Annotated in this window: 46 protein-coding genes and 2 pseudogenes; 25 read left to right on the forward strand and 23 right to left on the reverse strand. The window is 68.2% G+C overall.

The window, feature by feature from the left end:
* Positions 1-31: 31 nt before the first annotated feature.
* The 4 genes and pseudogenes from ED208_RS14490 to ED208_RS17825 form a co-directional block, all read right to left on the reverse strand.
* Positions 32-1,192, reverse strand: a complete 1,161-nt coding sequence (locus tag ED208_RS14490; protein ID WP_123212643.1) for a hypothetical protein — start codon at positions 1,190-1,192, stop codon at positions 32-34.
* A gap of 9 nt (positions 1,193-1,201) precedes the next feature.
* The gene (locus tag ED208_RS14495) at positions 1,202-1,663 is read right to left on the reverse strand and encodes a hypothetical protein (RefSeq protein WP_123212644.1); all 462 of its coding nucleotides are present in this window, start codon (positions 1,661-1,663) and stop codon (positions 1,202-1,204) included.
* Between the two features lie 357 nt (positions 1,664-2,020).
* The gene (locus ED208_RS14500) at positions 2,021-3,880 is read right to left on the reverse strand and encodes a tetratricopeptide repeat-containing protein kinase family protein (protein ID WP_158608573.1); all 1,860 of its coding nucleotides are present in this window, start codon (positions 3,878-3,880) and stop codon (positions 2,021-2,023) included.
* A gap of 67 nt (positions 3,881-3,947) precedes the next feature.
* Positions 3,948-4,736, reverse strand: a pseudogene (locus ED208_RS17825) (winged helix-turn-helix domain-containing protein); the annotation flags it as partial.
* 349 nt (positions 4,737-5,085) lie between these two features.
* On the opposite strand from ED208_RS17825, the gene ED208_RS14510 reads away from it, so the two are divergent.
* Positions 5,086-7,662 carry a sensor domain-containing protein gene (locus ED208_RS14510; RefSeq protein ID WP_123212646.1) on the forward strand — a complete coding sequence of 859 codons (2,577 nt, stop codon included), beginning with the start codon at positions 5,086-5,088 and terminating at the stop codon, positions 7,660-7,662.
* A 70-nt stretch (positions 7,663-7,732) separates the two neighbouring features.
* Here ED208_RS14510 and ED208_RS14515 read toward each other — a convergent pair whose 3' ends face one another.
* Both ED208_RS14515 and ED208_RS14520 read right to left on the reverse strand, forming a co-directional pair.
* The gene (locus ED208_RS14515; RefSeq protein WP_123212647.1) at positions 7,733-9,070 is read right to left on the reverse strand and encodes a S41 family peptidase; all 1,338 of its coding nucleotides are present in this window, start codon (positions 9,068-9,070) and stop codon (positions 7,733-7,735) included.
* Positions 9,071-9,197: 127 nt separating this feature from the next.
* Positions 9,198-10,385: a murein hydrolase activator EnvC family protein gene (locus ED208_RS14520; RefSeq protein ID WP_123212648.1), complete on the reverse strand. Its 1,188-nt coding sequence runs from the start codon at positions 10,383-10,385 to the stop codon at positions 9,198-9,200.
* Positions 10,386-10,456: 71 nt separating this feature from the next.
* Here ED208_RS14520 and ED208_RS14525 point away from each other — a divergent pair, with 71 nt between their 5' ends.
* The 5 genes from ED208_RS14525 to ED208_RS14545 all read left to right on the forward strand — a co-directional run bounded on the left by ED208_RS14525 (position 10,457) and on the right by ED208_RS14545 (position 13,832).
* The gene (locus tag ED208_RS14525) at positions 10,457-10,882 is read left to right on the forward strand and encodes a rhodanese-like domain-containing protein (RefSeq protein WP_123212788.1); all 426 of its coding nucleotides are present in this window, start codon (positions 10,457-10,459) and stop codon (positions 10,880-10,882) included.
* A 2-nt stretch (positions 10,883-10,884) separates the two neighbouring features.
* Positions 10,885-11,139 carry a glutaredoxin 3 gene (gene grxC / locus ED208_RS14530; protein WP_123212649.1) on the forward strand — a complete coding sequence of 85 codons (255 nt, stop codon included), beginning with the start codon at positions 10,885-10,887 and terminating at the stop codon, positions 11,137-11,139.
* Between the two features lie 85 nt (positions 11,140-11,224).
* Positions 11,225-11,719, forward strand: coding sequence for a protein-export chaperone SecB (gene secB, locus ED208_RS14535; RefSeq protein ID WP_123212650.1), 495 nt, complete (start codon positions 11,225-11,227; stop codon positions 11,717-11,719).
* Positions 11,720-11,732: 13 nt separating this feature from the next.
* Positions 11,733-12,734 (forward strand): NAD(P)H-dependent glycerol-3-phosphate dehydrogenase, encoded by a 1,002-nt coding sequence (locus ED208_RS14540; protein WP_123212651.1) that lies wholly within the window; start codon positions 11,733-11,735, stop codon positions 12,732-12,734.
* 99 nt (positions 12,735-12,833) lie between these two features.
* Entirely contained in the window at positions 12,834-13,832 is a 999-nt protein-coding gene (locus ED208_RS14545) for a hypothetical protein (RefSeq protein ID WP_123212652.1), read from the forward strand.
* Positions 13,833-13,841: 9 nt separating this feature from the next.
* Here ED208_RS14545 and ED208_RS14550 read toward each other — a convergent pair whose 3' ends face one another.
* On the reverse strand, positions 13,842-14,306 hold the full coding sequence (locus ED208_RS14550) for a tRNA (cytidine(34)-2'-O)-methyltransferase (RefSeq protein WP_123212653.1): 465 nt from the start codon (positions 14,304-14,306) through the stop codon (positions 13,842-13,844).
* 83 nt (positions 14,307-14,389) lie between these two features.
* Here ED208_RS14550 and ED208_RS14555 point away from each other — a divergent pair, with 83 nt between their 5' ends.
* Positions 14,390-14,680, forward strand: a complete 291-nt coding sequence (locus tag ED208_RS14555; protein WP_123212654.1) for a hypothetical protein — start codon at positions 14,390-14,392, stop codon at positions 14,678-14,680.
* A 108-nt stretch (positions 14,681-14,788) separates the two neighbouring features.
* On the opposite strand, the gene ED208_RS14560 is transcribed toward ED208_RS14555, so the two are convergent.
* On the reverse strand, positions 14,789-17,596 hold the full coding sequence (locus tag ED208_RS14560; RefSeq protein WP_158608574.1) for a M16 family metallopeptidase: 2,808 nt from the start codon (positions 17,594-17,596) through the stop codon (positions 14,789-14,791).
* An 81-nt stretch (positions 17,597-17,677) separates the two neighbouring features.
* Between ED208_RS14560 and ampD the strand changes: the two genes are divergently transcribed.
* The 3 genes from ampD to ED208_RS14575 are packed head-to-tail and all read left to right on the forward strand — an operon-like array spanning position 17,678 to position 19,991.
* The gene (ampD, locus tag ED208_RS14565; protein ID WP_233575084.1) at positions 17,678-18,292 is read left to right on the forward strand and encodes a 1,6-anhydro-N-acetylmuramyl-L-alanine amidase AmpD; all 615 of its coding nucleotides are present in this window, start codon (positions 17,678-17,680) and stop codon (positions 18,290-18,292) included.
* Positions 18,289-19,161: a regulatory signaling modulator protein AmpE gene (gene ampE / locus ED208_RS14570; RefSeq protein ID WP_123212656.1), complete on the forward strand. Its 873-nt coding sequence runs from the start codon at positions 18,289-18,291 to the stop codon at positions 19,159-19,161. Before ampD ends, ampE begins: the two co-directional genes overlap by 4 nt.
* Positions 19,158-19,991, forward strand: a complete 834-nt coding sequence (locus ED208_RS14575; RefSeq protein WP_233575085.1) for a cobalamin-binding protein — start codon at positions 19,158-19,160, stop codon at positions 19,989-19,991. The genes ampE and ED208_RS14575 overlap by 4 nt, the downstream gene beginning before the upstream one ends.
* Positions 19,992-20,270: 279 nt before the next feature.
* On the opposite strand, the gene ED208_RS14580 is transcribed toward ED208_RS14575, so the two are convergent.
* The 7 genes from ED208_RS14580 to ED208_RS14610 form a co-directional block, all read right to left on the reverse strand.
* Positions 20,271-20,591, reverse strand: coding sequence for a hypothetical protein (locus ED208_RS14580; protein ID WP_123212657.1), 321 nt, complete (start codon positions 20,589-20,591; stop codon positions 20,271-20,273).
* Between the two features lie 109 nt (positions 20,592-20,700).
* Entirely contained in the window at positions 20,701-21,933 is a 1,233-nt protein-coding gene (locus tag ED208_RS14585) for a hypothetical protein (protein WP_123212658.1), read from the reverse strand.
* Positions 21,930-23,108: an NHL repeat-containing protein gene (locus tag ED208_RS14590; protein ID WP_123212659.1), complete on the reverse strand. Its 1,179-nt coding sequence runs from the start codon at positions 23,106-23,108 to the stop codon at positions 21,930-21,932. Before ED208_RS14590 ends, ED208_RS14585 begins: the two co-directional genes overlap by 4 nt.
* A 112-nt stretch (positions 23,109-23,220) precedes the next feature.
* A complete protein-coding gene (locus tag ED208_RS14595) occupies positions 23,221-24,711 on the reverse strand; it encodes a class I adenylate-forming enzyme family protein (protein WP_199720634.1) in 1,491 nt (496 codons plus the stop codon).
* The gene (locus tag ED208_RS14600; RefSeq protein ID WP_123212661.1) at positions 24,701-25,720 is read right to left on the reverse strand and encodes a 3-oxoacyl-ACP synthase; all 1,020 of its coding nucleotides are present in this window, start codon (positions 25,718-25,720) and stop codon (positions 24,701-24,703) included. Before ED208_RS14600 ends, ED208_RS14595 begins: the two co-directional genes overlap by 11 nt.
* A 10-nt stretch (positions 25,721-25,730) precedes the next feature.
* Positions 25,731-26,366, reverse strand: coding sequence for a TetR/AcrR family transcriptional regulator (locus tag ED208_RS14605; protein WP_123212662.1), 636 nt, complete (start codon positions 26,364-26,366; stop codon positions 25,731-25,733).
* A 76-nt stretch (positions 26,367-26,442) separates the two neighbouring features.
* A complete protein-coding gene (locus ED208_RS14610) occupies positions 26,443-27,960 on the reverse strand; it encodes a DUF3336 domain-containing protein (RefSeq protein WP_123212663.1) in 1,518 nt (505 codons plus the stop codon).
* A 142-nt stretch (positions 27,961-28,102) separates the two neighbouring features.
* On the opposite strand from ED208_RS14610, the gene ED208_RS14615 reads away from it, so the two are divergent.
* Genes ED208_RS14615 through ED208_RS14625 form a run of 3 tightly spaced genes read left to right on the forward strand, consistent with a single transcriptional unit; the run spans position 28,103 to position 33,079 of the window.
* Positions 28,103-29,041, forward strand: a complete 939-nt coding sequence (locus tag ED208_RS14615; RefSeq protein ID WP_158608575.1) for a lysylphosphatidylglycerol synthase domain-containing protein — start codon at positions 28,103-28,105, stop codon at positions 29,039-29,041.
* Positions 29,042-29,075: 34 nt separating this feature from the next.
* Positions 29,076-31,628 (forward strand): bifunctional lysylphosphatidylglycerol flippase/synthetase MprF, encoded by a 2,553-nt coding sequence (gene mprF, locus ED208_RS14620; protein WP_123212664.1) that lies wholly within the window; start codon positions 29,076-29,078, stop codon positions 31,626-31,628.
* Complete coding sequence (locus ED208_RS14625; RefSeq protein WP_123212665.1) at positions 31,625-33,079, forward strand: AcvB/VirJ family lysyl-phosphatidylglycerol hydrolase; 1,455 nt, start codon at positions 31,625-31,627, stop codon at positions 33,077-33,079. Before mprF ends, ED208_RS14625 begins: the two co-directional genes overlap by 4 nt.
* A gap of 33 nt (positions 33,080-33,112) precedes the next feature.
* Here the strand turns inward: ED208_RS14625 and ED208_RS14630 are convergent, their stop codons facing one another.
* Genes ED208_RS14630 through ED208_RS14650 form a run of 5 tightly spaced genes read right to left on the reverse strand, consistent with a single transcriptional unit; the run spans position 33,113 to position 37,698 of the window.
* Positions 33,113-33,895, reverse strand: a complete 783-nt coding sequence (locus ED208_RS14630) for an anti-sigma factor (protein ID WP_123212666.1) — start codon at positions 33,893-33,895, stop codon at positions 33,113-33,115.
* 5 nt (positions 33,896-33,900) lie between these two features.
* Positions 33,901-34,467 carry a sigma-70 family RNA polymerase sigma factor gene (locus tag ED208_RS14635; RefSeq protein ID WP_123212667.1) on the reverse strand — a complete coding sequence of 189 codons (567 nt, stop codon included), beginning with the start codon at positions 34,465-34,467 and terminating at the stop codon, positions 33,901-33,903.
* Complete coding sequence (locus ED208_RS14640) at positions 34,437-35,276, reverse strand: sterol desaturase family protein (RefSeq protein ID WP_123212668.1); 840 nt, start codon at positions 35,274-35,276, stop codon at positions 34,437-34,439. The genes ED208_RS14635 and ED208_RS14640 overlap by 31 nt, the downstream gene beginning before the upstream one ends.
* A gap of 56 nt (positions 35,277-35,332) precedes the next feature.
* The gene (locus tag ED208_RS14645; RefSeq protein WP_123212669.1) at positions 35,333-37,477 is read right to left on the reverse strand and encodes a phosphocholine-specific phospholipase C; all 2,145 of its coding nucleotides are present in this window, start codon (positions 37,475-37,477) and stop codon (positions 35,333-35,335) included.
* On the reverse strand, positions 37,474-37,698 hold the full coding sequence (locus ED208_RS14650) for a hypothetical protein (protein WP_123212670.1): 225 nt from the start codon (positions 37,696-37,698) through the stop codon (positions 37,474-37,476). The genes ED208_RS14645 and ED208_RS14650 overlap by 4 nt, the downstream gene beginning before the upstream one ends.
* Before the next feature lie 160 nt (positions 37,699-37,858).
* Here ED208_RS14650 and hemB point away from each other — a divergent pair, with 160 nt between their 5' ends.
* Together hemB and aroE are read left to right on the forward strand one after the other, a co-directional pair.
* Positions 37,859-38,857, forward strand: coding sequence for a porphobilinogen synthase (hemB, locus tag ED208_RS14655; RefSeq protein ID WP_123212671.1), 999 nt, complete (start codon positions 37,859-37,861; stop codon positions 38,855-38,857).
* Entirely contained in the window at positions 38,854-39,735 is an 882-nt protein-coding gene (aroE, locus tag ED208_RS14660) for a shikimate dehydrogenase (protein ID WP_123212672.1), read from the forward strand. Before hemB ends, aroE begins: the two co-directional genes overlap by 4 nt.
* A gap of 30 nt (positions 39,736-39,765) precedes the next feature.
* Here the strand turns inward: aroE and ED208_RS14665 are convergent, their stop codons facing one another.
* Together ED208_RS14665 and ED208_RS14670 are read right to left on the reverse strand one after the other, a co-directional pair.
* Positions 39,766-40,557, reverse strand: coding sequence for a hypothetical protein (locus ED208_RS14665; RefSeq protein ID WP_123212673.1), 792 nt, complete (start codon positions 40,555-40,557; stop codon positions 39,766-39,768).
* The gene (locus ED208_RS14670) at positions 40,557-41,216 is read right to left on the reverse strand and encodes an NAD(P)H-binding protein (RefSeq protein WP_123212674.1); all 660 of its coding nucleotides are present in this window, start codon (positions 41,214-41,216) and stop codon (positions 40,557-40,559) included. Before ED208_RS14670 ends, ED208_RS14665 begins: the two co-directional genes overlap by 1 nt.
* A gap of 108 nt (positions 41,217-41,324) precedes the next feature.
* On the opposite strand from ED208_RS14670, the gene ED208_RS14675 reads away from it, so the two are divergent.
* From ED208_RS14675 to ED208_RS14685, 3 genes are all read left to right on the forward strand, one after another.
* Complete coding sequence (locus ED208_RS14675) at positions 41,325-41,756, forward strand: hotdog fold thioesterase (protein ID WP_123212675.1); 432 nt, start codon at positions 41,325-41,327, stop codon at positions 41,754-41,756.
* A 180-nt stretch (positions 41,757-41,936) separates the two neighbouring features.
* Positions 41,937-47,120 carry a PKD domain-containing protein gene (locus ED208_RS14680; protein ID WP_123212676.1) on the forward strand — a complete coding sequence of 1,728 codons (5,184 nt, stop codon included), beginning with the start codon at positions 41,937-41,939 and terminating at the stop codon, positions 47,118-47,120.
* An 84-nt stretch (positions 47,121-47,204) separates the two neighbouring features.
* Positions 47,205-47,744: a DUF6438 domain-containing protein gene (locus tag ED208_RS14685; RefSeq protein WP_123212677.1), complete on the forward strand. Its 540-nt coding sequence runs from the start codon at positions 47,205-47,207 to the stop codon at positions 47,742-47,744.
* Here ED208_RS14685 and ED208_RS17830 read toward each other — a convergent pair.
* Positions 47,741-47,950: pseudogene (locus tag ED208_RS17830) on the reverse strand (integrase core domain-containing protein); the annotation flags it as partial. The gene ED208_RS14685 and the pseudogene ED208_RS17830 overlap by 4 nt on opposite strands.
* 806 nt (positions 47,951-48,756) lie before the next feature.
* Between ED208_RS17830 and ED208_RS14695 the strand changes: the two are divergent.
* From ED208_RS14695 to ED208_RS14725, 7 genes are all read left to right on the forward strand, one after another.
* Positions 48,757-49,182 (forward strand): MAPEG family protein, encoded by a 426-nt coding sequence (locus tag ED208_RS14695; RefSeq protein ID WP_123212678.1) that lies wholly within the window; start codon positions 48,757-48,759, stop codon positions 49,180-49,182.
* 197 nt (positions 49,183-49,379) lie between these two features.
* Complete coding sequence (locus ED208_RS14700; protein ID WP_123212679.1) at positions 49,380-50,177, forward strand: SDR family oxidoreductase; 798 nt, start codon at positions 49,380-49,382, stop codon at positions 50,175-50,177.
* A gap of 150 nt (positions 50,178-50,327) precedes the next feature.
* A complete protein-coding gene (locus tag ED208_RS14705; RefSeq protein ID WP_123212680.1) occupies positions 50,328-50,783 on the forward strand; it encodes a MaoC family dehydratase in 456 nt (151 codons plus the stop codon).
* A gap of 247 nt (positions 50,784-51,030) precedes the next feature.
* Entirely contained in the window at positions 51,031-52,236 is a 1,206-nt protein-coding gene (locus ED208_RS14710; protein ID WP_123212681.1) for an acetyl-CoA C-acyltransferase, read from the forward strand.
* A 183-nt stretch (positions 52,237-52,419) separates the two neighbouring features.
* Entirely contained in the window at positions 52,420-53,535 is a 1,116-nt protein-coding gene (locus ED208_RS14715) for a beta propeller repeat protein (RefSeq protein ID WP_123212682.1), read from the forward strand.
* Entirely contained in the window at positions 53,532-56,111 is a 2,580-nt protein-coding gene (locus ED208_RS14720) for an efflux RND transporter permease subunit (RefSeq protein WP_233575086.1), read from the forward strand. The genes ED208_RS14715 and ED208_RS14720 overlap by 4 nt, the downstream gene beginning before the upstream one ends.
* A 68-nt stretch (positions 56,112-56,179) precedes the next feature.
* Entirely contained in the window at positions 56,180-56,563 is a 384-nt protein-coding gene (locus tag ED208_RS14725) for an MmcQ/YjbR family DNA-binding protein (protein ID WP_199720635.1), read from the forward strand.
* The last annotated feature ends 101 nt before the right edge of the window (positions 56,564-56,664 follow it).

Below are 56,664 nucleotides of genomic sequence, written 5' to 3' on the forward strand. Positions count from 1 at the left end.
CAGGAGCGAACCGATGAACTGATCTGACGACCTACAATCCCAACACGCCGAGGGCTACCGCCCTCGGCGTCCACCCCTGGTCAATTTTCAATGAGCAGAGATGGTCAGTTTTCAACGCGCGCCAACAGTCTTTCGGCGCCGGAGGGTCTTTAAAGAAGCTCATCGCAAATCCGAGCAGCACCTGCTTGTCATACGTGAAGCCACGGTCCTCACCCGTTTTGTAGCTGAGCATTGGGGTGAGTGAGGTTCCTGTCTGCATGACCAACTTGTATTCGCGAGCTACTTCCCAGCCACCACCGGAAGTCGGGTGCGATCCCGTCAACTTTGCCGACACCGAGAAGAGATGGCCAGGAGCCGGCCGACATCCCGAGCCAGGGCCACGTACGCGATCAAGGATTGCCTTCTCCAGAACGTGCGGTGCTTGGAGATACACGTTGAGGAAGCCTTCGGTAACCAGATACTCGTTGTCGATTCCCTCTGGCGCCGGGGCATCGGTTCCGCCGTTGTTGTCGACCTTGTTGTAGGCGACCGACACATACGGCGATTCGACAAAGAAGGTTCTGTCCTCAACCCGTGGTGTGTCGGGCTCGGCGGTGTAGAACTTCAGGCCGCCACCGTAGTACACCTGATTGGCGTCGTAGCTCTTTCCGCCTTGGTCGATGTTCCCATAGCGATAGCCCAGCTCGGGATAGAGGATTCCACCGAACGCCCAAGAGCGTTCCGACGTGTTGCAACGGGGATCGATCGGCGATTGGGTGAGGACACCTCCTTGAGAGATGCTGCAGTCAACACCGGTCGGCGGCGGTTTCGGCAGCTGGAAACCAGAGAGCTCCTGCAGCACAGATCCGCTCAGGTTCAGGTCGAGGTAATTGCGGGCATCCGATCCGCTCTTCCACGCGGAGTCGAGCTTCACCGTGCCGCCGAGGGTTCCAAAGCGACAGTGAGCCATCTTGTCTGATGTCGGCACACCGTCGGAACAGGACGCCTGAAATTTGTGGATGGTCTTGTCGTATTTTCCGTCCACGCCAACACGGATCTTGGTGTCCACCACGCCGGCCGACAGCGTCAGCGGCCCCACCTTACGGGAGTAAGAGGGTGCGTCGTCGTCCTCTCTGCTCGTGCCAGGATCTGCACTCAGGCAGACCAGAGGTGTAACGGCGAACAAAGTCGCCAGGACATATTGTTTCGTCATGGCCTCTTCCTAAGGGGTGTACTTGGAATAGATCAGCGAAAAGAGCGCGGCGCGGTGCTTGCACTTCACCATGTCGGCCTTGGCAATCGCGTTCCAGCTCAACCCGCAGGTGCCCTTTGTCGTGGCTGACGAAGCGAGGCACTTCGGTCCCCAATAGTTCGCCACGTCCTCCTTGTTCTGGAGCATGGGTTCCGGAGGCCAGACGATCACGTCGTAGATGTTCGACTTGTCGTTCTTGACGCCGTAGCCAATCGATCGCATGACTCCCAGGGTCGCCACGCCCTTCAGCTGCTCAATGTCCTTCTCAGTACAAGCCTGAGCCGGTTTTGCAGCTTTCTTCTGATCGGCATCGGATTTGGTATGGAGCTCCGATTTGGCCGCTTCCATCAACTTGCCTAGGCCACTCTGCTGAATGGCCTTGCTGGTGACGTACGCATCCAGCTTTGGGTCCTTCTTCTTCTTTACAGGCATGGTTCCACCTCCCAGTTGAGACGGGGAAAATCGGAATGGTGCTGCACCCCGTCATTTTGATAGTTATCCCAGGCTGATTATGCACAGTCTGGCGCCCAGCATGACCGTCCGCTGCTGGCACGTTGCCGCCCAACCCATCAAGAGTGGTGGCTGGCCGAGGTGCGAATAGTCGGTACGTTCGCGGTACATCCACCAAGTGCGATTACTTGCGCGAAACATCCCTAAGCTGCTGATTGGCAAGCAATTCAAGCTGCACTCAGCTGCAACTACAATCGCTTATATATCAATGACGTAGAGCTTCGCCGCGCGACTCATAATCCCTTGGTTGTCGGTTCAAGTCCGACAGGGCCCACCAATTCAATCCATCAAGTGGCTGCCTGCTCCCGCACGCTCGAGTGCGGCGTTCAGTTCCGCGAACCAGGGGTGCTCGGGTGCGCAGAGCTTGCTCAGGGTGTCGCGGGCCTTGTTGAGTTCCTGACGGGCCAAGGCGGACTGACCTTCGGCCAGGGCCAGCAGGCCGAGTACGCGGTGCAGTGACACGCTGTTGAGCGGCACGATGTCGACGGTGCGCAGGTCGGCGGGGTCGAGGGCATCCAGTGCCGCGCGCGCTTCCTGGGTCTTGCCTTGTTCGATCAGGGCGCGCATCAGTCCGATGGTGCTGACCACGATGCTGATGCGGTCGCGGGGGATGCCGCGTCGCAGGTCGCGCTGCAGGGCCTCGAAGCCCGCCAGTTGTTCGCGCGCGAGACCTTCCGCCTTGGCCCAGTCGCCTTGTCCGCCAGCGAGCGCGGCGCGCGCGCCAAGCAGGAACAGCAGGGTGCGATTGTCGCCGCCGGACTCGAACTGACCCTGGATGTTGGATAGCAGGCCGTTTGCCTCGCTCTCGGCGAGCGCCCAGCGCTTCTGCATCAGGTGCAGTTCCAGCAACTCCCAGCGCAGCTCGGTGACCGGTTCGGAGTCGTCGCGGGCGTTGCGGAAGATGGTTGCGCCAGCGGCTTCGAGCGCCTGCTCGGCTTGCGGTAGCTGGCCATAGAAGCGCAGGGCGCGGCCGAGGTAGTGCAGCTGCAGCGCGATCGCGCGTTCGGCGCCGCCAGCCAGCGCCGGCGTCCGCAGCAGCGACAGCGCCTCGCGGGAGGCAGCGATGGATTCCGGATAGCGATCAACGCTGATGTAGGCCCGCGACAGCAGGTGCTGGATCCGCGACTCCAGCAACGCTTGCCGGGGCCTCAGCGTTCTGGCGGCAGCCAGACTCTGGTCGAGAAGCCGGAAACAGTCGTCGAAATTGCCACGGTCAAAGTGGATGCCGCCGATGAACAGCGCCACTTCGAGGACGCGCGGATCGCTGGCGCCAACTTGCGCCTGCATGGTGGTGAGGACCTGCATCCACAGTGGCAGGTCCAGGCTGCGCGCGGCATCGGGCAGCTGCGCCAGCTGCGCGGCGACTTCGGGCAACTGCGTGGACCGACGGTCCAGCAGTCCGGGCAGCAGGCGCCAAGCCTGGCGGATCTGTGCGAAGGCCGAGTCGGTCTGGCCCAGCGAGTAATAGGCGGTGGCCAATGCGCGCCGGACCCGCGCCTCGGCGAGAGGGTTGGCGGCGAAGCGCGGGCCGACCCGCTGCTCGGCTGCGTCGATCAGCGCCTTCACCGTCAGCCGACGCACGTCCACCCGCGCTGGGTTGGCGGCGGCGAGCAGATCGTCGGCCAGAAAGGCGCTGACCGCCTCGGCGGTGTCGGCCGCCTCCAGCGCCTGCTGCTGCGCGAGACCGGCACGGCGGTACAGCGTCAGACCCGCCAGCAGGCCGATGCCAAGGGCGACGATGGCCAGCCACTGCCAGCGTCGGCGGCTGCGCAGCTGCTGGTTGTCGGCGCGCAGCTTCTCGGCGGCCTCGCGCTGGCTTTGCTCCAGGGCCTGCTGTGCCGCCCGCCGCGCCCGCTGCTCGCGGCGGCTGTCCAGCGATCGCAGCCGGCGCGCCAGTTCTTCGGCGTCGCCCAGCCGGTGCTGCGGATTGCCGTCGGCGGCCAGGGCGATATCCTCGCGCAGCAAGGGGTCGGCGATGTCGCGCTCCCAACCCGGCGACAGCGGTTTCTTGAAGTCGCCGACCGCCAGCTGATAGAGCAGAACCCCGAGGGCGTAGTTGTCGCTGCGTACCGTGTGCGGCTGTCCTGCCAGTACCTCCGGGGCGAAGTAGAGCGGCGTGCCGCTGTCGCTGTCGACCACGGCTTGAGTCGGTGAGCAGCACGCGAGGGTGTTCGGCATCGCCGCTCAGCAGGACATTGCCGGGCTTGAGGTCCTTGTGCAGCACGCCGGCGCCGTGGGCGGCGCTCACCGCTTCGGCGATCTGTGCCGCCAGCTCAAGGCGCTCGGCGGTGGCGACGGTCGCCAGGCCGCCTCGGGCACTGGCCCAGTCCGCCAGGGAGCCAAGCGGCAGGTAGGCCAGCTCGATGAAGAACGGCGACTCCTGCAGATTCCAGTCCAGCACCGGGACGACAGCGGCCTGCTCACCGAGGGTGCTGCGCAGCAGACGGTTGAGGGTGATCTCGCGTTTCAGGCTGGTGAATGCGGCGGCGTCCAGCGCGAACTTGAAGACGCGCTCCTCGCCGCTGTCCTGCTGGCGTCCTTGCCAGACCTCGCCACGACCGCCGCTACCCAGGTGGCGCAGCAGCCGCCAGCTGGGTCGCAGCGGCGGGTGGCTGCCGACCCGCAGGCCGAGGTTGGCGGCCGGCGGTGGTGCCGCGCCGAGCTGCTCGACCCGGACTTCCGCCACCAGCCGGTAGCCGTAGCCGTGCACGGTCTTGACGGTTTCGGAGGCGTTTCCGCCCAGCACCTCGCGCAGGCGGCTCACCGCTTTCGCCAGTACCGTGTCGCTGAGGATGCGGCCGGGCCAGATGGCGTCGAGCACCTCGTCCTTGGTGACCACCTCGCCGGCGTGGCGCAGCAGATAGCGCAGCACCTCCAGGGGTTTGCGCTCCAGATCGACTGCGTTCCCGCGCACCCGCAGCTGCAGGCTGGACTCGTCCAATACGCAGTCACTGAAGTGCCAGCGCAGCGCGCCGAGGTGATCGCCCCTATCCATGGTTCCAGTGTCGGTAGCGGTCTCCTCGACCGCAAGCGTCGGTGTGTCGATCCCGGCCGGCGTCAGGCCTGTCTGCGGTTTCGAGCAGGTTTTTGTTGGGGTCGGAGGCAGTGCCGGTTGTTCTCTGCGGGATTGCGATAGTACATTTGACGAGTGGTAGTCCTGAGCCAGCAAGCGGTGTACGCCGCCGTCGTCACTTCGGTCCCGGCCCGGTTGCGAACTGGACGGGGTGTCAACTCAATCCGATGGTCCGCGTTGAGCCGCCTGCATTGTCCGTAGGGACCGCAGAGGTTTCCGGGGTCTCCCATCAACCGATCAGGACAGGCGTCCGCCAGGATGCCGGCAGTACATGACAGCTAACGATCAGAGCGAGCGCGGCAATGGCCTGGCCGCACCGGGGCAGGATGCGCCCGGGGCAGGCGTCGGCGGCGTCTTGTTCGGTCCCGGAGCGGCCGGAGCCGATGCCGGAAGCACCGAGTCTCTGGTGGCCGAGCGGCTGTCCTATCTTCTGCAGGAGGCCGGGCTGGGCCTCTGGGAGTGGAACATGGCGGACGGCCGCCTGGCGATCTCCCCACAGTGCCGGCAGATCCTCGAACTGGCGCCGGGTGAAGACCATGACGACAGCGCCGAGCACTGGCGTCAGCGCATCCATCCGGACGATTTCCCGACGCTGAGCGCGGCGTTTTCCGCCGCCGCCAGCCTGGAGCGGCCGGGGTTTGATGCCAAGTTCCGGGTGCGCTCGCGGGCCGGCGACTACCGCTGGATGCGCACCACCGTGCGGGCCCTCACCCGCCTGGCGTCGAATGCCGAGACCAAGGTGATCGGCACCTTGCGCGACGTGCATGCACAGGAAATCGAGAGCCAGCAGACCCGGCTGAGCCTGGAGCGCGAACAGACCGTGTTCCGCACCCTCACCACCGGCCTGGCGATGGTCAGCCCGGAAGGGCAGTGGCTGGCGGCCAACGAGGCGCTGTGCCGGATGCTCGGCTATGGCGAAGCGGAGTTGACCACGCAAAGCTTCCAGGCCATCACCCATCCGGAAGACTTGGCCGCCGATCTGCAGTTGCTGCAGCGCACCCTGGCTGGCGAGTTGCAGGGCTACCAGATCGAGAAGCGCTACGTGCGCCGCGACGGCACCATCCTGCCCGCGCACCTCAGCACCGGCCTGGTGCGCGACGCCGAGGGGCGGCCGGCGCATTTCATTTCCGCGATCACCGACCTCAGTGAGCAGAAGGCGGCCGAGCGCTACCTGCGTCTGCAACGCGACGAGACCAAGGCCACCCTCGATACGGTGCGCGACTGCGTGGTGAAGACCAACTGCCAGGGCTACATCCAGGTCTGCAACGCGGCCTTCCTGCGCCTGGTCGGCGCCGATGCCGAGTCGATGCTGCAAGGCAGCGGTATTGGCCACTGGCTGCGCTTGCGGGTGCCGGAGGCCGAGGTCGCCGCCGAGACGGCGGACGCCGATGGCGAAGTGTTCGGGCAGTTGCTGTCGCTGGCCGATAGCCCCTCCGGCAAGATCTTCGATGTCCATTCACGCGGCGGCGCAGTGTCCCGGATGGCGGTGACTGTCAGCCGTCTGCCGCAGCTGCTGGAGGCGCAGCACGACGCCTACGTGATCGCCTTTGCCGACCTCAGCGAGGAGTTGCGCCTGCGCCACGCCATCGAAAAGGTGGCGGCCACCGATCTGCTGATCGACATGCCCAACCGCATCGCGGTCGAGCAGGAGATCCGCCGTCGCCACGAGCGCATCTGTCGCGGCGACAGCCCGGAGGCGCTGGTGATCACCTTCGACATCGACGAGATGCGGGTGCTCAACGACCGCCTCGGCCACGCCGCCGGCGACCGCGTGCTGCGCGCCCTGGCCGACAGTCTCCAGGCGCTGCTGCCGGTCGGTGGCTACTGCGGCCGCTGGGTCTCCGACCAGTTCGTGCTGATCTGCGAGCCGCAGTCGCGCCAGGAACTGGCGGCGTTCTACGCGCGCCTGCACCAGCGCTTCCAGGCGCATCCCAGCATCCTCGCGCTGCCGCTCCAGCCGATCTCGTTCAGCGCCGGCGTGGCAGTGATCGACGCCCGGCCTTGTGAGGCGCGCAGCTTCGTGCTGGAGGCCGAGTACGCCGCCCGCGAGGCCAAGCGCGAGGGTGGCAACGCCCTGCGGCTGTACCAGGAGGTACGCAACGCGGTCGACGAGCGCCGGCAGGCCAAGAATCTGCGTTCGGAATTGCAGGGCCTGATCTCCGAGGGCCGCATCCTGCTCTACGGGCAGAACATCTACGACGGTCAGCGCCAGATCCTCGGCCAGGAAGTGCTGGCGCGGATCCGCAACCACGAGGGCGTCAGCAGCGCCGGGCCGCTGATCGAGGCCGCCGAGCGCGCCGGTTACTCCTCGCTGGTGGACCGCCATGTCTTCGAGCAGCTCAGCGGCCTGCTCGGCCAGCGCAACCCGGCCCGGACCGAGACCTACAGCCTCAATCTCAGCGCCCGTGCCTTCGACGACGCCATCCTCACCAGCCAGATCCTGCGCTGGCTGGAAGAGCACCCGCTGCACGCGCGGCGCCTGCAGATCGAGATCACCGAAACCACCGCGATCGCCGATCTGGAAGTCGCGGCGATGTTCATCGGCCGCCTGCGCGCGCTCGGGGTGATGACCCTGGTGGACGACTTCGGCTGCGGCTTTGCCTCGTTCAGCCACCTCAAGCATCTGCCGGTGGCCGGCATCAAGATCGACCGCAGCTACGTCCACGACATCCATCAGGACCAGGTCAATCGCGCCATCGTCAAGAACATCAGCCAGACCGCCCGCGACCTCGGGCTGGTGATCGTTGCTGAAGGCGTGGAGCAGGAGCCGGAGTTCGAAGTACTGGCCGGCCTGGGCGTGCAGCGCTTCCAGGGCTGGCTGCTGCACCGCGCCGAGCCGCTGGCCTGAGTCGCCGACCGACCGGCGTGCAACAAAAAGCCCGGCAGTGCCGGGCTTTTTGTTGCCTCCGGGTACCGGGCTAGTAACCGCGGGCGATGGTCAGGCCCTTGAGCAGGTTCAGCGCCTCGTAGAGCTGATAGTCGTTCTCGGCCAGGCTCTGTTCGTCGGCGGCGATCTTGTCGGCGGTAGCCTTGGCGTCGGCCTTCTTGGCGGCATCGGCCTTGGCGGCGTCGGTGTTGTCGAGGCGGCCCTTGAGGTCGGCTTCCTTCTCGCGGATGCCCTCGAAAGGATCGCCATCGGCCTTGCTGATCTTCACCGGCTGGAAGCTGATGTCCGGCTCGATGCCTTCGGCCTGGATCGAGCGGCCGGAGGGCGTGTAGTAGCGGGCGGTGGTGATCTTGATGGCGCTGTCGTTGGCCAGCGGCAGGATGGTCTGCACCGAGCCCTTGCCGAAGGTCTTGCTGCCGACGATCACCGCGCGGCGGGTATCCTGCAAGGCGCCGGCGACGATCTCGGCCGCCGAGGCGGAGCCGCCGTTGACCAGCACCACCAGCGGCCGGCCTGAAAGCTCGTCACCCGGAGTGGCGTTGAACACGCGGTTGGAGTCGGGGTCGCGGCCCTTGATGCTGACCACCTGACCCTTGTCGATGAAGGCGTCGGAAACATCCACCGCCGCGTTGAGCACCCCGCCCGGGTTGTTGCGCAAGTCCAGCACCAGACCGCGCAGGTCGCCGTCCTTCTTGATCTTCTTCAGCTCTTCCAGCACCAGCTTGCCGGTGGTGGCGGTGAACTGGCTGACCCGCAGATAGCCGTAGCCCGGCTCCAGCAATTTGCCGCGCGCGGAGGCGACATTGATGGTGTCGCGCTTCATGTCGAACACCAGCGGCTTGTCGGCGGACTGCCGCAGCACGGTCAGGCTGACCTTGCTGCCGGGGTCGCCGCGCATCTTGTCCACCGCTTCCTTCAGCGACAGGCCGCGCACGGTGTCCTCGTTGATCTTGACGATGAAGTCGCCGGACTGGATGCCGGCCTTCGCGGCCGGGGTGTCGTCGATCGGGCTGACCACGAACACCAGGCCGTCCTTCATCTGCACTTCGATGCCCAGGCCACCGAACTTGCCGGTGGTGGTGGTGTTCATGTCCTTGAATTCGTCCTTGTCCAGGTAGGACGAATGCGGATCAAGGCCGGCGAGCATGCCGCGCACCGCGTTCTCCAGCAGCTTGTCGTCGCTGACCGGCTCGACGTAGTCGCTCTTCACCCGGTTGAGGATTTCCACGAAGGCCTGCAGGTCCTTCAGGGGCAGCGTGTCGCTGCTCGGAGCCTGCTTCTCGGCAAACACGCCGTGGGTCAGGGTGATGCCGACGCCGAGGACCGCACCGGTGGCCAGGGCGAGGGTGAGACGGACTCTGGAAGACATGGAAATCAATGGGTAATGAGGGCGGATACCGAGGGCTTGGACAATACCACAGCGGTTTCGTGCGACCGCCGGCGCTGGTGGACGGCCGGCATGAGCGCCGCGCTGGCTGGCGGCGTCGGCGGGCGGCTCAGGGCGCCAGCCAGAGCCTGGGATCAAGCGGCTCGGTGCCCTTGCGTACCTCGAAGTACAGGCCGGTGCGGTCGTGGCCGCCGGAATCGCCGACGCTGCCGAGATTGGTGCCGGCCGAAACACTGTCTCCGGCCTTCACCGCCGTGCCGTCGAGATGGCCGTAAAGGGTGAAATGGCCGTCCTCGTGTTCGAGGATCACGATCAGGCCGTAGCGGTGCATGTAGCCGACGTAGGCGACCCGGCCACGTGCCGAGGCGGCCACCGGCGTGCCACGGTCGGCGGCGATCCACAGCCCCTTCCAGCTGAGCTTGCCGCCCACCTTCGGATCGCCGTAGTTGGCGAGCAGCGGGCCGCGCACCGGCCAGCCCATGCGGCCGCGCGCCTGGCCGAACGGCCGGGCCGGCTGACCATCACGGTCGATGGTCTTGGGCGTGGTCACCGGCGCGTCGGCGAGCACGTCGCGGACGGTGGTGAGCAGCTTCACCAGCTCCTGCTCGCTGCGCTGCAGGCGCTTGAGCTGGTCTTCCTCGTCGCCGATGCGCTCCTTGAGCCGCGCCAGCAGTTGTTCGCGCTCGCGCTTCAGGCGCAACTCTTCCTGTAGCGCGACTTCGTGCTGGGCCTTGGTTTCGGCCATGCGCGCCGCTTCACTGCGGATGCGCGCCTCCGCCTCGTCCAGGGTCTTGAGATCGGCCTGGATGCCGCGCACCCGGTCGGCGCGGGCGCGACCCAGGTAGTCGTGGTAGGTGAGCAGCCGGCCCACCGGCACCGCGCTGTCCTGCGAGAGCAGCAGCTTGAGCTGGTCGCGCTGGCCGCTGACGAAGGCGGCGCGCAGCTGCTGGGCCAGGGCCTCGCGTTCCTTGCCCAGCCGCTGTCGGGCGAGGTCGCGGTCGGTCTGTGCCCGGGTCAGCTCGGCCTGGCGGGCCGCGAGTTCCTCGGTCAGCTTGTTCAGGGTCGCCTGGCTGGCGGCCAGACTTTTTTCGGCGGCTTCGATCTGGTCGTCGAGGGCGTCGCGCTGGCCGCGATCCTTGTCCAGCGAGCGGCCCAGCGCTTCGATACGGCTGCGCACCCGGTCCAGCTCCTTCTGGCTGGCGGCCTTGGCCCCGGTTTTGCTGTCCGCAGCCAAGGCCGGGACGGCCGTCGACAGGGTGAGTCCGGCGGTAAGCAGCAGGGCAAGCGGAGCGCGCAAGGTGGAAGGCGCCTTTCGAGGCGGTATCAGCAGTGAGATAATCCAATCTAACTCAATTCCCGATGGATTCGATGCAAGAGCTCCTGCAGTTCGCCACCGCCCACCCGCTGCTGATCGCCGCGCTGGGCGCCGCCGTGCTGGCGATCATCGCCAACGAAGTCCATGGCTCGCTGACCGGCGGCAAGAAGCTGCCGCCCGCCGAGGCGGTGCGCCTGATCAATGATCGCGACGCCCGGGTGGTCGACGTGCGTCCGGTGGCCGACTTCAAGAAGGGCCATCTGCTGGGCGCGGTCAACATCCCGCACGACAAGCTCAAGGCCCGGCTCACCGAGCTGGAAAAGGACAAGTCCAAGCCGCTGATCGTCTACTGCGCCCTGGGCGGCACCGCCCGGGAGTCGGCGCTGCTGCTCAAGCAGGCTGGTTTTGCCGAGGTCTATCCGCTGGCCGGTGGCCTCAATGCCTGGGTCGGCGCCAGCCTGCCGGTGACGGCCAAATAGCCATGAAGCCGGTCCGGATGTACACCACCGGCTACTGCCCCTACTGCACGCAGGCCAAGCGCTTGCTGGCCAGCAAGGGGGTGACGCCGGAGGAAGTGCCGGTGGACCGCGATCCCGCCATCCGGCAGGAAATGATGGAGCGCACCGGTCGCCGCACCGTGCCGCAGATCTATGTGGGCGATACCCACGTCGGCGGCTTCGACGATCTGGCCGCGCTGGAACGCGCCGGCCGCCTGGACCCGCTGCTGAAAGACTAGCTTCCGGTCCAGACGCTAGACTGTGGCCCCTAGAAGCGCGCCGCACCAGCGGCGCGCTGTTCGTTTTTCTCACTCCCGAAGCCCCATGACCGATACCGCCGCCCCCCAGACCGCGCCCGCCACCGGACCGCAGGTACTGTTGCAGAAGATCTACCTCAAGGACGCCTCCATCGAGATTCCGCAGGCGCCGGCGATCTTCACCCGCACCGAGCAGCCGGCGATCGACATCGCGCTCAACACCAACGCCCAGAACGTCGGCGAGGACAACTTCCAGGTGACCCTGTCGGTGACCGTCACCGCCAAGCTGCCGACCGGGGAGACCGCGTTCCTGATCGAGGCGCACCAGGCCGGCATCTTCACCATCCGTGGCTTCGACAACCCGGCCGATGTCGAAGGCGTGCTGGGCGTGTTCTGCCCCAACACCATCTTCCCCTTCGCCCGCGAGAGCGTCGCCGACCTGATGCAGCGCGCCGGGTTCTCGCCGGTGCTGCTGCAGCCGGTGAACTTCGAGGCGCTGTTCATCGAGCACCGCAACCGTCGCGCCGCCGCTGCCGCAGCGCCGGCCGCCGTCGCCCACTAAGGCTCAAGCCCCGATGCAGGCGCGGCTGGCGGTGCTCGGCGCCGGTTCGTTCGGAACCGCGCTGGCCATCCATCTCGCCCGCCGTGGCCACCCGACTCTGCTCTGGGGGCGCAGCCACGGCAGCATGGCGGTGATGGAGTCGGCGCGCGAAAACGCCGACTACCTGCCCGGTCTGCCGTTCCCGGCCAAGCTGCGGGCGCTGTCCGACCTGCCTTACACGGTGGCGGAATCCGAAGACCTGCTGATCGCCACCCCCAGCAGCGCCCTGGCCAGCACCGTGCGGGCGGTGGCGCCGCTGCTGCGGCCGGGGCAGGGCATCGTCTGCGCCTGCAAGGGTCTGGAGCCGGGCAGCGCGCGCATGGCCCACGAGGTGATCGCCGAAGGCCTGCCCGACAGCCATCCGGTGGCGATCCTGTCCGGCCCTACCTTTGCCAAGGAGCTGGCCATGGGCCTGCCGACGGCGGTGGTGATCGCCTCCAGCGACAAGGCCTATGCCGAGAAGATCGCCCACGAATTCCACGGCGACGGCTTCCGTGCCTATCCCTCCGACGACGTGATCGGCGTCGAGATCGGCGGTGCTGCCAAGAACGTCATGGCCATCGGCGTCGGCATCGCCGACGGTCTGGGCCTGGGCGCCAACACCCGCGCGGGCTTCATCGCCCGCAGCCTGAGCGAGCTGATGCGCTTAGGCGTCGCCGCCGGCGCCAAGCCGGAGACCTTCATGGGCCTCGCCGGTCTCGGTGATCTGGTGCTGACCTGCACCGACAACCAGTCGCGCAACCGCCGCTTCGGCCTGCTGCTGGCCGAGGGCAAGACCCCGGCGGAGGCCGCCGCCACCATCGGCCAGGTGGTCGAGGGCGCCAAGGCCGCCGCCGAAGTCCTGCGACTGGCCGACCGCCTCGGTGTCGACACCCCGATCACCCGCGAGATCGCCAAGGTGATCTCCGGCGAGATCAAGCCGGTGGAAGCGGTTTCCACCCTCGCACAGCGGCCGCTGCGTTCCGAGCAGCACTGATCGACCGCCATCGCCATCGCCGCTAAGCTGCGGCGGCGCGGTCACGGGGAAGTGGCCGCCGAAGAGCACATCATTCCAACCGATTCGAGGGAGAACCCGATGAAACACTGGCTAGGTTTGTCCGTGGTGAGCGCGCTGAGCCTGCAGCTGCTGGCCTGCGGTGGCGGCGGCGATTTGCAGGGAGCGCCAGATGCCTCCGCGCCCGCGGATTTGAAGTCCGCCGACGAAGTGGCGGCGGTGGTGGTGGTCGCTGGCAGCCTGCCCGGGCTGACCAGCGCCGACACCGGCGGCACCGCAACCACCAGCGGCGGCTCCACTTTGCTCGCCAGCGCCAAGACCCTGAACGCCAGCCGGCAGGCCGCCAGCGCCGCCAAGGCCGCACAGCCCAAGGGCACCAGCACGAGCGCCTGCAATGGTGGCGGCAGCGCCAGCTTCACCACCGATGATTCCACCCTGTACGCCAAAGACGGCGTCACCACCGCCAACCAGTGCGTGGACATCCTGCGCAACAACGCCAACCAGGAAATGGCGCGCAGCACCCTCAACGGCCGTCTGGCGGAGAAGTGCATCGACAACGCCCAGACCAGCAGCAATTGCGCCAGCTATCAGGGCAGCGTCGGCCAGGGCAGCACGCCGTTCAGCGTCGCCTACAAGGAGGCCGGCGCGGGCGGTGAAGACAGTAGCAGCAGCGGCCTGTTCAGCTACCGCAGCAGCAGCACCGCCAACGGCAGCAGCGAAACCCTGCTGGGCACGCTCAGCGTGGTCGACAACCGCGTGCAGCAGACCGCCAGCTTGCTGTTCGACCAGCTCAGCCAGCAGAGCAGCCTGTCCGCCGGTGTCGAGAGCCTGCGGGTCGATGGCGGCCTGGGCTTTGCCAGCAACACCCGCCGCTGCTTCAGCGGCAAGCTGCGCCTGCAGACTCTGGCTCCGATCACCCTGGACTCCAATGGCAACAGCACCAGTGGCCGCCTCGCCGTCACCGACGGCAGCAATGCCCGCTACGAGGTGGAGTTTCTCAGTGCCGGCGCGATCTCGGTCAACTACCAGGGCCAGCTGACCACCTACACCGCCAGCCAGCTCGCCAGCTTCTGCCAGTAGCTCCTTGGCTCAGGTGCCGCCGGCAAAGCCCTGCTGCCGCCAGGCCTCGTAGACCGCCACCGCCGCCGCATTGGCGAGATTGAGTGAGCGCGAGCCGGGCAGCATCGGCAGCCGCAGGCATTGCTCGGCGGGAAGACCGTCGAGCACCGCCTGCGGCAGGCCCCGGGTCTCGCTGCCGAACAGCAGGGCGTCGCCGTCGGCGAATTGGGCCTCGCTGTAGAGGCGCTCGGCGCGGGTGCTGAAGGCCCAGATGCGCGCCTCCGGCAGGGCGGCGCGGAAGGCGGCGTAGTCGGCGTGCTCCTGTACCCGCGCCCACTCGTGGTAATCGAGTCCGGCGCGCTGCAGATCCTTGTCGCGCAGGTAGAAGCCGAGCGGATGGATCAGGTGCAGCGCCACGCCGGTGTTGGCGGCGAGCCGGATGAGGTTGCCGGTGTTGGGCGGAATTTCCGGCTGGTGCAGGACGAGATGGATCATGCCGCCATTGTCGCCGCTGAATTGACAGCGCCATAGGCCGTTACTAGCCTGCCGGCACAGATCGCCCTGTGTTCGGAGTGCCCATGAACAAGCTCGCCCCGCTGCTGCTCGCCGCCCTGCTCGCCGGCACCGCTCAGGCTTCCGACAGTAGCCTGAGCCAGGTCGACGAGACGCCCTCGGCCGGCGCCATGGCCTTCGATCTGCTGCTGGTACGGCCGCTGGGCCTGGTGACCACGGTGCTGGGCACCGGCATCTTCATCCTGCAACTGCCGTTCGACTTCAGCAACGAGAACAGCAAGAGCAAGGCCTTTGACACCCTGGTGGTCGAGCCGGCCCGCTATACCTTCGTGCGCGAGCTGGGCAGCACCGAGTGAGGCTGCCAGCTTCAGTCCGGTTCGAAGGTCGCGCCGCGTAGCAGCGCCCCTCCGCAGCCCCTCCGAAAGTCACTGGGCAATCGCGCCCCGAGTGGACGCGAGCCCTGTTCAGCGCAACACGCTTCCGTCCGCCGCCAGCACCGTCACCGGCGCCAGCTTCAGCGCCCGCACCGAGGCCTCGATCCGGGCCAGGTCGCCCACCACGAACCAGCTCAGCGATTCCGGTCGCGCCAGCCTGCGCGCGGCGGCGGCGACCGCCTTGGCGTCCAGCGCCGACAGCCGCGCCGCGTAGCCGCTGTAGTGATCTTCCGGCAGTCCGTAGACCAGCAGCCGCCGGTAGAGGTCGAGCACGCCGTCGGCGGTTTCCGCCGCGCCGGGCAGGGTGCGAATCAGTGATTTGCGCGCCGCGTCCAGCTCTGCCGCCGTGGGCGGGCGCGGTCCGCCGAGCGCGGCGATTTCCGCGCGTGCCTCGCGCAGGGCGTCGGCGCTGTGGTCGCGCTCCACCGCCGCCTGGGCGTAGAACAGTGCCGGCCCCACCGCCTCGCCCAGCGCGCTGGAGGCGCCGTAGCTCCAGTGCTTGTCCTCGCGCAGGTTCATGTTCAGCCGCGAGGTGAACAGGCCGCCGAGCACGGCATTCGCCAGCTCCATGGCCTCGCGCTGGGGATCGTTCAGGGTCGGCGCCAGATCGGCGGCGGCGATCAGGGTCTGCTCGGCGCCCGGCTTGTCGAACAGATAGACCCGGGGCGTCGGCGCGCTCACCGGCGGCAGGGCGCTGGTCGCGGCTGCGACCGTGGAGTCGCCCTGCCAACTGCCGAACTGTGCTTCCAGCAGCGGCTGCAGGCTGGCGGCATCGACATCGCCGACCACCAGCAGGCGCACACCTTCCGGGCGCAGGAAGCGCGCCGCCAGGCTGCGCAGGCCGTCAGTGGTCAGCGCCAGGGTCGCGGCTTCCAGGCGCGGCAGGCTGTTGAAGCGGCCGTAGGGATGTTCGCCGTACATCAGGCGGTACTGGTTGAGGCCGAGGATGCCGCCCGGGCTGGCGGTGTTGGCGCGCAACCCGGCGAGCTTGCGTTGCTGGCGGCGGGCCAGGGCGTCGGCCGGGAAGCTCGGCTCGCGCAGGTTGCGCAGGAACAGTTGCAGCGACTCCGGCAGGCGCGCGCGGGTGGCGCCGAGGCTGATCGCCACCGAGTCGGCATCGGTATCGACGCCAAAGCTGGCGCCGAGGTCGCCATAGGCCTCGGTCAGCTTCTCGGCGCTCAAGCCCGCTGCGCCCTCGCTGAGCATGCCCAGCAGCATCTCGACGTTGCCGGCCTCCGGCTGCGCCGCCGTGCCCCAGGGGAACAGCAGCGCCAGCCGTACCAGCGGCACTTCGTGACGCTCGGCGAGCAGCACCTCGATGCCATTGCTCAGGCGGAAGCGCGACAAGGGCGGTAGCTGGATGCCGGCCGGCTCGCCCACCGCCGGTAGCTGGCGACGGTCGAGATCGCCACCGGTTCCGGCGACCAGTGTCGGTGCCGGCAGCACCGTGAGCCGCACCTGGCCCGGGGTCAGCCAGCGCTGTACGGCGGCGCGCACTGCCTCGGGCGTGGCCTCGCGCTGGGTCTGCCACTGCCGCTCGCAGGCTTCTGGCGAGCCCAGGAACACCTGACAGGCCGCCAGCTCCGAGGCCTTGGCGGCGACGCTCTCGCGGCCGCTCAGGCGCATCACGTAGAGCCGGGTCTTGATCCGCTCCAGCTCGCTGGCCGGGAACGGCTGCTGCGCGAACTTCGCCAGCTCCTCGTCGAGCGCGGCTTCGGCGGCGGCGCGGTCGGCGTCCGGCTTGAGGCTGACGGTAATCACGAACTGCGAGCCCAGCTCGCCGGGGTCGATATCGGCCGATACCGCAGTGGCCAGACCGTCGCGGGTGACCAGCCGGCGGTACAGGCGGCTGGCCTTGTCGCCGGCCAGCAGGTCGGCGGCGAAGCCGAGCATCAGGCTGTCGGTGCTGCCGCGACGGGCGACGTTCCAGGCGCGGTACAGACGTGGCTGGGTGACCTGGTCGGGCAGAGTCAGCCGGCGCTCTTCGCCGAGCGCGGACACCCATTCCTCCTGACGGCCGACCGCCGGCCCGGGCGGGATGCTGCCGAAGGCCTTCTCCACCCGCGCCACCGCGTCGTCGAAGCCGATGTCGCCGGCCAGCACCAGGGTGGCGTTGTTGGGGCCGTAGTAGCGGCGGAACCAGTCGTGCACGTCTTCCAGCGAGGCGCGGTCGAGATCCTCCATCGAGCCGATGGTGGTCCAGGAATAGGGGTGGCCCACCGGGTACAGCGCCTGGCTGAGCAGCTCGTCGACCTTGCCGTAGGGCTGGTTCTCGCGCTGGCGCTTCTCGTTTTTCACCACGCCGCGCTGCTCGTCGAGCTTGGCCTGGGTCACCGCCGGCAACAGATGGCCCATGCGGTCGGACTCCAGCCACAGCGCCAGATCCAGCGCCTCGGTCGGCACCGTCTCGTAGAAGTTGGTGCGGTCGCTATTGGTGGTGCCGTTGATCAGGCTGGCCCCGGCTGATTCCAGCGGCCGGAAGAACTCGTCGTCGTGGTGCTCCGAGCCGTTGAACATCAGGTGCTCGAACAGGTGCGCGAAGCCGGTCTTGCCGGGCTTCTCGTCCTTGCTGCCGACGTGATACCAGACCTGCACCGACACCAGCGGCGCCTTGCGGTCCTCGTGCACCAGCAGCGTCAGGCCGTTCGCCAAGATATGCTTGCGGTAGCTCAGCGGAGCGTCTGGTAGCGGCGCCCCGATGGCCGTCGGCGCCGTGGTGACGGGAGTCTGTGGCTGGGCCAGGGCGGCGCAGCCGCCGAGGCCGAGCAGGGCGAGGCCGGTGGCGGCACGCAGGGACCATTGCTTCAGGCGCGGAAACACAGGAATCGGATCAGGCATGACGGCCATCGAGGAGAGCGTCTTGGAAGGTGCGCAGCATACGTGGGAAGCCCGGCTCGCCGCCGGCCGCGCTGCTCCGCTATGAACACCGCCCGCCCGGCAAGTTCCGGCCCGCCGCCGGAGATGGCGCTGCCGCTGCCGGCGCTCGATCCGCTCAGCGGCCGCTGGTCGCACACCCTGCAATGGCCGTCGCCGCATTGCGATGCACGGCCCGAGGGCGAGATGGTGAGCCTCTTGGTGGTGCACCACATCTCGCTGCCGCCGGGCGAGTACGGCGGCGCCTACATCGACCAGTTCTTCGCCGGCACGCTGGAGCCGGCGGCGCATCCCTATTTCCCCAGCATCGCCGCGCTCAAGGTGTCCGCCCACGCCTGCGTGTTCCGCGACGGCCGCGTGCACCAGTACGTGCCCACCACCCAGCGCGCCTGGCATGCCGGCGAGAGCTGCTTCGACGGCCGCGAGCGCTGCAACGATTTCTCCATCGGCATCGAGCTGGAAGGCGACGAGCAGGGGCCATTCACCGACGCCCAGTACGTGGCGCTGGCGCGGCTGGTGGTGGCGGCGATGCGCGTCTACCCGGCGTTGACCGCCGAGCGCATCGTCGGCCACAGCGACATCGCGCCCGGGCGCAAGACCGATCCCGGCCCCTGGTTCGACTGGCCGCGCCTGCTGGCGCTGGTGGAGTTCCCGCGATGAACTTCCTGGCGGTGCTGCTGGCGCTGGCGGCCGAGCGGCTGGTGCCGCACGGCCTGGGCTTCGGCCAGCCGCTGCTGCTGCGGGCGATCCTGCACGCGCTCGATAAGGTCCGCGTCGGCGCCCTGCTGGCGCGCAGCGCCGCGCTGCCCTGGTTGCTGACGGCCCTGGCCGTGGCGGCCACCGCCCTCCTGCAAAGCCTGCTGCCGGGCCTGTTCCTTCAAGGCCTGTTCGGTGGACTGGTGCTGTTCCTCTGCCTGGGGCCGCGCGACCTCGCCGACGACGTGCAGGCCTTGCTGGCGGCGCGCGCCGCCGGCGACCAGGCCGAGGTGGCGCGGCTGTCGCGACGGCTCCAGCACGGCCCGGAGCCGGAGGCCAGCCATCGCAGCCTGCTGGGCGCGCTGTTCATCCAGAGCCACGAGCGGCTGTTCGGCGTGCTGCTCTGGTTTGTCGCGGTGGGGCCGGCGGGCGCGGTGTTCTACCGGGTCGCCAGCCGCCTGCCGGCCCAGGTCGAGGCCCTGGAGCCCGAGACCGCCGCCGCCAGCGCGGCGGCGCAGCTGCACGGCTTGGCCGCCTGGTTGCCGACGCGTCTTTGTGCGGCACTGTTCGCGCTGGCCGGCAGCATGGATGACGCCCTCGCGGCCTGGCGGCGGGTTGGAGAACTCGACTACCAGCACGGCTGGCGCAGCCACAGCTGGGCGGTGCTGGCCGAGGTCGCCTCCGGCGCGCTGGCCGCCGAAGAGGCCGACGGCAGCCCGGTGGTGGCGCCGAATCTGGAGTCCGCCCTGCGCGAGGTTCTGCGGATGCAGACCCGCGCCCTGTTGATCCTGCTCGCCGGCTTCGCGGTGTTCACCACCGGCACCCTGATGTGAGCCGGCCGCGACGGCGTCTTCTGCTGGCTCTGGGCCTGCTGTTCTCCGCCGGCCTTGCCAGTGCCGGCGAGCGGGTGGTGGCGCTCGGTCCACACCTGGCCGAGCTGGTCTGTGCGGCGGGAGGCTGCGAGCCGCTGGTCGGAGTGATCGCCTACAGCGATTTTCCAGAAGCCGTGCGGCGGTTGCCGGTGGTCGGCGACGCCAGCCAGGTCAATCTGGAGGTGCTGCTGAGTCTGCGCCCCAGCCTGGTGCTGGCCTGGGACGGCGGCACCTCGCCGACCACCATCGCCCGCTTGCGGCGGCTGGGCCTGCGGGTCGAGCCGGTGCGGGTGGAGAGTCTGGAGGATGTCGCGACCGCCCTGGAGCGGATCGGTGCCTGGACCGGCCACCCCCAGGCCGCCAGCGCCGCCGCCCGTGACTACCGGCAGCGTCTGCAAAACCTTCGGCAGCGCTACGCCGCAGCGGCCCCGCTGCGGGTGTTCTACCAGATCGAGACCGCGCCGGCCTATACCGTCAACCGCGCCAGCCCGATCAGCCAGGCAATCACGCTCTGCGGCGGCCTCAACCTCTTCGCCGGGCTGCCGACGCTGGCGGCGCCGGTCAGTGACGAGGCGGTGCTGGCGGCGCAACCGGAGGTGGTGATCCACGGCGAGCGCGACGGTGCCGAGGTGCGGGCCTATTGGGCGCGCTTCCCGCAGGCGCCGGTGCAGGTCCGGCAGCAGATCTACGCGGTCAATTCCGACCTGCTGACCCGCGCCGGGCCAAGGCTGATCGACGGCGCCGAACAGCTCTGTGCGGCGCTCGACCGCGCCCGCCGGCCGCGCCAATAAAAACGGCCCACCTTGCGGTGGGCCGGGTGACTCGTCCCTGAGTCGACCCTCCCCGCAGGGAGGGTTGTGCACTCGGTGAAGCCTGATCGTTCAGGTCGATACCGTAAGCGCCACACCGCGCGCAGGCAATTGCCAAGGCGACCGTTCGTCGGGAGAAAAATCTTCCAAATCTGATGCTTATCACGGGTTTACGTGAACATAGGATCAGGTCGTGTCCGGTTGCGCGCACAAAAAAGCCGCCCGGCCAGAAGGCGGGGCGGCTTCCTGGGCCGAGGCCCTTCAGGGCGCGCCGACGATGCCGGTCAGGGTGTAGCTGATCGGGTAGGGCGACTGCGTGTCGTAATGGATGGTGAGCGTGGTTTCCTTGTAGTGCAGCGGGATATCGCCTTGCAGGCGCGGCCCGATCGGGATCACCGGCAGCGGCGGCAGCGAGGGCATGGTGAGCCAGGGCGGCGGAATCGGCGGCAGCGGCGGGATCACGATGGACGGTAGCGGCAGCAGCGGCTGCAGTGAGGTCGGCAGCTGCAGCGTGGTTTGCGCATGGGCGCCGCCGCTGAGACTCAGCGCAAGCAGCGCGGGCAGGCTGCGGGGGATGGACATGACCGACTCCAGGATGAAAACCGTGATTGAGCAGTAAGCACTGACACCATATTCAGCAATCAGTGCCGGCGCAATGGCCGTACTGACACGGCGGCGGCCTAACGGCGCGTCAGGAGCCGCTGTTGCGGTAGACCAGCACGCTGCTGGAGGCGGTGTAGCCGGCCAGCGCGGCATACACCTGACCGCTGTAGTCGGCGTTGGCGGTGGAGATTTCCCCGGCGGCATCGCCGGTGCCGCTGACCGCCAGCAGATTGCTGTCGGAACTGCTCCAGCTGACGTGGCGCGAAACCGGCCGCTCGACGCCGTCCTCAAAGCGCGCCAGCGCCGTCACCAGGCCGGTGGCCGGATAGCTCAGGCGCTGGCCGTCGGGCGTCAGTCGCAATGCCGTCGGATCCAGCTCGGCGCCGGTGTAGCTGGGCAGAGCCAAGCTGATCGGGCTGCCGTTGTCGGGCGCGAAGCGCGCGCTGACGGCGCTGCTGCCGGTATCCAGCGCGGTCACCAGCAGATAGTCGCTGCCCAGCGATAGCGCGACCACGTCTTCGTCGGCTGCTTCGTAGCTGAGCTGTGCGCTCAGGTTCTGCGGCGCGCTGCTGGCGTTGGCGAAGTTGGCGTAGACCTTCAGCAGATCGCTGTAGCCCACCGGCAGCGGCGCCTCCGGCTGCTCGCGGCTGTAGCTCAGGTGGTCGATGGCACTGACCTTCAGGCTCAGGGTGGCGCTGCGGTCGCAGCCGACCGGCTGGGCGCGCAGGGTGAAGCCGGTGTCGCCGGCGGCATTGGCGCTGAGTCGGCCGCTGGCATTGACGTTGGCATTGGTCACCGCCTGGTCGATGGACCAGGTGATGCCCTCCGGCGCACTCACCTCCAGGCCGCTGCTGGACAGGAGGCTGAGCGTGAAGTCCTGGTGGCTGCGCTCGGCGATTTCGCTCAGCGCCGGCTCCAGCGTCATCCGCACCGGCTGCACCTCGACCGTCAGCGTCGAGCTGAAGTCGAGATACTTGGCGGTGATCTGGGCGACGCCGGTGCGCCGGGGGATCAGTACGCCGGCGGCGTAGTAGCCGCTGCCGGAGGCGGCCGGCAGTTCGCCGTTGCTGACCGCCACTACGCCGGGATCGCTGGAAGTCCACAGCGCCCGCGCGCTGAAGTCGCCGCTGCTCAGGCCGAGGTTGCCGTCGAAGTAGAGCGTCGCCGTGGCCTGGCTGAGGATGCACTCGCTGACCGCCACCGTGCCGGTGCTGCCGGCCAGGTTGGCGGTCAGCCGCACCGGCTGGGTGCCCTCGCTGACCCCGCCGCCACAGGCCGCCAGCAGCAGCGCGGCGCAAAGTGCCGCGAGGCCGGTCCTCACGGCTGGAACTCCAGCACGCGGTGGTTGTTGCGATCAGTGATGTAGAGCGTGCCGCTGACCACCGCGACGCCGGTGGGCGTCGACAGGGTTTCCCGGCTGGGCGCGCTGTCGGTGTCGCCGTCGTGGTCGGTGTCATTGGCCAGGCGGGTGGTGAAGGTGTCGCTGTCCTGGCCGTAGACCGCGCTGAAGGCGGCGCCGTTAGCGATCGGGAAGCTGTCCAGCCGCACCACCCGGTTGTTGCTGGCATCGGCGATGTAGATGCGGGTGCTGTCGGATGCGACGCCGGTGGGCGAGTTCAGCGAGGTCTGGCTGATGCCGGCGACGGTGCGGGAGAAATCGCTCTGGCCGATCACATAGGTGGCGGCCGCGCCGCTGCTGCGCGGCAGCTGCGAGTAGTACAGCACCCGGTTGTTGCTGGTGTCGGCGATCAGCAGGCGGTAGCCGTCGGTCCAGACATCGGTGGGCTTGTTGAGCCCGGTGTCCTCGTCGTCGCTGGCATTGGTGACGAAGCTGCTCTGGCCGATCACCACGTCGGCGGCGGTGTTGTTGGCGGTGGGCAGGCTGTTCCAGATCAGCACCCGGTTGTTGCCCTGATCGACCACGATCAGCTTGCCGTTGGCGAGCGCGACGCTGGTCGGGTTGTTGAGGCTGCTGGCGCTCAGGCCGGGATCGTCGGCGCTGAAGTCGGCCTGGCCGATCACCACGTCGGCGGGCGTGCCGGCGGTGGGCAGACTGTTCCAGATCAGCACGCGGTTGTTGCCGGAGTCGGCCACCGCCAGCCGGCCGTCGCCGACGGCGGCCTTGGACGGCAGTGCCAGGCGGTCGGCCGCCGCTGGCGAGGGCAGCGAGGTCTGCGCATCCGGCTGGCCGAGCACGAAATTGGCATCGGTGGCCGGACTGCTGGGCACGCTGTCGTAGCCGAGCACGCGGCTGTTGCCGTAGTCGGCGATGTACAGCCGGGTGCCGTTGCCGGCGACGCCGCCCAGAGGCTGTGCCAGCGACTTGGCGCTGGCGGTGCTGCCGCGATTGGCGCTGCCGCTGAGGTAGTCGGCCTGGCCGATCACACCAAAAGCGCTGTAGGCGCTGTAGTCGTTGCTGCTGTCATCGCCACCGCCACCGCAGGCGGCGAGCAGGGAGGTGGCCAGCAGGCCGAGGGGGATCAGGGACGCGCGCATGAGCAAGCCTTGCCGTGGTGGAGGTCTTACCCGGATGCAGTGGGCGCGGAAAGCGTCGCGCCCGACTCAAAAATTTGCTGCCATGGCCCCGGCGCGATCCGGGCCGGCCTGCTCAAGCGGCGGACGCTGCCTGTGCCGCCAGATAGCGGCGGCGGATCTCGTTCTTGTCGATCTTGCCGGCGCCGGTCTTCGGCAGCGCCGGCAGAAACTGGAACCAGCGCGGCAGCTTGTAGGCCGCCAGCTGTTCGCGCAGTGCCTGGCGGAGGCGGGCGGCATCGGCCTCCTGGCCGGCGTGCAGCACCACGGCAGCCAGGCCCGACTCGCCCCAGAGCGGATCGGGGAGGCCGAGCACCGCGCAGTCCAGCACCCCGGGGCAGCGGAACAGCGCCGCTTCCACCTCGCTCGGATAGACGTTCTCGCCGCCGCTCAGATACATCTCCTTGCGGCGGCCAACGATGCGGAAGCAGCCGCTTTCGTCCACCTGCGCCAGATCGCCGGTCCACAGCCAGCCCTCGCGCAGGGCCAGGGCGGTTTCCTCGGGCTGCCGCCAGTAGCCGCTGAACACCTGCTCGCCGCGCAGCGTGAGTTCCCCCACCTCGCCGGGCGCCAGCGCTTGCCCTTCGGTGCCACGCACCACCGCCTCCAGGCCCGGCAGCGGCCGCCCGACGTGGTCGGGCTTGCGCCCGGCCTCGTCAAGCGCCATGCCGAAGCAGTTGACCCCGGCCTCGGTGAGCCCGTAACCCTGCTTGAAGCGCACCCCGCGTCGGATGAACGCGGCCTGCACGCTGGGCGGACAAGGGGCGCCGCCGCTGATCGCCCAGCGCAGGCTGCTGAAATCGGTTTCGGCGAAAGCCGGCTGCTCGACCAGCATCTGGTACATGGTCGGCACCATGAACAGCAGGCTGGGACGGTGGCGGGCGAGCTGTTCGAGGTAGTCGGCGGCGTCGAACTGCGGCAGCACCACCACCCGACCGCCGCAGGCCAGCAGCGGCAGCGCCAGTACGTTTACTGCGGCGTGGAAGCAGGGCGTGCACTGCAGCGCGCAGTCGCTGGCGTCGAGGCCCCAGGCTTCGACCGTGGCGCGGGCGTTGCCCAGGGTCTGTCGGTAGGGCAGTCGCGCCGCCTTCGGCAGGCCGGTGCTGCCGCCGGTGAACAGCAGCAGATGGTCGTCGTCCGCGCTCAGCGCGGGTGCCGGGAGCGGTTCGGGCGAGCCGGCGGCCAGCCATTCCTCGTAGTCCTCCAGCGCCAGCTGCGGCGTTGCCGAAGGTTCCAGCAGCGGCCGGCAGGCCTGGTCGACAAACAGGCAGTGGGCCTGCACCTGCGCCAGCAGCGGCGCCAGCTCGGGGCCGGACAGCCGGTAATTGAAGGCGGTGTGCAGATAGCCCAGCTTGGGCGCCGCCAGCAGCAGGTCGAAATGGGCGAGATGGTTGTGGGCGAGGATGCCGACGCGGTCGCCCCGACGCACGCCGAGTGCCTGCAGGCGCCGCGCCAGGCGGTTGGCGCGCTGCTCCAGTTCCCGGTAGCGGTACCAGCGGCCGGCGAAGAACAGCGCCGGGGCGTCCGGGCTCTGTTGGCTGCGCCAGTGGATCAGGTCAAGGATCAAGGGTCTGGAGGTCGGCGGTCTTGCGGCAGCCGATAGCATTCCAGACATAGCCGATTCCCGCACCCGCCAGCACCAGGCTCTCGCCCTCCGCGAACGGCCGGCGCTCGCTGGCGAGCTGCAGCGACAGCAGCGGATCGAGCTGGCCCATGTGTCCGTAGTGGGACAGGTGCAGGGAGCGCTCGGGGGTGAGCCCCAGGCGGTCCAGTACCGCCCGGTGCGCGGCCGGCTTGAAGTGCGGCAGCGCCAGATGCGCGACGCTTTCCAGCGCAAAGCCGGAGCGCGCGCAGGCCTGGCGGATCACCCGCTCGAAGTGATCCATCGAGCGCGCCTCCAGCCGCCGCTTGAGGTCCTCGTAGTCGGGCACCCGGAAGCGCACGTTGTGGACGTTTTCCGGCGTCACCGGCTCGCGGGTGCCGCCGACCGGGATCAGCACGTCGCCGGCGAAGGAGCCGTCCACCTCGATGGCCGAACCCAGCAGTTCGAAGCCGGGGCCGTCGCGGGTCACCAGCGCCGCCGCGCCACCGGCGGAGAGATTGAACAGGAAGCGGGTGGAGTGATCCTGGTAGTCGACCAGATCGCCGTTGCGATAGCCGCCGAGGATCAGCACCGTTTGCACTTCCGGATCGGCGAGCAACAGATCGCGCGCCTGCTTGAGCGCCAGCACGGCGGCGCCGCAGCGCTGGCCGAGATCGTAGGCCCAGGCGCGATGGCAGCCGAGGGCATGGGCGGCGGCGATGCCGGCCGATTGCAGCAGGTAGTCCTGGTACTCCTCGGTGATGCTGATCACCACATCGACCGACTCAGGGCTCAGTCCGGCGCGCGAAAAAGCCACGCGTGCCGCGTGCATGGCCATTTCGTTGGGGTGGTCGTCGGGCCCGGGCACCGGCTTTTCGACGATGCCCATCTTGTCGCGGACCACGGCTTCGGGAATGCCCGAAGCCGTGGCGATGTCCGCAGCCGTCTGGCGCGGCGCCGGCAGATACAGCCCCAGCGCCCGGAGCACGGCCATGACGGTGGCTCTACTTTCCGGACTTGGGGTGCGGCGCGATACCGTCGGCGACGAAACGCATGATCTCATCGAGCAGGGCCTTGTCCGGCGCCTTGCCCTGCCACAGGCAGTGCTTGAGGCCGAGCATGTGGCCGACGCCCATGATCGCCCAGGCACGCACCTCGGCATCACCGGGCGACAGCTCGCCCTGCGCCGAGGCGGCGGTCAGGCCGGAGCTGTAGCCCTTGGCCAGGCGCTCGTAGTAGTCGCGGAACACCGGCTCGTCGACGAACTGCGCTTCCTGCACGATGCGGTACAGGCCCGGGTGGGCCTGGGCAAAGGCGAAGAAGGCTTCCAGGCCACGGCGCTCGGCGTCCAGCCGGTTGCTGCCGGCGGCCACGGCCACGCCCATCTCCTTGCGCAGGTTACGGCCGATTTCCTTCACCAGGGTGGAGAAGATTTCTTCCTTGGTACGGAAGTACAGATAGAAGGTGCCCTGACCGACGCCGGCACGCTGGGTGATCGAGCTGACCGAGGCGGTGTGGAAGCCCTTGCTGCCGAACTCCGCCTCGGCGGAATCGAGCAGCTTGCGGCGGGTGGCTTCGCCGCGGGCGGTGGCGGGGATGAGTTCTTTCAGGGGTTCCTTGCGGAGGGCGTCTTTGTCCATTGCGCTTCTTTAGAGGTGAGGGGAGAGGGGCTTCCGAGCCGCCATGATGGGTAAATCATCCATCTGATTTTCTTCGCTAACTGTGCGTCCGCGCACTGATTTCCAGTTCGGCGGTCGTTCTGGCGGGTCGAACGGACTTGATCCGGGGCCGCAACTTGCTCAGCTGCCGTTCCTCGGCCCGGTCCTTGAGCCATTGCAGGCAATCCTCGAAGGCGCGGGAGATGCGGGTCTGCATCCGCACCCGCTCGATCTTCGGCCAGGTGGCGCGCTCGCCGGCCCGGATGTACTGGCGGATGTCCTCGGCGCTGGGGTTGGCCAGCATCCGCATCAGCTGCCTTGGCGTATGGGCCGGGAAGATGGTGACGTCACCCGAGTAGCGCTGCTGGAGGATGTCGTTGAGCTTGTCCACCACCCGTCCGGCGGCATAGGAGTTGAGATGTTCGCGTGCCACCTTCACCACGTCGCGGCCGGCGACCTTCACCAGCTCGCTGGTGAGGTTGCCCAGGCCGCGCCGGCGGCCGACGTTGTCGCGCAGGAACGGCACCACATGCGGGTTGGTCTGGCTGACGATGTAGTGGTTGACGTTGTGCAGGCGCGCCAGCCGCAGCAGCGGCAGGTCGTTGGCGAGGCTGCCGTCGATCCACAGCTTGGAGCGCATGTAGGGCACCGCCTCGCCGTTGAAGTCGCGCGCCAGCAGGGTCACCGGGTCGAACACGCCGGGGATCGCGCAACTGGCCTGCACCGCCTTGCGCACCAGCACATTGGGCGCGGTCAGGTAGTTGAGCAGGCGCGGTTGCTGGTGCAGCTCGGCCGGCGAGACTGTCACCCCGAGGATGCGGCGGGTGCGCTCGAAGGCCTGCACGAAGCTTTCCTCGCCGATGTTGGCGGTCAGGCACTCTTCCAGCCGCTGCGAATCCATCAGCGTCGAGCCGTGGCGGAACATCTTCACGAAGCTGACCCGCTGGAAGGCGGCGAGATTGAGGCCGTGCGGGTCGAAGATCGCCGGCAGCTGGGCGTCGCTGCGGGTGGCGACCATGGCGGCGATGATCGAGCCCGCCGAGGAGCCGGACAGCACCCTCGGCAGCAGGCCGTTTTCCCACAGCGCCTTGATCACGCCCAGGTGGAACATGCCCAGGGTGGCGCCGCCGGAGAGCAGCAGCGCCGAGCGGCCGAAGGAGGCGCCGGTGCGCTTGAAGAACAGCACCTTCTCGTCGTCGCTGAAGTTGGGGAAGTCGCCGACGCAGATGTAGTCCAGGCAGCGCGCGGCCTCGTCGACGTACTCCTCGATCAGCCGCTTGGTGCCGATGCGGGCATAGCCGTACAGCAGCGGGCTGGAGGTATTGCCGAGATTGCCGTGCAGGCCCTCGGCGAGGTGGAAGGTGAGCTCGCGGACGTCGCCGCGCCGGCGCAGCTCGCGCATCAGCCGCAGGCGCTCGCGGATCAGCAGGTAGTCGTAGTCGTCGCTGGTTTCGTCCTGCTTCCAGGCGTCGGCGCCTTCCAGCCGGTCCAGCTCCAGCGCCAGCTCGCGCCATTGGCCATAGCTGTCGGCCCGGTCGAGGTCCTTCAGGCGGCTGGCGATGAGTTTTTTTGACATGCCGTTCGCGGGCTCTGGCTTATGCTGGCGGTCGCTCGCGGGTATCGCACCCGGGCCGCTGGTCCTGAACGAGCATTTGATTCACAGCCCGCAGACTACACGAAATCCGGGCATTCCCGAGAGTCCCCACTACCAACGGCCTATGTCTCCGCGCTTGAAATCCCGCCTGGTTGCGGTCCTGAGTCTGGCGGTCTTCGCCTTCGCCCTCTGGGTTCTCAAGGACAGTCTCGGACAGGTGCGCTGGGCCGAGGTGCGTGGGCACTTGCTCGGCCTGCCCGGCTGGCGGCTGGCCGGCGCCCTGCTCTGTGTCGCCGGCAGCTACTGGATGCTCAGCTACTACGACCTGCTGGCGGTGCGCGCGGTCGGCAGCGGCCTGCCCTATCGCCAGGTGGCGCCGATCTCGTTCAGCGCCTATGCGGTCGGCCACAACCTCGGTTTTTCCGCGCTGTCCGGCGGCGCCCTGCGTTTGCGCGCCTATTCCCGGCTCGGTCTCTCGACCAGCCAGATCGGCGGCATCGCCGCCCTCTGCGCCATCACCTTCGCCCTCGGCGTCAACCTGGTGCTGGACGCTGCGCTGCTGCTGCAGACCGCGCAGGCGGCGCGCATCCTGCACCTCAGCGAGCCGCTGGTGCGCGCCATCGCCCTGGTCAACATCGTCCTGCTCGCAGCCTATCTCTGGCTCACCGCCGGCCGCGCCGGTCGCCCCTTCGAGGTCGGTGGCACCCGGCTGGTGGCGCCGGGCTGGTCGCAGGCCTGCCGGCAGATGCTGGTCAGCGTCGCCGATCTCGCCTGCTCGGCGGCGGCGCTCTACCTGCTGATGCCGGCCCTGCCTGACCTGAGTTACGTCGCCTTCCTGGGGCTCTATGCCCTGGCGATGGCGGCCGCCATCGCCAGCAGCGTGCCGGGCGGTCTGGGCGTGTTCGAGTCGGTGCTGCTGCTGGCCCTGCCGGCGGCGCCGAAGTCGGAGCTGCTGGGGGCGGCGCTGGCGTTCCGCGCGCTCTACTACCTGCTGCCGCTGATCCTGGCCCTGGCTTGGCTGGCGCTGGAGGAGCTGCGACGCTGGAGAAAGGCGGCGGCGTAAACTGTCGCCCCTGCCGACGACCTCCAAGAATTTCATGCTGTCTCGTTTCAAGGACCTGCTGGTCTCCCTGCGCCCCTGGCTGTCGACCCTGCTGGTGCTGGGCCTGCTGGCGCTCGCCTTCTTCGCACTGCAGCGGCTGACCCAGGAGATCCGCTACACCGACGTGTTGGCGGAAATCCACCGCACCCCGGCCAGCCTGCTGTGGGCCGCCGGCCTGTTCACCCTGCTGTCCTTCGTCGCGCTTGCCGGCTATGACGCCTCGGGTCTCGCCTACCTCGGCGTGCGCCTGCCACTGCGCACCCTGGCGCTGGGCTCGTTCGCCGGCTATGCACTGGGCAATACCGTCGGCATGGGCGTGCTCACTGGCGGCGCGGTGCGCCTGCGGGTCTACGGCGCGGCGGGCATGGAGTCCGGCCAGGTGGCGAGGCTGATGGCCTTCGTCGCCGGTGGCTTCGGCCTGGGCATCACCGCCATCGGCGCGCTGGGCCTGCTCTGGGGGGCGGAAGAGGCGCGCAGCCTGCTGCCGCTGCCGGCACCCCTGCTGCAGGCGCTGGCGCTGCTGGTCCTGATCGGCATCGGCGCCCTGCTGCTGCTCTGCGCCCGGGGCCAGCCGCTGCGCATCGCCGGCCGCAGCCTGCCGCTGCCGTCCTGGCGGCTGGCGGCGGCGCAGTTGCTGGTGTCGGCGCTGGACATCCTCTGCACCGCCGCCGTGCTCTGGGTGCTGTTGCCGGCCTCGAGCGTCAGCTTCGGCGTGTTCCTGGCCTTCTTCGCGCTGGCTATCGCGCTGGGGGTGATCTCCCACGTCCCGGGCGGCATCGGCGTGTTCGAGGCGGTGATGCTGCTCGCCTTCCGCGATGCCCTGCCGGCGGAACAATTGGCCGGCGCCCTGGTGCTCTACCGCGCCATCTACTACCTCGCGCCGCTGGCGCTGGCGGTGCTGCTGCTGGTGATCCGCGAGTGGCGCGCGATCAGCCAGAGCCGGGTGCGTCAGCAGGCGGCGGAGCTGTCGCCGCTGTTCCTCTCGGTGGCCACCTTCACGGTCGGCGTGATGCTGCTGGTGTCGGGGGTGACGCCGTCCACCGACGAGGCCACCGAGCTGCTGGCGCTGCGCATCCCGCTGGTGTTCGTCGAAGGCGCGCACTTTCTCGGCAGCATCGCCGGGCTGGGTCTGCTGTTCGTCGCTCGCGGCCTGCTGCTGCGCCTGGACGCCGCCTGGTGGGCGGCGGTGGTGCTGGCGATCATCAGCGCGGTATTCGCCCTGCCCAAGGGCGTCGCGCTCGGCGAGTTGGCGGCCCTGGCCACCCTCGTGCTGCTGCTGGTCGCCGGCCGTCGCGAGTTCGACCGCCGCGCCTCGCTGTTCGCGCAGCCGTTCTCGCTCAACTGGCTGCTGATGGTCAGCGCGGTGCTCGGCGCGATCATCTGGCTGATGTTCTTCGTCTACCGCGATGTCGACTACACCAACGACCTGTGGTGGCAGTTCGCTTTCGACGGCCACGCGCCGCGCAGCCTGCGCGCCACCCTCAGCGTGGTGCTGCTGGGCTTCGCCTTCGCGCTCTGGCAGGCGTTCCGGCCGGCCAGCGGCCAGGCGGCGGAAGCCGGGCCCGAGGAGCTCGAGCGCGCCGCCGCGATCATCCGCAGCCAGGGCAAGGCCGACGCCATGCTGGCGCTGATGGGCGACAAGAGCCTGCTGTTCTCGGAGTCCGGAAACAGTTTTCTGATGTACGGCAAGCGCGCCCGCACCTGGGCGGCGCTCTACGACCCGGTGGGGCCGGAGAGCGAGGCGGTGGAGCTGATCTGGCGCTTTGTCGAACTCGCCCACGAACACGGCGGCCGTGCCTGTTTCTATCAGGCCAGCGGCCGCAATCTGGCGCTCTATGTCGATGTCGGCATGTCGGCCTACAAGCTCGGCGAGTACGCCTTCGTGCCGCTCGCCGACTTCAGCCTCAAGGGCTCCAAGCGCGCCCACCTGCGGCAGGCGGTCAGCAAGGGCGAGCGCGACGGCCTGAGCTTCCAGGTGATCCCGGCCAGCGAAGTGGAGCCGCTGATGCCCGAGCTGCGGGCGATCTCCGACGCCTGGCTGGCCCAGCACGCCACCCGCGAGAAGGCGTTCTCGCTGGGCTCCTTCGAGCCCGCCTACCTGAGTCGCACCCCGGTGGCGATCGCCAGCAAAAATGGCAAGCCGGTGGCCTTCGCAAACCTGATGACCACCGACCTCAAGACCGAGGCCACCATCGACCTGATGCGCTACACGCCGGAGGCGCCGCGCGGGGTGATGGACTACCTGTTCGTCAAGCTGATGCTGCACTGCCAGGCCGAGGGCTATGCCCAGTTCGGCCTGGGCATGGCGCCGATGTCGGGCATGTCCGAGCACTACAACGCGCCGCGCTGGCAGCGGCTGGCCCGCCTGATCTACCGCCACGGCGAGAACTTCTACAACTTCCAGGGTCTGCGCAGCTTCAAGGAGAAGTTCGATCCGACCTGGGAAGCGCGTTATCTCTGCGCCGAGGGCGGCCTGAAGCCGATCCTCGCGTTCACCGACATCGCCGCCCTGGTGAGCGGCGGCCTCAAGGGAGTGCTGACGAAATGAGCCTGGACCGATGCCGTGTCTTGCGCGGACCACTGCTGGCCGTGCTGGCGCTGTTCGCCGCGCCGCTACTCGCGGCGGCACCGGCGAAGCCAGCCGCCGCCAAGCCGGCGCTGGCCGCCAACGAGCAGGTGCTCGATCACGGCCGCTTCCGGCAGGTGCACGTGTTCAGCCCGGCCGGCAGTCCGAAGAGCTTCGCGCTGCTGCTGTCCGGCGACGGCGGCTGGCAGCCGGCGATGAGCCAGCTGGCGCAGACCCTGGTCGCCGAGGGTGCGCTGGTGGCCGGTATCGACAGCGCCCAGTTCATGGCCGACCTTGAAGCCGACGGCGGTGACTGCGTGTTCCCCGACGGCGACCTGGAAAATCTTTCCCACTTCGTGCAGGCCTACGCCAAGGCGCCCGGCTACCGGCCGCCGGTGCTGGTCGGCTACTCAGCCGGCGCCACACTGGGTTACGCCACCCTGGCGCAGGCGCCGGCCAACACCTTCGCCGCCGGCCTGATGCTGGGTTTCTGCCCCGATCTGGAACTGAAGAAGGCGGTCTGCCCGGGCGAGGGCCTGGGATTCACCCGCCGCAAGGACGGCAAGGGCGTGGACTTTCTGCCCGCGCCGAAGCTGGCGACGCCGCTGTTGAACCTGCTCGGCAGCGCCGACCCGGTCTGCGACGCGCCGGCCACCGGCCAGTTCATCGCCCAGATTCCGGCCGCCCGCCAGGTGCTGCTGGCCGGCGTCGGCCACGACTACGCCGCCAGTCCGCGCGCCCGCGCCGCCCTGGTCGCCGCCTATCGCCGGCTGGCCCTGCGCCAGGGCAGCGTCGCCGCCGCACCGGCCGATCTCGGCGAGCTGCCGGTGATCGAGGAACCCTCGGCCAGCGGCAAGGACAACCCGCGCTTCGCGGTGCTGTGGAGCGGGGACGGCGGCTGGGCCGGCCTCGACAAGGAGGTGTCGGCGGCGCTGCAGGCACAGGGCATCTCGGTGGTCGGCGTCGATTCGCTGCGCTACTTCTGGACCGCCCGCACGCCGGCCGGCATCGCCGCCGACGTCGACAAGATCATCCGTCACTACCTGGCGGCCTGGAACAAGCGCGAGGTGATCCTGATCGGCTACTCGCAGGGCGCCGACGTGCTGCCGTTCGCGGTCAACGGCCTGCCGGCGGACACCCGCGCCAAGGTGCTGCTGGCGGCCGGCATGGGCCTGTCCGACCACGCGGTGTTCGAGTTCCAGCTCAGCAACTGGGTGGCCGACAACAACAACGGCCCGGAGACCCTGCCGGAAGTGCGGCGGATGCGCGGCGTGCGCTTCCTGTGCATCTACGGCGCCGAGGAGGACGACAGCATCTGCCCGCAGTTGCAGGGCTCCAGCGCCCTGGTCGCCAAGCTGCCGGGCGGGCATCACTTCGACGGCGACTACGACAAGCTGGCGGCGACCATCCTGGGAGCGCTACCGGCGCCGTGAAGGCAGCCCGCGACCTGGGCCGCGCTCCCCAGTTCAGAGCGCCCGCGCTGCCGGCATCGCGCCCAGCACCTTGCCGGTGGGCAGGCCAGTGGGCGAGCCGCCCTTGGGCTCTTCGCTGACGGCCAGGGTGATGGTCATCGCGCTCAGCTCGGAGCGCGGCATCTCCGGTAGTGGCAGCTCCAGCGGCACGCCAGCGGCGGTGGGCAGCAGGCCCAGGGCGTGCGGATTGCCCTGGCTGTCGAGCATCCACAGTTCCAGATCGCGCTGGGCGACATCGACCGGCAGGCTGCCCGGGGCGATGGTGATGCGCATCAGCTTCTTGTCCGGGTGCAGCGACACCGCCCAGCGCGCCTCGCTGCCATCGAAGTGGATGGTGGCGACGTAGGGCATCGGCTGGTTCTGGCTGACTTCCAGCAGCGCCAGCAGGCTGCTGGTGCGGGCCTGCTCGCGCCAGAGAGCAACCCCCAGCAGCACGGTGACCACCGTCGCCACCAGCGCCCAGCTGCGGTACAGGCCGATCGGCTCGCGGGCAGCCGGCGCGGCGCTGCTCCGCTTCGGAGCGATCAGCGGCCGCAGCTTGTTCTGGTCCTTGAGCAGCTCCTGCGAGATCGAGGCCCAGACCCGCTCGCGTGGTTGCACCGGCTTGAGGCTGGCGGGGATCTCGGCAAAGCGCTCGTTCCAGAACCGCACCTCCTCGCGCAGTTCCGGCTGGCGGGCGATCAGCCGCTCGAACCGGCGGCGGGCGCGTCCGCTGAGCAGGCCCAGCACATATTCGGCGGCGAGCTGGGAGCGGAGTTCGGGGTTGCGGTAGTGCATTGCGATCAACCCTCCAGGCAGCTGCGCAGCTTGGCCAGGCCGCGCCGCACCCAGCTCTTGACCGTGCCCAGTGGCGCGCCCAGCGCGCTCGCCAGCTCGGGATGCGTATAGCCCTCGTAGTAGGCCAGCATCACGCTCTTGCGCTCCGGTTCCAGCAGGCCCTTCATGCAGCGCTCCAACTGCCCGAAGCCCTCGCTTTCCACCGCGCGGGCCTCCGGGTTCTCGGTGTCGTCGGCGACATCCAGGGTGATGGTCGCGCCGTCCTCGTCCTCGCCCAGATCCAGACTGTCCTCCGGTCGCTGGGCGCGCAGCATGTCGAGCGCGCGGTGACGGGCGATGGTGTACAGCCAAGTGGCGGGCGAACCCTTGTCGGGGGAATAGGACTCGGATTTGCGCCAGACCTTCAGCAGACAGTCCTGCAACGCCTCTTCAGCCCAATCCCGACGTTTGAGCATACGCAGCAGCAGGGCGAACAGATGCGAGCTGCTGGCTTGATAGAGGTCGCTGAAGGCGCGCGCGTCACCGCCGGCGGTGGCCAGGATCAGGGCTTCGAGTCGGGCGGCGTCTTGCATTGGCCGAGCATGGTATCGGAAGCCGGCGGGGCCGGGTCAGGGCGCAAGGGTTGCCGGAGCAGTTCCGCGAGCCCGGCCGGCCGTTCCGGCCCGGAGTCCAGGCCGATCCGCAGGGTCGCCTCGCCGCCCAGGGGCGCGGCCTGGTAGCTGCCGAACAGGCGGTCCCACCAGGGCGAGAAGAAGCCGAAATTGCGGTCCTGCTCCTGGCGCCGCTGCGAGTGGTGGATGCGGTGCATGCCCGGGGTCACCAGCAGTCGTCGCAGCCGCCGCTCTGCCTTTCCGGAGAGCCTGAGATTGGCATGACTGAACAGGGCGCCGAGGTTGAGTGCCAGCACGAAGGCCAGCACCGCCGCCAGCGGCGCGCCCAGCAGCACCGTCACCGCCGCCTTGTAGAGCGCCGACACCAGCGCCTCGGCGGGGTGGAAGCGCAGGCCGCTGGTGACGTCCAGCGCCGGATCGGCGTGATGCACCCGGTGCAGGCGCCAGAGCAGCGGCCAGTGATGCATGGCGCGGTGCTGGGCGTAGACCGCAGCGTCCATGGCCAGGAAGGCCAGCGGCAACGCCAGCCAGTCCGGCAACGCCAGCCAGTGCAGCAGGCCGAGCCGGTGACGGGCCGCCCAGTGCGCGGCAAACAGCGCCGACAACGCCGGCAGCAGGGCCAGCAGCCCGGCGTTCAGGCTGGCCAGCCCGAGATTGGGCCACCAGCGCCCGCGTGGCAGTGCGCGGAACGGCCAGCGGCGTTCGGCCAGCAGCAACAGGCCCAGGCAGAGCAGGGCAGCCAGCAGGCGCGGTAGGGCGGCATCGATCATCGGCTGACGCTACTCGCGGCCGCGTCCGGCCGCCAGCACCCGCGAGGCAAGCGCAGCTAGACCAGACCCATCGCCGGATCGCTGATCGAGTGCCGGCCGGTTTCCACCCGGCCCGCGAAGCGACGCAGGAAGCCGTTGTCGGCGCTGACCGTGAAGTCGTACCAGCCGCCCACCGCCTTCAGCACCCAATGCCGCTCGGCGCTGGTGCCGGCCGGGACTTCGACCGTCTCCGGTTCGGCGCTGAAGTAGGCGTTGGCCGCCAAGCGGTAGCTGACCGTCGCCGCGCCCGGATTGTGCAGCTTCACGTAGACATCGCCGTTGGCGCTGTCGTAGCAGACGTCGATCTCCGGCGCGCCGCCGGTCGGCAGGTTCAAGGTGCTGCCCTGGAAGTGACGGTGGAAGCCGTTCGGCCCCAGCACCCAGAGGTCGTAGCTGCCGAGCGCCAGCCAGCTGCCGGTCAGCGATTTTCCGGCTTCCACCGCGTAGCGGCGCGGCGTCGCCAGCAGATTGGTCCGGTCGTAGACATGGAACACCGCGCCCTGGCTGCCGGTGTTGTCGAAGCGCAGCTCGACCGTGCCAGTGCTGACGCGGGCCGTTACGAACAGTTCGTAGGGCAGGGCGCGCGAGGGCCGCGCACCCGGCTCCTGCACCGGCGGCGTGCTGGCCTCGTTGCTGATCTGGGCGAGCTGCTCCTGCGCCGCGCGCAGGGCATCGGCCTCGGCCTTGCCGATCTCCGGCAGCGGCGGGAAGGGCTCGTTGTTGGGATTGGCGAAGTTGAAGGCGCTGGTGAGGTCGCCGCAGATGGCGCGGCGGTAGGCGCTGATGTTGGGCTCCATCACGCCGAAGCGCTGCTCCAGAAACTGGATCACCGAGGTGTGATCGAACACCTGCGAGCAAACCCAGCCGCCACGGCTCCAGGGCGATACCACGTAGCAGGGCACGCGGATGCCGGGGCCGTAGACCCAGTTGGCGTCGTAGAGATAGCCGATGCCGCGACGCTCGCTGCTGTCGTCCATCGTCGAACCGCCAATCGGCTGACCGTCGAGGCCGATGGAGGGCGCGCAGGGCGGCGGTACATGGTCGAACATGCCGTCGTTCTCGTCGAAATTGACGATCAGCACGGTCTTGCTCCACACCGCCGGATCTGCGGTGAGCGCTTCGAGCACCTGCTGGATGTAGTGGCCGCCCTGCACCGGGCTCGATGGGCCGGTGTGTTCGGAATAGGCCGCCGGCGCGACCACCCAGGAAACCTGCGGCAGCTTGCCGGCAAGTACCTCGGCGCGCAGCGAGGCCAGCAGGTCGGGGCTGTCCGGCCCGCCGTCCGGCATCGTGTTCGAGCAGCCCTTGAGCAGCGGATATTGCGTGTCCAGCGCCGGGTCGTAGGCCGGGAAATACGTGCTGCCGTCCGGGTTGCTGCGCGAGCCGTCGGCATTGTTGCCGGCCGCCTCGTTCTGCAGGCGGTAGTTGACGAAGCCGTGCAGGGAGTTGTCGGTGAAGTTGTCGGGCAGGAACTGGTAGACCTTCCAGCTCACCCCGGCTTCCTGCAGGCGCTCGGGGTAGGTGGTCCAGCCATAGCCTTCGCTGGATGGCCCCAGCGCGTCGTACTGGTTGCTGGTCACCGGCCCGCCGTGTTCGCCGGCCGGATCGTTCATGCCGGTCCACAGGAACAAGCGGTTGGGGTTGGTGCTGGTCAGCATCGCGCAGTGGTAGTGGTCGCAGAGCGTGAAGGCATTGGCCAGGGCGAACTGGAACGGCAGCTCGGCCTCCTGGTAATAGCTCATCGACTGCGCTTCCTTGATCGCCGGCCACAGGCCGGTACGCCCGTCGTTCCAGGCGAAGTGGCCGTCCTCCCAGCCGTGCGGCGTGCCGCTGACGCGCTGGGCGTTGCCCTTGCTGGAGTCGAGGTAGTAGGGCAGCACTTCCTTGAGCTGGCTGTCGCGCTGATACCAGACCGGCTTGCCGCCTGCGAGCGGGATCGGAAAGCGATCACCAAAGCCACGCACGCCCTTCAGGGTGCCGAAGTAGTGGTCGAAGCTGCGGTTTTCCTGCATCAGGATCACCACGTGCTCAACATCCTGGATCGTGCCGCTGCGGTTGTTGGCGGGGATCGCCAGGGCCTTCTGGATCGACAGCGGCAGGGTGGCCCCCGCCGCCGCCACGCCGGCCAGGCGCAGGAACTGACGCCGGTCGAGTTCACTCATGACGGGCTCCCGGTCGTGCTCGCGCAGTCGCCGGCCTGGGCCAGCGTGGTGGCGGCGTCGGCGACGCCGGGCGCGCAGCGCATCTTCGGCGGCAGCGGCTGGTCGGGATCGGTGGGCGGATTGCCCGGTGCTTCGCCGAGGCTGGGGGGCTGGCTTTCGCCGCAGGCGGCGAGCAGGGCGGCCAGGCTCAGCAGGCCGGCGCGCAGGGTGGTTCGGTTCATCGGCGGGATCGTGGCGGGTGAGCTTCGAGCCGGCGAATGCTAGTGAGCACAAGCGACAGGCCGATGACGCGGCGGCAGGGTCGGTCCGGCTTAGGTGCGGCTGGCACCTATAATTGCGCGCCGCTGACTGGCGGCGCCCTGTTTTGAGGAGTTTCCCGCCGTGAGTCTGGGCCGCTTTCCCGCCACCCGCCTGCGCCGTACCCGGCAGGCCGAGTTCATCCGCAGCCTGGTGCGCGAGACGCAGCTCGCCCCGGAACATCTGATCCAGCCGCTGTTCGTCGCCGAAGGCGAGCTGATCGGGCCGATTGCCTCGATGCCCGGCATCCGCCGCCTGAGCCTCGATGAACTGGTGACCGAATGCCGCGAGCTGTACGCGCTGGGCATCCGTCTGGTGGCGCTGTTCCCGGTGATTCCGGCGGCGCTGAAGACCGACGACGGCCGCGAGGCACTCAATGCCGACGGCCTGGTGCCGCGCGCGGTGAAGGCGATCAAGCAGGCGGTGCCGGAGCTGGGGGTGATGTGCGATGTCGCGCTCGACCCCTACACCACCCACGGTCACGACGGCCTGCTCGACGAGCGCGGCAATGTCGACAACGACGCCACCAGCGGCATCCTGCGCCGCATGGCCCTGGTCTATGCCCGTGCCGGCTGCGACGTGATCGCGCCCAGCGACATGATGGATGGCCGCATCGGCGACATCCGCCAGGTGCTGGAGCGAGACGGCCACAAGAACACCCTGATCCTCAGCTACGCCGCCAAGTACGCCAGTGCCTTCTACGGCCCGTTCCGCGACGCGGTGGGCTCCAGCGGCGCGCTCAAGGGCGACAAGCGCAACTACCAGATGGACCCCGCCAACAGCGACGAGGCGATCCGCGAAGTCGCCTTCGATCTGGAAGAAGGCGCCGACCTGGTGATGGTCAAGCCGGGCCTGCCCTACCTCGACATCGTGCGGCGGGTGAAGGACGAGTTCCGGGTGCCGACCGCCGCCTACCAGGTGAGCGGCGAGTACGCGATGCTGAAGGCCGCCATCGCCAACGGCTGGCTGGACGAGAAGAAGGCGCTGATGGAGGCGCTGCTCTGCTTCCGCCGCGCCGGTGCCGATCTGGTACTCAGCTACTACGCCAAGCAGGCGGCGGTCTGGCTGGGGGAAAAGGCATGAGCGAACTCGACCGCTACGCCGTCATCGGCCACCCCGTCGCCCACTCGAAGTCGCCCTTCATCCACGCCGCCTTCGCGCGCCAGACCGGCCAGAAGCTCAGCTACGACGCTGTGGAAGTGCTGCCGGAGCTGCTCGCCGACGTGCTGGCGCAGTTGCACGCCGAGCCCTATCAGGGCCTCAACGTCACCCTGCCGCACAAACTGGCGGTGGCGGCGCTGTGCGAATCGGTGAGCGAGCGTGCGAAGCTCGCCGGCGCGGTCAACACCCTGGTGCGGACCGCCAGCGGCTGGGCCGGCGACAACACCGACGGCGTCGGCTTCATCCGCGATCTGACGGTGAACCTTGGTGTGGCGCTCGCCGGCAAGCGCGTGCTGCTGCTCGGCGCCGGCGGCGCCGCGCGCGGGCTGATCGCGCCGATCCTGGCCGAACGGCCGGCCGAGCTGGCAGTGTCCAACCGCAATCCCTGGAAGCCGGAGGAGCTGGCCGAGCAGTTCAAGGCCTTGGGCCCGATCGTGCCGCGCACGCATCTGTCGCTGAAGGGCGACCGCTACGATCTGGTCATCAATGCCACCAGCGCCGGCCATGCCGGCACGCTGCCGCGCCTGCCGGGGCAGATCGTCGCCGAGGGCGGCGTTTGCTACGACCTCTCTTACGGCACTGCCGCCGAGCCTTTCTGCGCCTGGGCGCGGGCGCAGGGTGCGGTGCTCAGCGCCGATGGTCTGGGCATGCTGGTCGAGCAGGCTGCCGCCGCCTTCGAGATCTGGCGCGGCGTCAGGCCCGAGACTGCGCCGGTGCTGGCGGCCCTGCGCACGCCCGAGCCTTGCGGCAGCGGCGCCAGCCACCGCCATCCGCATCCGCGTACTACCGCGCAGGACTGAGTCGAAGATCGTCGGCCTGCGCGGTGCGGCTCAGTAGCTGAAGCGAATCCGCACCACGTCCTCGCCGCTGTGGCGGTCGATCAGGCGCAGCTGGTCGAGACGGACCTGGAGCATGGTCTGGCTGCCGGAATAGCAGTGCCGGCTCTGGGTCGCCTGCACCTCGTTGCCGTCCATGCGCTCGATGCCGCTCAGCGCCGCCAGCCGTACCTGGGTCTCGAGCCGGCCGGCCAGCGCTTTCGCCTGCTCCAGGCTGGTTTCGAAGCTCAGTTCCGAAACCGCGGGCTGAAAGCTCCAACTGGGGGTGCTGCCTGGAAGGCGGTACTGGTCGTCGACGAAATAGCGGGCGCCGCGTGGCGTTTCCACGAACAGGCCATAGCCGCTGCGCTGCGAATACTGCCGGCAGGCGCGGCCATCGGCGGCGGTTTCTCCCCGGGCTGGTCGGCTGAGGTCGGTGGTCCAGTAGTTCCAGGGTGCGTCGGCCAGCATCGAGCCGTAGCTCAGCGAATTGCTGGTGGAAAACTCCAGCCACAAGCGGCCGTCCTGGTAGCGGAGCGGCCATAGCCCCTGGCCGGCGCCGATCCGATCCATGCCCTTGGGCGGGGCCGGTATCCGCAATTCCTGGCCGGCCTGGCGGGCCAGCAGGGCCTGCCTGCGGACGGCCTGCGACTCCGGATCAAAGGGATCGCCACCCAGCTGTGCCAGCGCCTTCTGCAAGCCGATGGCGTAGGCATCGAGGTTGCTGGGCGGCGCGGCTTCGGTGGCCGGCGCCAAGACCAGCCCCAGCGCGAGCGCCAGGCCGAGCCGCTGCGGCGTCCGGCGCATCAGTCCGCCAGCGGCAGGTGATGCACCTCGGCGCCGACGGTGTTGCGGCTGGCCAGGGCGATCATCGCTGCCGCGACCGCTTCCACGGTCACGGCGCGATACCGTTCGCGCGGGCCGGTGAGCAGGGGATTGAGCAGCGGCGCCAGTTGCATCGCCAGCCATTCCGCCGGGCGCAGATCGTCCCGGTGGGCGATCAGCAGCGAGGGCCGGAGGATGTGCAGGGTTTCAAAACCGACTTCGCGCAGCGCCTGCTCGGTGCGCGCCTTGACCCGCGAGTAGAACGAGGGTGAGCGCAGCGAGGCGCCGACCGCCGACACCACCAGGAACTTCTGCGCGCCCTGGGCCTTGGCGGCGCGGGCGACGGCCAGCACCAGGTGATAGTCGACACGCTCGAAGGCGGCCTTGCTGCCAGCTTGCTTCTGGGTGGTGCCCAGACAGCAATAGACCTCGTCGGCGGCCAGGGAGCTGCCCAGGCCGGCCAGGCTTTCGCCGTCGAAGCGCAGTTCCTCCAGCTTGGGATGCTGGAGTCCGAGCGGACGGCGGCTTAGCGCTTTGACCCGCGCATAGCGGGGATTGGCCAGCAGCTGGGCCAGCAGGGCTTGGCCGACCGCGCCGGTCGGACCGGCTACGAGGGCGGTGAGTGCGGTGTCGCGCGGCATGATTGCGGCGTCATTTCTAATGTGGGGCCGAGTTTAGCCGAGCAAATCGCGTGCCGCGTTACGATGCCGGCTCACCCACAAAACGATCTGAACGAGGCTCGAAGCGGCATGAGTATCTGGAAGTGGCAGACCACCCCCGAGCAGATGCAGCAGATGGCGACCAATTCGATGAGCGGACACATCGGGCTCAAGGTCACTGAAATCGGCCCGGACTACGTACGCGGCACCATGCCGGTGGACCAGCGCACCAAGCAGCCCTACGGACGCCTGCACGGCGGCGCCAACGTGGTGCTGGCCGAAGAGTTGGGCAGCTTCGGCGCCAACATGTGCCTGGACCCGAACGAGGCCTTCGCGGTCGGCCTGGAGATCAACGCCAACCATCTGCGCGGCGTTACCAGCGGCACGGTGACCGGCACGGCGCGGCCGGTGCACCTTGGCCGCAGCACCCAGGTCTGGGAGATCCGCATCGAGACCGAGGCCGGGGAACTGGCCTGCATCTCGCGTTTGACCGTCGCGGTGGTGAGCAAGACCAAGGTCTAGGCCCGGCCGGCTCGCAGCAGGCAGAGTTTTTGCGGGTCGCCGGCTTCCGGTTTGTATGTCGCCGCAAGGCGTTCTACTCTCGGACCACACAAGGGTGGCGGTCGTCATCGACTTGGACGGCCGATTTCGCAATCAGTGCCAGGCAGCGCCGGACGTGCTGCCATCAGCAGGGAGACATGAATGTCGCAGAAGCTCGTCGTCGCGCTTTTTTCCCTCGTGCTCAGTGCCAGCGCCGCCGCAGCGGCGGTGCAGAGCAGCCCCTCCAACCGCCTGATCGGCATCGACCTGGCCCGCTCCGCCGAAGTGCTGAGTCCGCAGGCGATCGGGCGCAAGCTGGCAGAGCCAATCAGTTCCGGGCGTTACCGCGCCAGCATCAAGCTGCCGGCCAAGGGTTTGCCCTCGCTTGGCGGCTACCGTTCGCAACGTGATGCCCAGCAGGGCGCGACCACCTTCCTCTGGGCCGAGCCCGGCCGCGCCGGCGCGACGCTGGCGCCGCTGAAGTCGGAACTGATGGCGAAGTCGGCGGCTCTGGAATACCTCGGCCGTCAGGCGAGCCAGCTCAATCTCGGCAAGCGCGATCTCGACAACGCGCAACTGCTCGATCTGCAGGACAGCGGCAAGGGCCCGATCATCGCCCGCTACCAGCAGCGCCTGCAGGGCGTGCCGGTGTTCGGCAAGCAGGTCAATGTGCTGATGGACCGGGGCATGAAGCTGGTCGCGACCTCCGGCAACTTCGCCGCCGTCGATGCCACGAGTGCGAGCAAGCTTTCCGCCAAGGGCTTCCGCCTGCAGCCGGAACAGGCGCTGGCCATCGCCTTCGCCGACTTCAGCGGCGAGCCGGCGTCGGCGCTGAGTCTGGCGCGCAAGGGCAGCAAGGGGGACTACAGCCTCTATACCGCTGGCCCCTCCTACGGCGAGATTCGCCCCTCCGGCGAGCTGCGTACCCGCAAGTTCTGGTACCCGATGGAAGGCAAGCTGGTGCCGGCCTACTACGCCGAGGTGCAGGCCCGCAGCGTCGATCTGGCCGATGAGTACGCCTACGGCTATCTGATCTCCGCCGACGACGGCCGGGTGCTGTTCCGCAAGAGCCTGATCGAATACGAGGCCTACAGCTATCGCGTCTACGCAGATGCCTCCGGCATCTTCCAGCCGTTTGACGGCCCGCTAGGCAATGATTTCGCACCGTTCGTGGGCACGCCGGGCAACGGCACGCGCGCGCGGGTACCGGTGCCGGCCAATCTGGTCACTCTGGACCACGGTCCGATTTCCACCAACGACCCCTGGCTGCCGGCCGGAGCGACCGAGACCCGCGGCAACAATGTCGATGCCTACCTCGACCTGTTCGGCACCGCGCTGGCCGACGGCACGGTGACCTCGGGGCAGGGTTTTGACGAAGGCACCACCGACCAGCGCGCCAGCGTCAGCGGCGCCAACAGCTTCGACTACCCCTACGCGCCGGATACCGACCCGACCACCGCCAGCCAGCGGCAGTTCGCGGTGGTGGATCTGTTCTACCTCAACAACTGGCTGCACGACTGGTGGTACGACTCCGGCTTCGACGAGGCGGCCGGCAACGCCCAGGCCAGCAATTACGGCCGTGGCGGCGTGGAGGGCGATGTGCTGCTTGCTGAAGCTCAGGACTTTAGCGGCCGCAACAACGCCAACATGAGCACGCCGCCGGACGGCGGCAGCCCGCGCATGCAGCAGTACCTGTTCGATGGCACGGCGGGCGCGCTGACGCTGTCGCCGACCGGAGGCTCGCCGTACTCGGTGGGCGTCAACACCGCTTCGTTTGGCCCGACGACCTTCGATGTCACCGCCGAGGTGGTCGCCAGCGACCCGCTGAACGGCTGCGCCGCCTTCAACAATGCCGCCGCCGTCGCCGGCAAGATCGTGCTGGTCAATCGCGGTACCTGCACGTTCAAGACCAAGACCCTCAACGCCCAGAACGCCGGCGCGGTCGGCGTGATCCTGGCCAACAACCAGCCGGGCGTCGCGCCGGGGCTCGCCGACGATCCCACCATCGCCACCCCGATCACCATCGGCACCCTGTCGGTGTCGGTGACCGATGGCCAGACCATCCGCACCAACATTGGTACGACGACCGTGACCGGTCATCTGCTCCGCGAGGCGGCCGCCGATGTCGACAGCGCCGTGGACGCGCAGATCGTCGCCCACGAGTGGTTCCACTACACCAGCAACCGTCTGATCGGCAACGCGCTGGGCCTGTCCGGCCAGCAGGGCCGTGGCATGGGCGAGGGCTGGAGCGACTTCAGCGGCATGCTGCTGACGGTGCGTCCGGAAGACCGCTCGGTGGCCGGCAACGACAGCTACCAGGGCGCCTATCCGCAGTCGATCTACTCCACTGGCGATGCCTACTTCGGTATCCGTCGCGCGCCCTACTCGACCGACTTCGCGATCTTCCCGCTCACCTTCCAGCACATTGAGGACGGTGTGCCGCTGCCGACCACTGCACCGATTGCCTTCGGTGCCAACGGCGCCAGCAATTCGGAAGTGCACAACATCGGCGAGATCTGGGCCAACGTCCTGTGGGAGGCCTATGCCAGCCTGCTCAACGTACCGGGCCGCAGCTTCCTCGACGCCCAGAGCCGGATGAAGGCCTATGTCATCGCCGGCCTCAAGATGACGCCCAACATGCCCACCCTGCTGGAAGCGCGCGATGCCCTGCTGGCGGCGGTGTACGCCAGCGATACCGACGACTTCACGCTGTTCGCCGAAGCCTTCGCCAAGCGCGGCATGGGCGTGGGCGCGGTGGCGCCGGACCGCAATGACAGCAGCAACAGCGGTGTGGTGGAAAGCTACGTCGCCGAGGCCGGCAGCTTCGAGGTGGTCGATGCCGCGCTGGACTTTGGCTACTTCAACGGGGCCGAAGGCTATCTCGACAACGATGGCGAACTGGATCCGGGCGAGACCGCGCTGCTGACGCTGAAGATCCGCAGCAACGGCACTAAGAACCTCACCACGCCAGTGGTCGCGAATCTGAGCTCGGACGGCGATGTGAGTTTCGGTAACGGTGGCAGCATCAGCTTCCCGGCTTCCGAGGCGGCACCGATTGGTTACGGCGACGTCGCTACCGGCACCATCACCGTCAAGCTCAACTCGGCGACCACCACCGCCCAGGTACTGACGCTCACCATCGACTTCCCGCAGGTCGGCGACACCGCCGACGAAGTGCTGGAAGCCGGTTCCGAGCAGATCCAGATCGTCGTCAACTACGACCTGGCAGCGGCCCAGCGCGCCAGCGACGACATCGAGCAGCCGCTCGCCGCCGTGAAGGACTGGGGCTCCGAGTTGATCGGCAGCGGCCAAGGGTGGACCGTGGTTGACGGTGAGCCCTCGCCGTTCCTGTTCGGCACCGGCTTGCTGTGGTTCACCCCCAACAACGGCAGCTTCGCCGATGTGCGCCTGACCACCCCGCCTCTGGTGGTGGGCGCTAGCGACTTCTCGATCAGCTTCGAGCACTACTTCCAGTTCGAGTTCGCCGGCTTCGACGGGTCTACGCCGGTCGGCTACGACGGCGGCATCATCGAGATCAGCGACGACAACGGCGCCACCTGGACCGATGTGGCCGATGCCGGCGGCAGCTTCACCACCAGCAATGGCTACAACGGCTACTTCATCGCCCTGGGGCCGGACGGCACCCCGACTCCGGACGACAGCGGTGCCCATATCGGCTTCGTCGGCGACAACTTCGGTGCCAATGGCGGCTTCCTGGAGCCGGTGACGCTCAGCTTCGGTACCGCCTACGCCGGCAAGACCGTGCAGCTGCGCTTCCGTCAGGTGAGCGACAGCGGCGTCGGTGACTTCGGTTGGGCGGTGGACAATGTCAGCTTCACCGGCATCACCAACCTGCCGTTCAGCAATGTCGTGGCGGAAGACGGGGTGGTTGAGAACCGTGCGCCGGTGGCCAACGCCGGCACCGATGGCCTGATCCTCCTGGGCGCGGCGGCGACTCTCAACGGCACCGCCTCCAGCGATCCGGACGGCGATGCGCTGACCTACGCCTGGACGCAGACCTCCGGTCCGGCGGCCAGCACGGTGGTCAATGCCAATCAGGCGACCGCGACGGTGACGCCGACGGTGGCCGGGACCTATGTGTACACGCTGACCGTCACCGACATCCGCGCCGTCACGAGCACCGACACGGTGACCGTGGTGGTGAACCGTCCGCCGGTGGCCAATGCTGGTGCCGATGGCCTGATCCTACTGGGTGCGACGGCGACGCTGGATGGCGCGGCTTCGAGTGATCCGGATGGCGATGCACTGAGCTATGCCTGGACGCAGACCTCTGGTCCGGCGACCAGCGCTATCACCAATGCCGATCAGGCCATCGCGACGGTGAGTCCGATCGCGGCGGGTAGCTATGTGTACACGCTGACCGTGACCGATAGTCGCGCCGTGAGCAGCACCGACACGGTGACTGTGGTGGTCAACCGTGCGCCGGTGGCTAATGCCGGTGCCGACGGTGAGGTGCCGTTGGGCGCGGCGGCGACGCTGGATGGCGCAGCTTCGAGTGATCCGGATGGCGACGCGCTGACCTACGCCTGGACACAGGCTTCCGGTCCGGTGGCCGTTACGGTGGTCAACGCCGATCAGGCGAGCGCGACGGTAACGCCGGTGGTGGCGGGTACCTACGTGTACAGCCTGACCGTAACCGATAGCCACGGCGTGACCAGCACCGACACGGTGACCCTGGTGGTCGTCCTTCCCCCGGTAGCCAATGCCGGAGCCGATGGCGTGATCCTGCTGGGCGCGGCGGCGACGCTGGATGGCACGGCTTCGAGCGATCCGAACGGCGGGGCGTTGACCTACGCCTGGACGCAGACCTCCGGTCCGGTGGCCGTTACGGTGGTCAATGCCGATCAGGCGACCGCGACGGTGACGCCGACGGTAGCGGGTAGCTATGTGTACACGCTGACCGTGACCGATAGTCGCGCCGTGACCAGCACCGACACGGTGACTGTGGTGGTCAACCGCGCGCCGGTGGCCAATGCCGGCCCGGATCGTTCGGTGTTCGCTGGTAGCAGCCGCAGCACCCTGGATGGCAGTGCCTCCAGTGATCCGGACGGCAACAGCCTGAGCTATGCCTGGGTGCAGACCAGCGGCCCCACCACGGCGATCAGCAATGCCAGTGGCGAGCAGGCGGTGGTCGAGCCTTCGGCGGTCGGCGTCTACGTGTTCCAGTTGACCGTCACCGACAGTCTGGGCGCTGTCAGCACCGACTCGGTGAGCGTGCTGGTCAAGCCGGTGGAAATCTCCTCCAGCGGCGGCGGTGCCCTGGGTCTGTGGCTGCTGCTGCCGGCGCTGGGTGCGGGCTTGCTGCGCCGTCGCCGCCCAGTCTGAGGCCCCGGCGGTAAGTTCCGGTCCCGGAGCGGCGCAGGCCGCTCCGGGATTTTTTGTTGGTCCCTCCGTTGCCGGGAGTTCGCCATGACCCAGTCCGCTACGCGCGCGGCCCCCTACTTCCTGCTGGCGCTGTCACTCGGCGCCTGCGCCGCCGCCGAGCCACCGCCGACAGCCATGCCGCCATCGGCTGCTCCTGAGTCGGCTGTGCCGTCCGGCGACTACGACATCCGCCTGGAGCGCGGCGCCTGCTTCGGGCGCTGTCCGCAGTACCGGCTGCGCCTGGTTGCGGGCCGCGCCGAGTTCAGCGGCGAGCGCCATGTCGCGGTGCTGGAGTCGGTGCAGGGGCCAGTGGATCCAGCCGCGCTCGCGCGACTGCTGGAACAGTTACGCGCGCCCGCCCTCGCGCGGCTCAAGGATGTCTACCGTCCTGGTCAGCCCGGCTGCGGGACGGTGGCGACCGACATGCCTAGCAGCCGCATCGACTGGACGCTGGACGGGCAGTCGCGCCGGCTGACGCTGTACCACGGCTGCCAGGCGGCGCCTGCCGAACTACGCGCTCTGCCGGACGCCATCGACGAGGCTGGTAATAGTCGGCGCTGGATCCGCGAGGGTTTGGATCGCTAGGTGCTGAGGTTCGATACGTTATTCATGGGGATGCGGCTGATGGGAGGGCGGAAGCCGATTGCTGAGTGTTGTCGGTGGTGATTGTAGAAGTGGTTCCATCGTGCAAGCTGGTCGGTGCGTTCGCTGGAGTGGTTATAGGCATGGGCATAGGCCCATTCTCGCCGCGCCGTCTGTGCGACCCGTACGGCTTTGCCATTGGTTCTGGGCGTTTGGGTCTGGTGAAGACATGGCGGATGCCCCGATCAGTCAGCGCATCGTGGAAGGGCATGGAGCGATGGGGGCGTTGTCTGCAATCAGGCGCTGAATCGAAATGCCCTGTTCGGAAAACAGGCCAAGGCCCGCCGTCGGAAGCCTGTCGTCGTGCCTTTCTGATCGTCGCGGAGCACCTCCGGGTAGGCCAGTCGCCTGTGGCCGTCGATGGTCGGATGCAGCTCTTCTCGGCTCCAGGGTGGAGGCGATCACTTTTATTGTCGGTGATGCAGATGCCTGGATCTTCTCGATCCGTTCCAGTTTCTGGGTATGCAGATGCAGCATGGCCTCTCGCAGCGCACCACTAGCGGGGCCTCGATGAGAGGCCACCACCCGGATCGTCTGGCGCTCTGATTGGCGTTCCAATACCCACGCTGATGCTTTAGGCGGCTCGACGGGCTTCACCCACCGCCAGAAGCCGGGCTTTCTACTTCGCCGCCGTCCGCTCAGAGATGCCCGTTTCCGATGCTGCCGCTGTAAGTCGAAACCGAGTAATGCGATCCACCAACCGCATTCTCCCACGCCACGTCGCTCGGGCATGCTCGACGACTGTTCATCCGGCTCTCTGCTTGAAGCGCCGAGCTCTCTCCAAGACCAGCTTCCCATCCACATGGCCATATGGGCCGCCACCGCTCCCACGGGTCGAGGCGGTAGGGGAGCGCCCTCCTGCGGGCGAGGGGAGGTGGTGGTTCCGAAGGCGACCCGTAACCGTATTCGGCTGCGGCTATCATCGCCGCGTCATCCCTCCGCTTGAGGATCACCCATGTCATTCGCCGCACCCCTGCTGGCCCCGGTCGTCGCCCTGGTGGCCTGGACGCACTTCATGTGGCTGTGGATGTACGCCACCCGCATCCCGGCGATCCAGCGCGAGCAGTTGATGCTGGACCCGGGCATCCCGCCGCGCGAGCTGATGAACCGGCTGCCGCCCGGGGTGCGCTGGAAGGCCGACAACTACAACCACCTGTTCGAGGCGCCGACGCTGTTCTACGCGATCTGCCTGACGCTGGCGGTGCTCGACGACAGCAGCTACTGGAGCCAGTTGCTGGCCTGGGCCTATGTCGGCCTGCGGGTGGTGCACAGCATCTGGCAGTCGCTGTTCAATGTGATCGAGGTGCGCTTCACGCTGTTTCTGCTCTCCTCGCTAGTGCTGATCGCCTTCACCGCGCGGGCGGCGATGCAGGTGTTTTGACGCTGCGGGCGCGCGGAACCCCTCCGTCGCCTACGGCGCCACCTCCCCTGCGCGCAGGGGAGGCATTTGCTGCTGCCTCCCCTATGCAATAGGGGAGGTGGCGCGCAGCGCCGGAGGGGTAGTCGCTCTCGTCTTTCTGACGTAGGCGCACCGGCAAGGCAAAACGGCACACTCGCGGCTCGGTAACGAGAGCCCGCATGTCCACACCGCCGCAAGTCGCACCCGCTTATGTCCCCGCCCACGGCTTGCTGAAAGGCCGCTCGGTGCTGATCACCGCCGCCGCCGGTGGCGGCATCGGCTTCGCCGCTGCCAAGCGCTGTCTGGAAGAGGGCGCGCGCGCGTTGATGCTCTCCGACATCCACCCGCGCCGCACCGCCGAGGCGGCCGAGGCGCTGGCGAAGGAGTTTCCGGACGCGCAGGTATTCGGCCAGGTCGGCAATGTCGCGGTCGAGGCCGATGTGCAGGCCCTGATCGAGGCCGCCGAGGACAAGCTGGGCGGCGTTGATGTGCTCATCAACAACGCAGGCTTGGGCGGCAGCAAGCGGGTTGTCGACATGAGCGACGAGGAGTGGCAGAAGGTGCTGGACGTGACCCTCACCGGCACCTTCCGCATGACCCGCGCCATGCTCAAGAAGATGCAGCCGCGTGGTCGTGGCGCCATCGTCAACAACGCCTCGGTGCTCGGCTGGCGCGCGCAGAAGGAGCAGGCGCATTACGCCGCCGCCAAGGCCGGGGTGATGGCGCTGACCCGCTGCTCGGCACTGGAAGCCGCCGACTACGGCGTGCGCATCAACGCGGTATCGCCGTCCATCGTCTTCCACGACCACCTGCGCAAGTCGGCGCCGGAGTCACTGCTCAAGGAGCTGGCCGCGCGCGAAGCCTTCGGCCGTGGCGCCGAGGCCTGGGAGATCGCCAACATCATGGTGTTCCTGGCCTCCGACTATTCGTCTTATCTGGTCGGCGAAACCATTTCTGCGTCGAGTCAGCGCGCCTAGTTAGAGGCTCCCCCTCTCCCCTTGTGGGAGAGGGGCAGGGGAGAGGGGTGCGTTGCCGAAGGCAACGTAAAGAGTTCAAAGCTAAAAGCCCCCCTCTCCCCTAACCCCTCCCCCACGAGGGGGGAGGGGAACCGAATAGTGGAGTTTGCAATGCCCAAGATTTTTCAATCCGCCGAACAACTCACCGCCGCCATCGGTCAGCCGCTGGGCGAAACCGAGTGGCTGACCGTCACCCAGGAGCGCGTCAACCTGTTCGCCGACGCCACCGACGATCACCAGTGGATTCATGTCGATGCGGTCAAGGCCAAGGATGGCCCCTTCGGCGCGCCCATCGCCCACGGCTATCTCACCCTGTCGCTGGCGGCGCGCTTCCTGCCGCAGTTGATCGAGGTGCAGATGAAGATGGGCGTCAACTACGGTTGCGACAAGGTGCGCTTTCCGGCGCCGGTGAAGGTCGGTCAGCGCATCCGCGGCAAGGGCGAGATCGTCGCGGTCGAGCAGACCAAGGACGGCGGCGTGCAGTCGACGCTGCGCCTGACGGTGGAGATCGAGGGTGGCGCTAAGCCGGCCTGCATCGCCGACACCATCAGCCGCTACTACTTTTGAGGCGCGGCGATTTTCAGACCCGCCGCCTAGCAGCGGCTGAAAATCGCCGTCTCAGCCCATAGGGCGGCTGCAGGCCGCCTGTGCGTAGCAGCGGCTGAAATTCACCGACTCGCCGTCATTGCCGCGGTTTCGGGTGACGGAATTTCGAGAACGCATTCTCGAAGTTCGGCGCTACTACTTTTGAACGAGGCTTGCCCAGGCCTGGCCGCCTAGGCTCGTTGTCATTCCCGTTTCCCCGGAGCGCTGCATGAACGAAGCCGTCATTGTCTCGGTTGCCCGTACCGCCATCGGCAAGGCCTTTCGCGGGGCCTTCAACGACACCGAGGCGCCGGTGCTGGGTGGCGAGGTGGTGAAGGCAGTCGTGCAGCGCGCCGGCATCAGCCCGGCCGAGGTCGATGACGTGCTGATCGGCTGCGCGGCGCAGCAGGGCACCCAGGCCTACAACCTTGGTCGCCTCTGTGCCTACACCGGCGGCCTGCCGGACACGGTGCCGGGCATGACCCTGGACCGTCAGTGCTCGTCGGGCCTGCAGACCATCGCCATCGCCGCCAAGAACATCATGGCCGGCGAGCAGAACATCGTCGTCGCCGGTGGCCTGGAGTCGATCTCGCTGGTGCAGAACAAGCACAAGAACAGCTACCGCTTCGTTTCCGAAGCCGTGCTCAAGGCGCAGCCGGCCGCTTACATCCAGATGATCGAGACCGCCGAGCTGGTCGCCCAGCGCTACGGCATCTCGCGTCAGCAGCAGGACGAATACTCGCTGCAATCGCAGCAGCGCACCGCCGCCGCCCAGGCCGCTGGCAAGTTCAGCGACGAGCTGATCAGTTTCGAGACCGTCAAGCAGCTCTACGACAAGGAAGGCAACCCCACCGAGAAGCAAGCGGTGACCCTGGCCAAGGACGAGGGCAACCGCGCCGATACCACGCTGGAAAGCCTGAGCGCGCTCAAGCCGGTGTGGAAGGACGGTAAGTTCGTGCCCCAGGGCGCGCACATCACCGCCGGCAATGCCTCGCAGCTTTCCGACGGCGCCGCCGCCACCCTGCTGATGAGCAAGGCCGAGGCCGCCAAGCGTGGCTTGAAGCCGCTCGGCATCTATCGCGGCTTTGCGGTGGCCGGCTGCAAGCCCGACGAGATGGGCATCGGCCCGGTCTACGCGGTGCCCAAGCTGCTGGCGCAGGCCGGGCTCAAGGTCTCCGACATCGGGCTGTGGGAACTCAACGAGGCCTTCGCGGTGCAGGTGATCTACTGCCGCGACCAGCTCGGCATTCCCGCCGACCGCCTCAACGTCAACGGCGGCGCCATCGCCATCGGCCATCCCTTCGGCATGTCCGGCGCGCGCATGGTCATGCATGCCCTGATCGAAGGCCGTCGGCGCGGCGTGAAGTACGTGGTGGTGACCATGTGCATCGGCGGCGGCATGGGCGCGGCAGGGCTGTTCGAGGTGACGGCGTAAAGCCAATGCGCCCGCTCCCGGTCGCGGTCGTGGATCGCGCGCTGGCGGGCCGCCGCAGCCCATTGCAAACTCAGGGCAAACGCCCCTCTGGAAGCAGGGGAGACAAGGAGCCGCAGGATGCACAAGCTCCATATTTGAACAGGGCCTGGCAATGACCGGGCCGGGCAGCAGAGGAGATACAGCATGGCAAGCACCGCCCCGGGCTCCGGCCCGGGCATAACGCCAGCCCGCGCGGTCAGCGCCTGGCCGTCCTACCTGGTTTCGCTGATCGTCCTGCTGGCGGCGGTCTACGCCTTCTCGCCGCGTCCGATGCCGCCGTTCCCCGCTACCGAGGTGCGGCCGGACGGTTTGCAGATCAACGCCCTGCTGAAAGCGGACGGCAAGCTGCTGGCGGCGGGCGAGCAGGGGCGCATCCTGATCGCCGACAGCGAGAAAGGTCCCTGGACCGAAGCCAAGGTCGAACCGCAGCGCGGCAGCGCGCTCACCCAGATGGCGGCAGTCGGTGCCAAGACCCTGATCGCGGTCGGCCACGACGGCTGGATCCTGCGCAGCGAGAACGGCGGCCAGAGCTGGCAGGAAGCCAGCTTCGACTCCGAAAGCTCCGACCCGCTGCTGGGTATCGCCGGCCCCTATGCCGGCAAGCTCTATGCGTTCGGCGCCTTCGGCAAGCTGCTGGTCTCCAGCGACGACGGCAAGACCTGGCGGCAGCAGCCGCTGGTGGAGAACGCCAGCGCCGCCAGCGCGACGGCCGGCAACGCCGCCGAGGAAGATCCCTACGCCGATCCCTTCGCCAACATCAGCACCGGCGGCGGCATCGCCGACGGCCACATCAATGCCATGACCCGCGCCGCCGACGGGGCGCTGGTGATGGTCGGCGAGCGCGGCATGATCGCCCGCTCCACCGACGAGGGCGCGAGCTGGACGGCGGTGCCGCAGGTCTACACCGGCTCCTTCTACGGCCTGCTGGCGCTGCCGCCGAAAGGCCTGCTGGCCTACGGTATGCGCGGCAATGTCTTCCGCAGCGAAGACAGCGGCAAGACCTGGGTGAAGGTCGAGACACCACTGGCGCTGTCGCTGTTCGGCGCCACCAGCACCCTGCGCCGGGAGATCATCCTGGTTGGTGAGAACGCGGTGGTGATGGTGTCGAAGGACGGCGGCAAGAGCTTCAAGCTCGGCTCGCTGGGCGAGCAGCAGCGGCTCGCCGCCGCCTTGCCGCTCGACAGTGGCGACCTGCTCACCGCCGGCGAGCTGGGTCTCGCCCTGCGCAACCCCTACCGTGGTACCGGAGCGCAGCCATGAGGCGCATGGAGAACTTCGTCAAGGCCTGCTCCGCACTGCTGCTGGGCTGGCGCAAGCCGCTGTCGGTGCTGTTCACCGCCGTCACCCTGTTCTTCGGCTGGAGCGCCACCCACATCAAGCTCGACCCGGGCTTCCTGAAGCTGATCCCCATCGAGCATCCGTACATGCGGACGATGATGGAGTACATGAAGGATTTCTCCGGCGCCAACACCCTGCTGGTGAATCTGCGCTGGAAGGGCGAGGGCGACATCTACAATCCGGAATTCATGGATGCGATGCGCAAGGCCACCGACGAGGTGTTCTTCATCCCCGGCATCAACCGCACCGCCGTCGCCTCCATCTACACGCCCAATACCTATTACATCGAGATCACCGAAGACGGCTTCAAGGGCGAGCCGGTGGTGCCGGCGAAGTTCTCCGGCCAGCCGGAGGAACTCGACCGGGTGCGTCACAACGTCAAGCTCTCCGGCCAGATCGGTCTGCTGGTCGCCAACGACGGCAAGGCGGCGCTGATCCGCGCCAATCTGCAGGACTACGACCCCAGCAAGCCGCAGGAAGAGCAGCGCGTCGACTACTGGGAGGTGCAGAACCGCCTGGAGGAAATCCGTGGCCGCTTCGAAAACCCCAAGAAGTACGTCTACAAGCTCAAGGAAGACCACCCGCCGCTGAAGGCTGGCGAGGTGGTGTCCGAAGGCTATGTCGATCACGGCATCGCACTGTTCATGCAGACCTTCAAGGCGCTGCGCCCGGCCGAGGGGCAGGACGCGCCGCAGGTGATCCCGGTGAAGGGCAGCGAGGTCAGCGTCGAGACCGTCGACAACCCCGAGTACAACGCCAAGATCGAAGTCAACATCATCGGCTTCGCGCGTCTGCTCGGCGATGTCATCAAGGGCCTGCTCGGGGTATTCGCCTTCTTCGGCCTGGCCTTTCTCATCACCATGGCGCTGCTGTACTTCTACTCGCGTTCGGTGCGGCTGACGGTGGTCGCCCTGGTGGTGGCGCTGCTGCCGGTGCTCTGGCTGATCGGCACCCTGCCGCTGATCGGCTTCGGCGTCGATCCGATGTCGATCCTGGTGCCGTTCCTGATCTTCTCCATCGGCGTCTCCCACGCCGTGCAGATGACCAGCGCCTGGCGCCACGAGGTGGTCGCCGGCGCGGATTCGCTGCAGGCCGCCGATAGCGCCTTCCGCAAGCTGTTCATCCCGGGCGCGGTGGCGCTGCTGACCAATGCCCTGGGCTTCGCGGTGATCATGTTCATCGACATCCCTATCGTCCATGAGCTGGGCATCACCGCCTGCATCGGCGTGCTGCTGATGATCGTCACCAACAAGATGATCCTGCCGATCATCCTCAGCCACGTCAGCCTGGAAGAGTCCTGCAAGCAGCACCACCGTCAGCGCGCGCAGAACTGCAACGACAACCGCTTCAGCGAGCGCTGCTGGAAGTGGATCGGCCGCTGCGCCGAGCCGCGCACCGCGCTGGTGATGTTCGGCATCGGCCTGTCGGTGCTGGCGGTGGCCACCGTGCTGTCGCGCGACATGGTGATCGGCGACCTCGGTCGCGGCGTGCCCGAGCTGCGCCCGGACTCGCGCTACAACCGCGACAACGACGTGATCGGCAGCAACTACAACATCGGCACCGACCTGTTGACGGTGATCGCCGAGGCCAAGGACTTCGAGGGCGACTCCTGCCTGCACTACGAGGTGGTCGGCCTGATCGACCGCTTCGAGCTGTACCTGCGCGGCGTTGACGGCGTGCGCTCGGTGACCAGCGTCGCTGGCATCGGCAAGCTGGTGATCTCCGCCTTCAACGAGGGCAACCCGCGCTGGCGCGCGCTGCCGCGCACCCAGACCGGGCTGTCCACCGGCTCCAAGGCCTTCGATCCCAACCTGGGCTTGAACAACGAGGGCTGCAAGGCCATCCAGGTGATGATCTTCACCAACAACCACGACGGCACCACCATTGCCCACGTGGTGGCCGAGATCAAAAAGTTTATCGAGGCCAATCCGACCCCGGGCGTGAACCTGCGTCTCGCCACCGGCAACGTCGGCGTGATGGCCGCCACCAACGAGGCGGTGGCGGAAGCCGAGGAAACCATGCTGCTCGCCATCTTCGGCGCGCTGACCCTGCTCTGTCTCATCACCTTCCGCTCGCTCAAGGCCACGCTCTGCGTGCTGGTGCCGCTGGCGCTGGTGTCGATCTGCTGCAACGCGCTGATGGCGATGCTGGGCATCGGCCTGAAGGTGGCGACGCTGCCGGTGGTGGCGCTCGGCGTCGGCGTCGGTGTCGACTACGGCATTTATCTCTTCGAGCAGATCCAGCACGAGATGCGCGAGCATCGTTCCAGCTTCCGCGAGGCTTTCGAGGCGGCGATGCGCCAGCGCGGCAGCGCGGCAGTGTTCACCGCCATCACCATGGCGATTGGCGTGGGTACCTGGACGCTGTCGGCGCTCAAGCTACAGGCCGACATGGGCCTGCTGCTGGCCTTCATGTTCGTGGTCAACATGCTCGGCGCGATCTGCCTGCTGCCGGCGCTCGGTGCCTGGTTCTTCGGCAACGAGGGCAAGAAGGCCTAGCCATGGCGACGCGCCGCCGGCCGCCTCCCGCCAAAGCTGCAGACGGCGGCGGCACTGGTGGACAATTTGTGCGGCCGCGCGCGGCCTCCCTGGATGCTGACGGCGCGCAACTGGCCCGGCTGCGGCGTGCCTGCTTGGCGCTGCCGCAGGTCAACGAGCGGCTCGGGCACGGGGCGCCCTGCTTCTACGCCGACAAGAAGATCTTCGCGATGTACAGCGACAACCACCATGGCGACGGCCGACTCGCAGCCTGGCTGAAGGCGCCGCCCGGTGCGCAGGCGATGCTGCTGGAAACCTCGCCGGAGGCGATCTTCCGTCCGCCCTATGTCGGCGCCTACGGATGGATCGGCCTGCACCTGCATGGCTGCGACGACGCGGCGCTTGCACACCTGGTCGCCAGTGCCTACCGCGCGGCCGCGAGCAAGAAGCTGATGGCCCTGCTGGACGGCTAGCCGGCGCCGTCCTGCGGTGGCGATGCGCCGCCTGCCAGGCGGTTCAGCAGGACATTCGTCGGCCCAGCGCTGCCGTTCAGTCGGACTCTGGTCAACGCTGG

The organism is Stagnimonas aquatica (assembly GCF_003730135.1).
GTDB lineage: Bacteria > Pseudomonadota > Gammaproteobacteria > Nevskiales > Nevskiaceae > Stagnimonas > Stagnimonas aquatica.

Bases quoted from the DNA above. Each gene is read 5' to 3' on its own strand.
- ED208_RS14490 (WP_123212643.1), bottom strand. From the start codon at position 1,192: ATGACGAAACAATATGTCCTGGCGACTTTGTTCGCCGTTACACCTCTG.
- ED208_RS14495 (WP_123212644.1), bottom strand. From the start codon at position 1,663: ATGCCTGTAAAGAAGAAGAAGGACCCAAAGCTGGATGCGTACGTCACC.
- ED208_RS14510 (WP_123212646.1), top strand. From the start codon at position 5,086: ATGACAGCTAACGATCAGAGCGAGCGCGGCAATGGCCTGGCCGCACCG.
- ED208_RS14515 (WP_123212647.1), bottom strand. From the start codon at position 9,070: ATGTCTTCCAGAGTCCGTCTCACCCTCGCCCTGGCCACCGGTGCGGTC.
- ED208_RS14525 (WP_123212788.1), top strand. From the start codon at position 10,457: ATGCAAGAGCTCCTGCAGTTCGCCACCGCCCACCCGCTGCTGATCGCC.
- grxC (WP_123212649.1), top strand. From the start codon at position 10,885: ATGAAGCCGGTCCGGATGTACACCACCGGCTACTGCCCCTACTGCACG.
- secB (WP_123212650.1), top strand. From the start codon at position 11,225: ATGACCGATACCGCCGCCCCCCAGACCGCGCCCGCCACCGGACCGCAG.
- ED208_RS14540 (WP_123212651.1), top strand. From the start codon at position 11,733: ATGCAGGCGCGGCTGGCGGTGCTCGGCGCCGGTTCGTTCGGAACCGCG.
- ED208_RS14545 (WP_123212652.1), top strand. From the start codon at position 12,834: ATGAAACACTGGCTAGGTTTGTCCGTGGTGAGCGCGCTGAGCCTGCAG.
- ED208_RS14550 (WP_123212653.1), bottom strand. From the start codon at position 14,306: ATGATCCATCTCGTCCTGCACCAGCCGGAAATTCCGCCCAACACCGGC.
- ED208_RS14555 (WP_123212654.1), top strand. From the start codon at position 14,390: ATGAACAAGCTCGCCCCGCTGCTGCTCGCCGCCCTGCTCGCCGGCACC.
- ED208_RS14560 (WP_158608574.1), bottom strand. From the start codon at position 17,596: ATGCCTGATCCGATTCCTGTGTTTCCGCGCCTGAAGCAATGGTCCCTG.
- ampD (WP_233575084.1), top strand. From the start codon at position 17,678: ATGAACACCGCCCGCCCGGCAAGTTCCGGCCCGCCGCCGGAGATGGCG.
- ampE (WP_123212656.1), top strand. From the start codon at position 18,289: ATGAACTTCCTGGCGGTGCTGCTGGCGCTGGCGGCCGAGCGGCTGGTG.
- ED208_RS14580 (WP_123212657.1), bottom strand. From the start codon at position 20,591: ATGTCCATCCCCCGCAGCCTGCCCGCGCTGCTTGCGCTGAGTCTCAGC.
- ED208_RS14590 (WP_123212659.1), bottom strand. From the start codon at position 23,108: ATGCGCGCGTCCCTGATCCCCCTCGGCCTGCTGGCCACCTCCCTGCTC.
- ED208_RS14600 (WP_123212661.1), bottom strand. From the start codon at position 25,720: ATGGCCGTGCTCCGGGCGCTGGGGCTGTATCTGCCGGCGCCGCGCCAG.
- ED208_RS14605 (WP_123212662.1), bottom strand. From the start codon at position 26,366: ATGGACAAAGACGCCCTCCGCAAGGAACCCCTGAAAGAACTCATCCCC.
- ED208_RS14610 (WP_123212663.1), bottom strand. From the start codon at position 27,960: ATGTCAAAAAAACTCATCGCCAGCCGCCTGAAGGACCTCGACCGGGCC.
- ED208_RS14615 (WP_158608575.1), top strand. From the start codon at position 28,103: ATGTCTCCGCGCTTGAAATCCCGCCTGGTTGCGGTCCTGAGTCTGGCG.
- mprF (WP_123212664.1), top strand. From the start codon at position 29,076: ATGCTGTCTCGTTTCAAGGACCTGCTGGTCTCCCTGCGCCCCTGGCTG.
- ED208_RS14625 (WP_123212665.1), top strand. From the start codon at position 31,625: ATGAGCCTGGACCGATGCCGTGTCTTGCGCGGACCACTGCTGGCCGTG.
- ED208_RS14630 (WP_123212666.1), bottom strand. From the start codon at position 33,895: ATGCACTACCGCAACCCCGAACTCCGCTCCCAGCTCGCCGCCGAATAT.
- ED208_RS14635 (WP_123212667.1), bottom strand. From the start codon at position 34,467: ATGCAAGACGCCGCCCGACTCGAAGCCCTGATCCTGGCCACCGCCGGC.
- ED208_RS14640 (WP_123212668.1), bottom strand. From the start codon at position 35,276: ATGATCGATGCCGCCCTACCGCGCCTGCTGGCTGCCCTGCTCTGCCTG.
- ED208_RS14645 (WP_123212669.1), bottom strand. From the start codon at position 37,477: ATGAGTGAACTCGACCGGCGTCAGTTCCTGCGCCTGGCCGGCGTGGCG.
- ED208_RS14650 (WP_123212670.1), bottom strand. From the start codon at position 37,698: ATGAACCGAACCACCCTGCGCGCCGGCCTGCTGAGCCTGGCCGCCCTG.
- aroE (WP_123212672.1), top strand. From the start codon at position 38,854: ATGAGCGAACTCGACCGCTACGCCGTCATCGGCCACCCCGTCGCCCAC.
- ED208_RS14665 (WP_123212673.1), bottom strand. From the start codon at position 40,557: ATGCGCCGGACGCCGCAGCGGCTCGGCCTGGCGCTCGCGCTGGGGCTG.
- ED208_RS14670 (WP_123212674.1), bottom strand. From the start codon at position 41,216: ATGCCGCGCGACACCGCACTCACCGCCCTCGTAGCCGGTCCGACCGGC.
- ED208_RS14675 (WP_123212675.1), top strand. From the start codon at position 41,325: ATGAGTATCTGGAAGTGGCAGACCACCCCCGAGCAGATGCAGCAGATG.
- ED208_RS14680 (WP_123212676.1), top strand. From the start codon at position 41,937: ATGTCGCAGAAGCTCGTCGTCGCGCTTTTTTCCCTCGTGCTCAGTGCC.
- ED208_RS14685 (WP_123212677.1), top strand. From the start codon at position 47,205: ATGACCCAGTCCGCTACGCGCGCGGCCCCCTACTTCCTGCTGGCGCTG.
- ED208_RS14695 (WP_123212678.1), top strand. From the start codon at position 48,757: ATGTCATTCGCCGCACCCCTGCTGGCCCCGGTCGTCGCCCTGGTGGCC.
- ED208_RS14700 (WP_123212679.1), top strand. From the start codon at position 49,380: ATGTCCACACCGCCGCAAGTCGCACCCGCTTATGTCCCCGCCCACGGC.
- ED208_RS14705 (WP_123212680.1), top strand. From the start codon at position 50,328: ATGCCCAAGATTTTTCAATCCGCCGAACAACTCACCGCCGCCATCGGT.
- ED208_RS14710 (WP_123212681.1), top strand. From the start codon at position 51,031: ATGAACGAAGCCGTCATTGTCTCGGTTGCCCGTACCGCCATCGGCAAG.
- ED208_RS14715 (WP_123212682.1), top strand. From the start codon at position 52,420: ATGGCAAGCACCGCCCCGGGCTCCGGCCCGGGCATAACGCCAGCCCGC.
- ED208_RS14720 (WP_233575086.1), top strand. From the start codon at position 53,532: ATGAGGCGCATGGAGAACTTCGTCAAGGCCTGCTCCGCACTGCTGCTG.